Origin of the sequence: Thioclava sp. NG1, from assembly GCF_003122275.1 — a bacterium.
Lineage (GTDB): Bacteria > Pseudomonadota > Alphaproteobacteria > Rhodobacterales > Rhodobacteraceae > Thioclava > Thioclava nitratireducens.
Genome location: NZ_QFBB01000005.1, coordinates 225,324 through 280,515, shown reverse-complemented (window position 1 = coordinate 280,515; position 55,192 = coordinate 225,324). Strand labels below are relative to the sequence as shown.

Here is a 55,192-nt window from a genome sequence, read left to right as displayed (position 1 = left end):
AATCCCGACCCCGAGAAGGTGTCGGCCTATGAATGCGGTTTCAACGCCTTCGACGATGCCCGGATGAAGTTCGACGTTCGTTTCTATCTCGTTTCCATCCTCTTCATCATCTTCGACCTCGAAGTGGCCTTCCTGTTCCCCTGGGCGGTGGCCTTCGGCCAGATTTCCATGGTCGGTTTCTGGTCAATGATGGTCTTCCTCGCGGTTCTCACCGTAGGATTCGCATATGAGTGGAAGAAAGGGGCGCTGGAATGGGCGTGATGACCTCTGCCAATACCGCAGGTGCGGATCGCGAAGTTGCGACGCAGACGCTGAACAAGGAGCTGCAGGACAAAGGCTTCCTGCTGACCTCCACGGAAGACATCATCAACTGGGCGCGCAACGGCTCGCTGCATTGGATGACCTTCGGCCTTGCCTGCTGCGCCGTCGAGATGATGCAGGTCTCGATGCCGCGCTACGACCTCGAGCGGTTCGGCACCGCGCCGCGCGCCTCGCCGCGCCAGTCCGACCTGATGATTGTCGCCGGCACCCTGACCAACAAGATGGCGCCCGCTCTGCGCAAGGTCTACGACCAGATGCCCGAGCCGCGCTACGTGATCTCGATGGGCTCCTGCGCGAATGGCGGTGGGTATTATCACTACAGCTATTCGGTGGTGCGCGGCTGCGATCGCGTCGTGCCGGTCGATATCTACGTTCCGGGCTGCCCGCCCACGGCGGAGGCGCTGCTTTACGGCATCCTTCAGCTGCAACGCAAAATCCGCCGCACCGGCACGCTGGTGCGCTGAGGAGAGCGAGAGATGGACGATACTGCCCTTCGCGAACTGGCCGGCCATATCGAGCTGAAGCGCCCCGATGACGTGGTCTCGACCGAGATCGCCTTCGACGAGCTGACGGTTACGATCACCACCCAGTCGGTTCCCGCCTTCACCGAGTTCCTGCGCGACGATCCGAATTGCCGCTTCACGAACCTCGTGGACATCACGGCTATCGACTGGCCCGAGCGTCCGCAGCGTTTCGATGTCGTCTGGCATTACCTTTCGATGTATCGCAACCAGCGCATCCGTGTGAAAACGGCGATCCGCGAAGAGGACATGGTGCCCTCGATCACCAAGCTGCACCCCTGTGCCGATTGGTTCGAGCGCGAGGTCTTCGACATGTTCGGCATCCTGTTCTCGGGCCACCCGGACCTGCGCCGTCTGCTGACCGATTACGGGTTCCGCGGCCATCCGCTGCGCAAGGATTTCCCGACGACGGGCTATGTCGAAGTTCGTTACGACGAAGTGCTCAAGCGCGTCGTCTATGAGCCGGTGAAACTGACGCAGGAATACCGGCAGTTCGATTTCCTCTCGCCATGGGAAGGGGCCAAATACATCCTTCCCGGTGACGAGAAGGGCGAGGAGGCGAAATGATGGACGGCGATATCCGCAACAATGTCTATGATGACGGCTCGAAGGACACGCTGACCGACGAGCAGCGCATCCGCAACTTCAACATCAACTTCGGTCCCCAACACCCGGCCGCCCACGGTGTGCTGCGCATGGTGCTGGAGCTGGACGGCGAGGTGGTGGAACGCGCCGACCCGCATATCGGCTTGCTGCACCGTGGCACCGAGAAGCTGATGGAAAGCCGCACCTACCTGCAGAACCTGCCTTACTTCAACCGGCTCGACTACGTTGCGCCGATGAACCAAGAACATGCGTGGTGCTTGGCGATCGAGAAGCTGACCGGCGTGGAAGTGCCGCGTCGCGGCTCGCTGATCCGCGTGCTCTATTCCGAAATCGGGCGCATCCTGAACCACCTGCTGAACGTGACGACGCAGGCGATGGATGTCGGCGCGCTGACGCCGCCGCTCTGGGGCTTCGAAGAGCGCGAGAAGCTGATGGTCTTCTACGAGCGGGCATGCGGCGCGCGTCTGCACTCGGCCTATTTCCGGCCCGGCGGCGTGCACCAGGATCTGCCGCCGAAGCTGCTCGACGATATCGAGGAATGGGCGCATCACTTCCCGAAAGTGCTCGACGACATCGAGGGGCTGCTGACCGAGAACCGCATCTTCAAGCAGCGCAACGTCGATATCTGCGTTATCTCCGAGGAAGAAATCCAGCAATGGGGCTATTCCGGCGTGATGGTGCGCGGCTCCGGCCTTGCATGGGATCTGCGTCGTGCGCAGCCCTACGAATGCTATGACGAGTTCGACTTCCAGATTCCGATCGGCAAGAACGGCGACTGCTACGACCGCTACCTCTGCCGGATGGCCGAGATGCGCGAGTCGACCAAGATTGTCCTGCAGGCGATCGAGAAACTGCGGATGCCGGAAAATCAGGGCGACGTGCTTGCTCGCGGCAAGGTGACGCCGCCGAAGCGGTCGGAGATGAAGCGTTCGATGGAAGCGCTGATCCACCACTTCAAGCTTTATACCGAAGGCTTCCACGTCCCCGCGGGCGAGGTTTATGCCGCCGTCGAAGCGCCGAAGGGCGAGTTCGGCGTCTATCTGGTGGCCGACGGCACGAACAAGCCGTATCGCGCGAAGATCCGCGCTCCGGGTTACCTGCACCTGCAATCCATGGATCACGTCGCCAAGGGGCACATGCTCGCCGACGTGTCTGCAATCATCGGCACGATGGATATCGTGTTCGGGGAGGTTGACCGCTAATGCTTCGCCGTCTTTACCCGGAACAACCCGATAGTTTCGAGTTCACGCCCGAGAACCTCGCATGGGCCAAGGCTCAGATGACCAAGTTCCCGGTCGGTCGTCAGGCCTCGGCGATCATCCCGCTGCTGTTCCGCGCGCAGGAACAGGAAGGCTGGCTGAGCCGTCCGGCAATCGAATACGTGGCCGAGATGCTCGACATGCCCTATATGCGGGCGCTCGAGGTCGCGACCTTCTACTTCATGTTCCAGCTGGCCCCGGTCGGCTCGGTCGCACACCTGCAGATTTGCGGCACCACGTCGTGCATGATCTGCGGCGCGGAAGACCTGATGAAGGTCTGCAAGGAGAAGATCGCCCCCGAGCCGTTCCAGCTCTCGGAAGACGGCAAGTTCTCGTGGGAAGAGGTCGAATGCCTCGGCGCCTGCGCGAACGCCCCGATGATGCAGGTCGGCAAGGATTACTACGAAGATCTGACCGAGGAGAGCCTCGCGAAGCTGATCGACGAGATGGGCAACGGCACCGTGCCGAAGCCCGGCTCGCAGACCGGTCGCTTCTCGTCGGAGCCCGCTTCGGGTCTGACCGCGCTCACCGAGACCAAGGGTGACAAGGAAGACTACAACTATTCCGTCGCCCGTGCGCTCGCGATCGGCGACACCATCAAGCGCATCGACGGCACCGAGGTGCCGCTGGAAGCGCCGTGGCAAAGCTCCGGCCAGCGCGGTCCGATCGGCACGATGGGGCAGGAGCGTCCGCGCTCCGCCGCGCAACAGGACGAGGCCCGCAAGGCGGCCAAGAAGACCGAGGCCAAGCCTGCCAAGGGCACGCCCGCGGACAAGACCGGCGTGACCGAGGCCGAGGCGCCCGCCACCTCGAAGTCCGTTCCGCGCTCGAAGCGCGAGCCCGTGGGCACCGAAGCCGATGCGAAGGCCGACACCGCCGTGTCCGAGGGTAAACAACCCAAGCTTCTCGATGCGCCGCGCGACGGCGGGGCAGATGATCTGAAGATGATCAAGGGCGTCGGGCCGAAGCTGGAGACGCTTCTGCATTCGATGGGTATCTATCACTTCGACCAGATCGCGGCCTGGTCCGATGCGGAACTCGCATGGGTCGACGCAAATATCGAAGGGTTCAAGGGTCGCGCGAGCCGCGACGACTGGAAAGGTCAGGCAGAGAAACTGGCCAGCGGGGCAGAGACCGAATTCTCGTCCCGCGCAAAGAAAGATGGCATTTACGAGTAAGCGCAACAGGGTAGAGACCGCCGTTAGGCGGCGTGAATGGAGAGACGGGAATGGGTGATCAGACACAGGGGTGCCGCGGCAAGGCAGGTATCTGGGCAGGCATTACGGGGATCGTGGTCACCGTTTTCCTGATGGTTGTGGCGCATGAGCCCTTCTTCGTGGCGCTCTTCCTTGGCCTGATGACCTTCCTGCTGTTCGGGGCCTTCCTGATCTGGGCGTTCTGCTCCGAGCATGGGGTTCAAGGCGAGGCGGACGGCACCGGGGCCTCGGACGAGGGCTCCGAGATCCCCGAAAGCCCCGTTGAGAGCTTCAACGCGTCGTCTCCCGAAGGCGTTGCCGCACAGGCGCAGGCGGCGGCGGCGTCTCCGACGCCCGTAGCCGAGCGCGAGGTGGAACGCGCCGACGCGGTCGCGCCGAAAGACGAGGCGGCCACGCCCGAGGCCGACAGGCCCGAGCCCGGCCCGACAACCAAGCCCGCGACGGACGAAGCCGAGGCGGAAGAGCCGAAAGCTGAGCCTGCAGCGGAAGAGGCTGCGGCAGAGGCCGAAGCTGAGCCGAAAGCGGACGCGCCGGAGCCCGAGAGCGAGGATGCGACCCCGCTCTCCGCGATGTCGGCGCAGGTCGCGGACACGTCCTCTGCCGGTGCCGGGGGCCAACCCGAGGCCGCCGAAGGCGCCGGCAAGAAGCCGCGCGGGCTCAAGCAGCCGCGCAAGGCTGGGGCCGACGATCTCAAGAAGATCGAAGGCGTCGGGCCGAAGCTTGAAGAGACGCTGAACGGCTGGGGCATTTACCATTTTGACCAAATCGCAAAATGGGGCCCCGAAGAGATTGCCTATGCGGACCAGAACGTGCCGCGTTTCAAGGGCCGCTGCACCCGCGACAAGTGGGTCAGCCAGGCGAAAATCATCGTCGAGGAAGGCATGGATGCGTTCCTCGAACGGGCGAAGACGAACGATTACTGAGCGGGGGTGAATGAGCCAGATCGACGAGCACGACAGGGCGTTGGGGCGTAGGGCCGCCCTTATCATCGCCGTCGCCACGATCCTCTGGCTCCTCCTGCAATGGATCGGAAAACAACAGGGCTGGTCGGCGCAGGTCGCGCTGATCGGCGATCTCGCGGCAATAGCCGCCTATATCTACGCGCTGGCACTCGTCTGGCGCATCTGGCGCCGGAAAGCCGGCAAGTGAGGGAAGCGATATGCTGAAGGATCAAGACCGGATCTTCACCAATCTCTACGGGATGCATGACCGCTCTCTGCAGGGCGCGAAGATGCGCGGGCATTGGGACGGCACTGGCGAGATCCTGTCGAAAGGCAAGGATTGGATCATCGAGCAAGTGAAGGCCTCCGGCCTGCGCGGGCGCGGTGGGGCAGGCTTCCCGACAGGTCTCAAGTGGTCCTTCATGCCGAAGGAAAGCGACGGGCGTCCCGCCTTCCTCGCGATCAATGCCGACGAATCCGAGCCCGCGACCTGCAAGGACCGCGAAATCATGCGCCACGATCCGCATACGCTGGTCGAAGGCGCGCTGATCGCCGGTTTCGCGATGGGCGCCGCGGCGGCGTATATCTACATCCGCGGCGAATATGTCCGCGAGAAAGAGGCGCTGCAGCGCGCGATCGACGAGGCCTATGAAGACGGGCTCATCGGCAAGAACGCCTGCGGCTCCGGCTATGATTACGACGTCTACCTGTCGCACGGCGCGGGCGCTTATATCTGCGGCGAGGAAACGGCGCTGCTGGAGAGCCTCGAAGGCAAGAAGGGTATGCCCCGGATGAAGCCGCCTTTCCCGGCAGGCGCGGGCCTCTACGGTTGCCCGACCACGGTGAACAACGTGGAATCCATCGCCGTTGTCCCGACAATCCTGCGTCGCGGCGCGGAGTGGTATGCCTCCTTCGGTCGTCCGAACAACACCGGCGTGAAGCTGTTTGCGATGTCGGGCCACGTCAACACGCCCTGCGTCATCGAAGAGACCATGTCGATCTCGATGAAGGAACTGATCGAGAAGCATGGCGGCGGCGTCCGTGGCGGCTGGAAGAACCTCAAGGCGGTGATCCCGGGCGGCGCGTCCTGTCCGATCCTGCCCGCCGAGCAATGCGAAGACGCGATTATGGACTATGACGGCATGCGCGAGCTGAAATCCAGCTTCGGCACCGCCTGCATGATCGTCATGGATCAGAACACCGACGTGATCAAAGCGGTCTGGCGCCTGTCCAAGTTCTTCAAGCACGAGAGCTGCGGCCAGTGTACGCCCTGCCGCGAAGGCACCGGCTGGATGATGCGCGTGATGGACCGTCTGGTGCGCGGCGAAGCCGAGATCGAAGAGATCGACATGCTGTTCGATGTGACGAAACAGGTCGAAGGCCACACGATCTGCGCGCTCGGCGACGCGGCCGCCTGGCCGATCCAGGGCCTGATCCGTCACTTCCGCGAAGAGATCGAAGACCGCATCAAGGCCCGCAAGACGGGCCGCATGGGCGCGATGGCTGCGGAGTGAGTATCGTGAAACGCCTGTCCCTTGCCAGTTTGACCCTTCTTTCGCTCGCCGGCGGTGCCGCCGCCGAGCCGGCGAAGCTGACGGTCGATTTCGGGTTCTTCCCGAAGGGGACGGCGTGCCAGGTGTTCAACACCACCGGCAAGGTCTCGCTGCGGACCGGGCGCGAGATCGAATACACGATCAAGGGCGATACCGGAAACGTGGTGTTCCGCTGCGCCCAGCCGGACGGCCGCTCTTTCGAAGTCGCGACCGGGGCGCTGCTTCCGCCGGGTAATCCCTCGCTCGTTGCGATCCAGATCAATCAGGACGATCACGCGCATATCTTGTGGGATCAGGGCGGATTGCGGCGCAGCACCGTCGCGGAGGTGCTCAGATGGAACTGAACCCTACCACGGCACAGGGCGGCATGATGCGGGCTGTGATCATATCGGGCTGCGCGCTGGCGCTTGGCGGCTGCATGGGCACGACGGGCGGCAACGAGGCCTCGAAAGGGCCGCGCCGTCTGGCGGCACTCGAGGGCTACACGGCGGCTTATGACGCGAACGGCGCGCTGGTCGTGATGCGACAGGCCGCGCCCTTTGCGAACTACGAGGGCGCCGAGGCCAAGCGGGCCGCGAACGCCATCTGCGGCGGGGCTGTGGCCTCGTCGATCAATGATACTTACCGGGATGGCGCTTGGGTCTTCCCGATGGGCTGCGGCAACGCGGCGTGAAATAAACCCGCGCGGGGGCAACCTCGCGCCCGAAGAGACGAGACGGATAGCCATGGCTGACCTGAGAAAGATCATCATCGACGGGAACGAGGTCGAGGTCGATCCGAACCTCACGCTGATCCAGGCGTGCGAGCAGGCGGGGATCGAGATCCCGCGGTTCTGCTACCACGAACGTCTGTCCATCGCAGGCAACTGCCGGATGTGTCTGGTGGAAGTCGTGGGCGGCCCGCCGAAGCCCGCCGCCTCCTGCGCGATGCAGGTGCGCGACATGCGCCCGGGGCCGGAAGGGGCGCCGCCGGTGATCAAGACAAATTCGCCGATGGTCAAGAAGGCCCGCGAGGGGGTGATGGAGTTTCTGCTCATCAACCACCCGCTCGACTGCCCGATCTGCGACCAGGGCGGCGAATGCGATTTGCAAGACCAGGCAATGGCTTACGGGGTGGACTTCAGCCGTTACCGTGAGCCCAAGCGCGCCGCGACCGAGCTGAACCTCGGCCCGCTGGTCGAGACGCACATGACGCGCTGCATCTCCTGCACCCGCTGCGTGCGCTTCACCACCGAAGTCGCGGGCATCACCCAGATGGGCCAGACCGGCCGGGGCGAGGACGCGGAGATCGCGAACTACCTGAACATGACGCTCGACTCGAACATGCAGGGCAACATCATCGACCTGTGCCCGGTGGGCGCGCTGGTCTCGAAGCCCTACGCCTTCACCGCGCGTCCGTGGGAACTGACCAAGACCGAGACCGTGGACGTGATGGACGCCGTGGGCTCCAACATCCGCGTCGATACCAAGGGACGCGAAGTGATGCGCATCCTGCCGCGCAACAATGACGACGTGAACGAGGAGTGGATCTCCGACAAGACCCGCTTCGTCTGGGACGGCCTGCGCCGCCAGCGTCTCGACCGGCCTTACGTCCGCGTCGACGGCAAGCTGAAGCCCGCAAGCTGGGGCGAGGCGCTGAGCGCCGCCGCCGAAGCGATGAAGGGCAAGAAAGTCGCTGGTCTCGTCGGCGATCTCGTCTCGACCGAGGCAGCCTTCTCTCTCAAGCAGCTGATCGAAGGTCTGGGCGGCAAAGTCGAATGCCGCACCGATGGCGCGCGCCTGCCGATCGGCAACCGCTACGGCTATGTGGGCAACGCGACAATCGCGGATCTCGACAACGCCGAGATGGTGCAGATCATCGGCGCGAACCCGGCCGTGGAAGCACCCGTTCTGAACGCCCGCATCCGCAAGGCCTGGGCCAAGGGCGCGAACGTCGGTCTCGTCGGTGAAGCCTGCGACCTGACCTATGACTATGAGCATGTCGGCACCGACCGCGCCGCGCTGGCCGAGCTGTCCTCCAAGACGATCTCGGATGAGACGAAGGCCAAGAACACGGTCGTCATCATCGGGCAGGGCGCTCTGAATGAAGCCGATGGCGAGGCGGTTCTGGCCCATGCGATGAAGCTGGCCGAGAATTCCAACGCCAAGTTCATGGTGCTGCATACCGCTGCGGCCCGTGTCGGCGCGATGGATGTGGGCGCAGTGACCGAGGGCGGTCTGCTCGCGGCCATCGACGGCGCAGAAGTCATCTACAACATGGGCGCCGACGAGGTGGAGATCACCCCGCGCGCCGAGGGCGGTCCCTTCGTGATCTATCAGGGCAGCCACGGCGACCGCGGAGCCAACCGCGCCGACGTTATCTTGCCGGGCGCGGCCTACACGGAAGAAAACGGCCTCTTCGTGAACACCGAAGGCCGTCCGCAGCTTGCCTTCCGCGCGGCCTTCCCGCCGGGCGAGGCGAAAGAGAACTGGGCGATCCTGCGCGCGCTTTCGGCTGAGCTGGACGCCAAGCAGCCCTGGGACACGCTTGCAGGTCTGCGCCGCGCAATGGTCGAGGCGGTGCCGCATCTGGCGCAGGTCGATCAGGTCGTGGAGAACGAAGTGCAGGCGATCGAGCCGCGCGACATGGGCAAAGCCACCTTCCGCCTGCCGATCCGCGAATTCTACCTGACCAATCCGATAGCACGGGCCTCCGTGGTGATGGGCGAATGCGCCAGCCTCGCGAAAGCGCGGGCCGAAGCGCCGGTGGCCGCCGAGTGAGATTGAGACGGATGATGCAGACCCTGCCCAATATCGCACCGCTCGCTCCCGGCCTTCTGGCCGGGCTGGCGGCGTGCACGCCGACCGGCGGGGCGCAGGGGGATAGCGCGGTCAAGCCGGTCTATCGGGGCACCGAAACGCGGCTCCTCGACAGCGATCTGGTGGAGATCCGCGCGCGTGTCTCGGGCGAGGGCGCCAGCGAGAAAGCGGCGACCGATTATGCCCAATGCGCAGCTGCGCAATACGCGCTGGTGCGTGGCTATGGATTTGCGCGCCATGTGCGCACGAATGTGACTGAAGAGGGTGGCATCTGGCGGGCAGATGCGGTCTACACCATCTCGCCCGCCTTGCCGCAGGGACTCAAGACGATCGACGCGGAAGTGACCGTCGCCGATTGCAAGGATCGCGGCATTCCGACCGTATGAAGAGAGTGGGACATCATGGCTGAATTCTTCACGACACCTTTCGGGATCTTCCTGCTGATCGTTCTGCAGAGCTTGGCGGTTATCGCCTTCGTGATGCTTTCGATGATCTGGCTGGTCTATGGCGACCGCAAGATCTGGGCTGCCGTGCAGATGCGGCGCGGGCCGAACGTCGTCGGGCCGTGGGGCCTGATGCAGACCTTCGCGGATGCGCTGAAATACGTGGTCAAGGAAATCGTCGTGCCGGCGGGCGCCGACAAGTTCGTCTATTTCCTCGCCCCGATCCTGAGCTTCGTGCTGGCGCTGCTGACCTTCACGGTGATCCCGTTTGCCGACGGTTGGGTGCTCGCCGATATCAACGTCGCACTTCTGTTCGTCTTCGCGGCTTCCTCGCTCGAGGTGTATGGCGTGATCATGGGCGGCTGGGCGTCGAACTCGAAATACCCGTTCCTCGGTTCGCTGCGTTCCGCGGCGCAGATGATCTCCTACGAAGTCTCGATCGGCCTGATCATCATCGGCGTCGTGATCTCGACCGGCTCGCTCAACCTGTCGAACATCGTGCGCGCGCAGGATACCGGCTGGGGCCTGTTGGGCTGGTACTGGCTGCCGCACCTGCCGATGGTGGCGCTGTTCTTCATTTCGGCGCTGGCCGAAACCAATCGCCCGCCCTTCGACCTTCCGGAAGCGGAATCCGAACTCGTCGCGGGCTTCATGGTTGAATACAGCTCGACCCCGTATCTGCTGTTCATGGCCGGCGAATATATCGCGATCTGGCTGATGTGCGCGCTGATGTCGATCCTGTTCTTCGGCGGCTGGCTGTCCCCGATCCCGGGGCTGCCCGACGGGGTGCTGTGGATGTTCGCCAAGATGGTGTTCTTCTTCTTCATGTTCGCGATGGTGAAGGCGATCGTGCCGCGCTACCGCTACGACCAGCTTATGCGGATTGGCTGGAAAGTCTTCCTGCCGCTGTCGCTGGCCTGGGTGGTGATCATCGCCTTCCTCGCGAAATTCGAAATCTTCGGGCACTTCTGGGCCCGCTGGGCGATGGGGAGCTGATAGATGGCTTTCGACTATAACCGCGCTGCCAAGTATTTCCTGCTGGTGGACTTCATCAAAGGCTTCGGTCTGGGGATGCGCTATTTCTTCGCGCCGAAACCCACGCTGAACTACCCCCACGAGAAGGGTCCGCTTTCGCCGCGCTTCCGCGGCGAGCACGCCCTGCGCCGCTACCCCAACGGGGAAGAGCGCTGCATCGCGTGCAAACTGTGCGAGGCGATCTGCCCGGCGCAGGCGATCACGATCGACGCGGAACCCCGCGCCGACGGTTCGCGCCGCACGACGCGCTATGATATCGACATGACGAAATGCATCTATTGCGGCTTCTGTCAGGAAGCCTGCCCGGTCGATGCGATCGTCGAAGGTCCGAATTTCGAATTCTCGACCGAGACCCGCGAGGAGCTGTTCTACGACAAGCAGAAGCTCCTCGAGAACGGGGCCCGTTGGGAAGCCGAGATCGCACGCAACCTCGAACTGGATGCGCCTTACAGATGACCGACGATTTTTCGAAACTCTTCAGCACGATGATGGAGCAGTCGGCCGAGATGGCCCGGCTGTTCAATCCGGCGCTGGAAAGTTTCAACCCGGCTGCGATGGAGAAGCTCTTCCCCACCATGTCCAAGGACATGATGGAGATGTGGTTCGGCAAGACCTTCAACCGTGAAGGGCTCGACAGCCGGACCCGGCTTCTGGTGACGATTGCGGCGCTCACGGTGCTGGGCGCGCAGGCGGACTCGCAGCTGCGCCTGACGATCCGCCACGCGCTCGAGGCCGGGGCCACGCAACGCGAGATCGCCGAGGTGATCTTTCAGATGAGCATGTTCGGCGGGGTGCCCGCCATGACCCGCGCGCTCGAGATCGCGCAATCGGTCTTCGACGAGAATTCGGGAGAGAACGAATGACGGTGTTTGCTTTCGCCTTCTACCTTTTCGCCATTACGGCGTTGGTCGCGGGCTTCATGGTGGTGATTTCCAAGAACCCGGTCCACTCGGTGCTCTGGCTGATCCTGACCTTCCTGTCGGCGGCGGGGCTTTTCGTGCTTCTGGGCTCGGAATTCGTCGCAATGCTGCTGATCATCGTCTATGTCGGCGCGGTCGCGGTGCTCTTCCTCTTCGTGGTGATGATGCTCGACATCGATTTCGCCGCGCTCAAGGGGGAGTTGGCGCGCTACATGCCGCTGGGTCTTCTGATCGCGGTCATCATGCTGGTGCAGCTGGGCATCGCCTTCGGGGCGTGGCAGACCTCCGGCATGGCGGAAAACCTCCGTGCCGATCCGGTGCCCGAGGGCATGACCAACGCGCAGGCGATCGGTCTGCTCGTCTATGACAAATACCTCTACCTCTTCCAAACGGCGGGCCTGATCCTGCTGGTGGCGATGATCGGGGCGATCCTGCTGACGCTGCGCCATCGCACCAACGTCAAGCGCCAGAACGTCATCGCGCAGATGCATCGCGATCCGTCCAAGACGATGGAAATGGTGGACGTCAAACCGGGGCAGGGGCTGTGAGCGAACAAAAGCAAGCGAAAAACGCGAGTTCGGAAACGAGGGTGAACGCATGATCGGATTGGAACATTACCTTGGCGTGGCTGCCGCGCTGTTCGTGATCGGCATTTTCGGGATCTTCGTGAACCGCAAGAACGTGATCGTCATCATGATGTCGATCGAACTCATGCTGTTGGCGGTGAATATCAACCTGGTGGCCTTCGCGGCCTATCTGGATGACCTCGTCGGACAGATCTTCACTCTCTTCGTGCTGACCGTTGCGGCAGCCGAGGCCGCGATCGGCCTTGCGATCCTCGTGGTCTTCTTCCGCAACCGCGGCTCGATCGAGGTCGAAGACGTCAACGTGATGAAGGGATAAGGGACGATGGAAACGATCATTCTCTTTGCGCCGCTGGTCGGTGCGATCCTTGGTGGCTTCGGCTGGCGGGTGATCGGCGAAAAGGGCGCGATGGTCCTGACCACGGGCCTTCTGTTCCTCGCCGCCGCGCTCAGCTGGATCGTCTTTCTCACGCTGGGCGATCAGACGCAGCACATCCATGTCATGAACTGGATCACCTCGGGCGACCTCGACGTCGCATGGGCGATCCGGATGGACCGGCTGACCGCGATCATGCTGATCGTGGTGACGACGGTCTCCTCGCTCGTGCATCTCTACTCGTGGGGCTACATGGCCCATGACGAGAATTTCGACGAAGGGAAGGGCGAGAATTACAAGGCGCGCTTCTTCGCCTACCTGTCCTTCTTCACCTTCACCATGTTGATGCTGGTGACCTCGGACAACCTGCTGCAGATGTTCTTCGGCTGGGAAGGCGTGGGTCTCGCCTCGTATCTGCTGATCGGCTTCTACTACAAGAAGCCTTCGGCCAATGCGGCGGCGATGAAAGCCTTCATCATGAACCGTATCGGCGATTTCGGCTTCCTGCTCGGGCTGTTCGGTCTGTTCTACATGACCGGTTCGCTGAAGATGGACGACGTCTTCTCTGCGGCCCCGGCCTTGTCCGAAACGAGCCTGGACTTCCTCTGGGGGAACTGGAACGCGGTCGAGCTCTGTGCCTTCCTTCTGTTCATCGGTGCGATGGGCAAATCGGCGCAGCTCTTCCTGCACACATGGTTGCCGGACGCGATGGAAGGCCCGACGCCGGTGTCGGCGCTGATCCACGCCGCGACCATGGTGACCGCGGGTGTGTTCCTCGTCTGCCGGATGTCGCCGGTCTACGAATACGCGCCGCATACGCAGACCTTCATCGTCGTCATCGGCGCCTCGACCGCCTTCTTCGCAGCGACCGTGGGTCTGGTGCAGAACGACATCAAGCGCGTTATCGCCTATTCGACCTGTTCGCAGCTGGGCTACATGTTCGCGGCCGCGGGCGTCGGCGTCTATTCGGTGGCGATGTTCCACCTGCTGACCCACGCCTTCTTCAAGGCGCTGCTGTTCCTTTCGGCAGGCTCGGTGATCACCGCGATGCACCACGAGCAGGACATGCGCAACTACGGTGGCCTTCGCAAAAAGGTGCCGCTGACCTTCTGGGCGATGATCTTCGGCACGCTGGCGATCACCGGTGTCGGCGTTCCCTTCACCCATATCGGTTTCGCAGGCTTCCTGTCGAAAGACGCGATCATTGAGAGCGTCTGGGGCGGCTCGGGTGCTGGCTATGCCTTCTGGCTTCTGGTCATCGCGGCGGCCTTCACGTCCTTCTATTCGTGGCGCCTGATCTTCATGACCTTCTTCGGCAAGCCGCGCGGCGATCATCATGCGCATGATCACGCCAAGGAGAGCCCGTGGGTCATGACGGTGCCGCTGGTCGTACTGTCCTTCGGCGCGATCTTCGCCGGCATGATCTGGTACAACGTCTTCTTCGGCGATCACGCGAAGCTGGTGAAGTTCTTCGGGCTTCCCGCGCATGCCGAGCAGACGGCGGATGCCGGGCACGCGACGAGTGGCGAAGCCGCGCAGTCGGGCGAGGCAAGCCATGCCGCAGGGCAGGGTGAAACGCCGCCGGTGCCGGATCCGAACATGTCCGAACAGCAGGCCGAGGCCGAGCTGATGGACGAGGCCAAGACCTCGCCGAGCGTCGGCGCCTCGACCGCGGTCATCGAGTATCCGGGTGTCGCACCTCAGGGCTCCATCTACATGGGGCAGGAGAACGAGGTGATCGACAAGGCGCACCACGCGCCGGCCTGGGTCAAGGTATCGCCCTTCGTGGCGATGCTGGCCGGGCTGCTTGTCGCCTGGATGTTCTACATCAAGGATGTGAGCCTGCCGCGGCGGATGGCTGAAGCCCAACCCGGGCTCTACAGCTTCCTGCTTAACAAGTGGTATTTCGACGAGCTGTACGAGCGTGTCTTCATGCGCCCGGCGCTCTGGTTCGGCTATCAATTCTGGAAGAAAGGGGACGAGGGCTCGATTGACCGGGTCATCGACGGTATGGCCGTTGGCATCGTCCCGACATTCACGAGGTTCCTTAACAGGATGCAATCGGGCTATCTGTTCCACTACGCCTTCGCCATGGTGATCGGGATCGTCGGTCTCATGCTCTGGGTCGTCCTCAACGGGGGGGCGAACTGATGCAACACCTTCTTTCCATCGTCATCTTCACGCCCGCCGTGGCGGCGCTGATCCTCGCGCTGGTTCTGCGTGGCGGCTCGCCCGAGGCGGACCGCAACGCGAAATGGGTGGCGCTGACCGCGACTTCGGTCACTTTCCTGATCTCGCTGTTCCTGCTGGCCGGGTTCGACCCGTCCAACACCGGCTTCCAGTTCATGGAGAAATACTCCTGGATCATGGGCTTCCAGTACCGCGTGGGTGTCGACGGGCTGTCGATCCTCTTCGTGATGCTGACCACGTTCATGATGCCGCTGGTGATCATCGGCAGCTGGAACGTCACCGACCGCGTGAAGGAATATATGATCGCCTTCCTCGTCCTCGAGACGCTGATGGTGGGCACCTTCGTCACGCTCGATCTGGTGCTGTTCTACCTGTTCTTCGAAGCAGGCCTGATCCCGATGTTCCTGATCATCGGCATCTGGGGGGGCAAGCAGCGCGTCTACGCCGCGTTCAAGTTCTTCCTCTATACCTTCTTCGGCTCGGTCTTCATGCTGGTGTCGATCATCTACATCTACTTCCACACCGGAACGACGGACATGCCGGGGCTACTCGTCTACGAGTTCCCATACACACCGGTGGATGTTCTGGGGATATCGATCCCCGGCGGGGTGCAAACGCTGCTGTGGATCGGCTTCTTCATCTCCTTCGCGATCAAGATGCCGCTCTGGCCGGTGCATACCTGGCTTCCCGCAGCGCACGTTCAGGCCCCGACCGCCGGTTCGGTCGTGCTGGCCGCGATCCTGCTGAAACTGGCTGATTACGGCTTCCTGCGCTTCTCGCTGCCGATGTTCCCGGTGGGCAACATCGTGGTGGGCCCCTGGGCGATGTGGCTCGCGGTGATCGCGATCATCTGGACCTCGCTGGTGGCGCTGGTGCAGACCGATATCAAACGCGTCATCGCGTATAGCTCGGTCGCGCACATGGCCTATGTGCTGCTCGGGATCTTCTCGGGGACGCAGCAGGGCATCGAGGGCGGGATCTTCCTCGTCGTCTCGCACGGCTTCGTCTCGGGCGCGCTGTTCCTTCTGGTCGGCGTCATCTACGAACGAATGCACACCCGCGAGATCGACGCCTATGGCGGCCTCGTCAAGCGGATGCCGGCCTATGCGACGATCTTCATGTTCTTCACCATGGCCAATGTGGGGCTGCCGGGTACCGGTAACTTCGTCGGGGAATTCCTGACGCTCGCCGGGACGTTCCAGGTCAACACCTGGGCCGCGATGTTCGCGACCTCCGGCGTGATCCTCTCGGCCGCCTACGCGCTCTGGCTCTATCGCCGGGTCGTCTTCGGCGACCTGATCAAGGAGAGCCTGCGCTCGATCACCGATCTCACCACGCGCGAGAAGTGGATCTTCGCGCCGCTGGTGGCGATGACTCTGATCCTTGGCGTCTACCCCGATCTGGTGACCAACATCATCGGGCCGTCGGTGACGCAACTCGTCCAGAACTATCATGATGCCTTGCCGGACACGTATCTGTCCGACCTGGTCGAACACTGAGGAGCTGAGGGATGACTTCTGCGGATTTCTCGATCGTCCTTCCGGAGTTTTTGCTCGCCGTCTACGCGATGGTGGCCCTGCTCGCGGGTGTGTGGTTCGGCAAGGACAAGCTTGCGCCGACGCTGCTGTGGATCACCTCCGGCGTCATGCTGGTGATCGCGGCCTGGATCGGCCTGGCCGAGGTGGGCTCGCATGAGGCCTTCGGCGGCCTCTTCATCGACGACGCGTTCTCGCGCTTCACCAAGGTGATGATCCTGATCGCGGCCGCGCTGGTGCTCGCGATGGGCACCGATTACATGCAGCGCCGCGGCCTGCTGCGCTTCGAATACCCGATCCTCGCGACGCTGGCCGTCATCGGCATGATGATGATGGTTTCGGCGGGCAACCTCATGTCGCTCTACATGGGGCTCGAGCTGCAATCGCTCGCGCTCTACATCGTGGCCGCGCTGCGCCGCGAGAGCGAGAAGAGCTCGGAAGCGGGTCTGAAGTATTTCGTCCTTGGCGCGCTGTCCTCGGGCATCCTGCTCTACGGCGCTTCGCTGACCTACGGCTTCGCGGGCACCACGCAATTCGCGGGCATCATCGGGGTCGTGCAAGCCGGTCACCTGCCGATCGGCCTACTGTTCGGCATGGTCTTCCTGATCGCCGGTCTCGCCTTCAAGGTCTCGGCAGTGCCGTTCCACATGTGGACGCCCGACGTCTACGAGGGCTCGCCCACGCCGGTCACCGCCTTCTTCGCAACGGCGCCGAAGATCGCCGCGATGGCGCTGATCGCCCGTCTCGTCTTCGACGCCTTCGGCCAGGTGCCGGCGGAGTGGGGCCAGATCCTCGCGCTGCTCGCGGGCCTGTCGATGGTCTGGGGCTCGGTCGCGGCGATCGGTCAGTCGAACATCAAGCGCCTGATGGCCTATTCCTCGATCACCCATATGGGCTACGTGTTGCTGGGCCTCTCGGCGGGCACGGTCGAGGGTGTGCAATCGATGCTGACCTACATGGCGATCTACGTGACGATGAATGTCGGCGTCTTCGCCTTCATGCTTTCGATGGAGCGTGACGGCCAGCCGGTGACCGAACTCAAGGCGCTCAATCAATACGCCCGTCAGGCCCCGGTCAAGGCGTTGGCGATGCTGGTGCTGCTGTTCTCCCTCGCCGGTGTGCCGCCGATGCTGGGCTTTTTCGCCAAGTTTGCGGTGCTCGAAGCGGCGCTGCATGCGGGCTATATCTGGCTCGTGCTGCTGGGCGTGATCGCGTCGGTTGTGGCGGCCTTCTACTACCTGCGGATCGTGTTCTACATGTATTTCGGCAAGGAGACGGATCCGCTCGACAATCGGATGCCCGCGATCCAGTGGGGCCTTCTGGTGGTTTCGGCGCTGGCGATGCTGATCGGCATCTTCAACCTCTTCGGCATCGAGGGCGCGGCCCAGGCTGCGGCGGCGGCTCTTGTCAACTGAGCGCGATGACTGGCCCGAGGGCGTGGCGCGACACGTCCTGCCCTCGGTCGATAGCACCATGGATGAAGCGGCCCGGCTAGCGCCGGGCCTCTCCGGTTCAGCCTGGATCTTCGCGCATGAGCAGACCGCCGCGCGCGGCAGGCGCGGGCGGGCGTGGCGCGCGCCATCCGGCAATTTCTCGGCGACTCTGGTGATGCGGCCCGAAGGCGGGCTGGCTCATGCCGCGCTCTATTCCTTCGTCGCGGCACTCGCGTTGGAGGCCGCGCTCGCGCATGTCGCGGGACCGCATGCGCGGCTGACCATCAAATGGCCCAATGACGTGCTGCTGAACGGCGGCAAAGTCGCGGGCATCCTGCTCGAGAGCCTGCAGGGCGCAGAGACAATCGCGGTTGGCATCGGCGTGAACCTCGCAGTGGCCCCCGAGCGGTCCGAGATCGAGCCCGAGGCGATGGCGCCGGTCAGCCTGCTGGGCGAGACCGGGATGCAGATCGCTCCGGTCGACTTCCTGCCGATGCTGGCGCAGGCCTTCGATCATTATGATCGACAGTTCCGCGATTACGGCTTCGACGCGATCCGCAATGCGTGGCTCGCGCGGGCGGCGCGTCTGGGCGAAGAAATCACCGCACGCGTCGGCGGCGAAACCTATCGCGGCACCTTCGAGACGATTGACCAGACCGGCGCGCTGATCCTGACGACGCCCGAGGGCCGCCGTGCCATCTCGGCGGCGGATATCTTTTTCTGAGCGGAAGGGGGGAGCCATGCTTCTCTGCATCGACTGCGGCAACACCAACACCGTCTTCTCGGTCTGGAACGGGACGGATTTCATCGCCACTTGGCGGATGGAAACCAATCACCAGCGAACTGCGGACGAATATTTCCTCTGGCTGTCGGGCATGATGCGCGTGCAGGAGATCGCAGGCGCGATCACCGAGGTCATCATCTCCTCGACTGTGCCGCGGGTGGTCTTCAACCTGCGGGTTCTGTCTAACCGTTACTTCAACTGCCGCCCGTTGGTCGTCGGCAAGCCCGAATGCCGCCTGCCGGTGGAGCCCCGCGTCGATCCGGGCACGACCGTCGGGCCGGATCGCCTCGTGAACACGGTTGCGGGCTATGACCGGCATGGCGGCGATATCGTCGTCGTCGATTTCGGTACTGCGACCACTTTCGACGTGGTCGCCTCCGACGGGGCCTATATCGGCGGGGTGATCGCACCCGGCGTCAACCTGTCGCTCGAGGCGTTGCACGCCTCCGCGGCCGCCCTACCTCATGTCGATGTGACGATGCCCGAGAAGGCGATCGGCACCAACACCGTCGCCTGTATCCAATCGGGCGTTTTCTGGGGCTATATCGGCCTCGTCGAAGGCGTCGTGCGCCAAATCCGGCTCGAGCGGGACCGACCGATGAAAGTCATCGCGACCGGCGGTCTGGCAGAGCTGTTCAGTCAGGGGTTCGACCTGTTTGACAGTGTGGAATACGACCTTACCATGCACGGCCTTCGCCTCCTCAACGACTATAACAAGGACCTTCCCGCGTGAGTGACAGACTGATCTACCTCCCCCTCGGCGGTGCCGGCGAAATCGGCATGAACGCCTATGTCTACGGCTACGGCCCAGAGGGGAAAGAGCGGCTGATCGTTGTCGATCTGGGCGTGACTTTCCCGGATATGGACGGCACGCCCGGCGTCGACCTGATCTTCGCCGATCTCGAATGGCTGGAAGCGAATGCCGACCGCATCGACGCGATCTTCATCACCCACGCGCATGAGGACCACATCGGCGCGCTGCCGCATGTCTGGAACAAGCTGCGCAAGCCGGTCTACGCGCGCGCTTTCACCGGTCGGATCGGCCAGCTGAAGCTGGAAGAGGCGGGCATCCCGCCCGAGACGATCCAGATCGTCGAGCCGCGCCCGAAGGTGATCGAGGCCGGCCCGTTCAAGGTGCAATTCGTTCCGATCTCGCATTCGATCCCCGAAAGCTCCGGCCTCATCATCGACACACCTGCGGGCCGCGTCGTGCATACGGGCGACTTCAAGCTCGACGGCAACCCGATCGTCGGCGAGCCCTTCGACCCCGAAATGTGGCATGCCATTGCCAAGGAAGGCGAAGGCGTGAAGGTTCTGGTGAGCGATTCCACAAACGTCTTCTCCCCGCTGCCGGGCCGCTCGGAGGCCACTTTGGCCGAGCCGATCTCGGAACTCATCCGCGCGCAGACCGGCATGGTCGTCGCGACCACCTTCGCCTCGAACGTGGCGCGCCTGAAGACGCTTGCCGAAGCGGGCAAAGCCGCGGGTCGGTCAGTCTGCCTGCTGGGGCGTGCGATGAAGCGCATGGTCTCGGTCGCCGAGGAAACCGGCGTGCTGAAAGGCATGCCCGGCACGATCTCGGCGGAAGAGGCGACTGACGTGCCGCGCCAGAACCTGATGCTGATCGTGACCGGCTCCCAGGGCGAACGACGCGCTGCCTCGGCCCAGCTGAGCCGCGGCAAGTACCTGGGGCTCGAGATGAAGGAGGGGGACACGTTCCTGTTCTCCTCGAAGACGATCCCGGGCAACGAGCGCGGCGTGATCCGGATCATGAACGCCTTCTCCGAGATGGGAGTCGACGTGGTAGACGATCACGGCGGGCTCTATCACGTCTCGGGCCACGCCAACCGCCCCGATCTTGAAGCGGTGCACGAACTGATCGCGCCGAAGATGCTGATCCCGATGCATGGCGAGCATCGCCACCTGCGCGAACATGCGAAGCTGGCCGCGGACAAGGGCATCGCGTCGGAAGTCGCGACGAACGGCACGATGATCGACCTGACCGGCGAGGTGCCGAAAGTCGTCGAATATATCGAAGCGGGCCGCACCTATCTCGACGGTTCGGTGCAGATCGGCGCGTTGGACGGCGTGGTGCGCGACCGGATGCGCATGGCGCTGAACGGCTTGTGCCTCGTGACGGTGATCCTCGACGAGCAGGACCAGCCGCTGGGCGAGCCCTGGGTCGAGCTGAACGGCTTGCCGAAACTGGGCCGCTCCGGCGCGCCGCTGGCCGAGACGATCGAGGACGAGATGACCGAATATCTTGAGCGCGCGCCGGTCAAGATCCTGAGCAATGACGACAAGCTGGACGAGGGCCTGCGCCGTATCGCCCGTCAGGTCGCGATGGAAGAGATTGGCAAGAAGCCCGAAGTGATCGTCGTCACGAGCCGTCTGACCGAGTGAGCGCGAGTCCGCGCCGTCAATGGCGCGGACTCGCGAACGGGTAGGGCATCGCTCCATCCTCAGAGACAAAGAAAAACCCCGCCGGAGGACGCCTCCGGCGGGGATACTTTTACCAATACGAAAGCGTCAGCTGTCCGCGCTGTCCTCGGCGGTCTCTTCGATCGCGCCGGGGCGGAAGGAAACGGTGAGGAAGTCCGGGACGTGGTCGCCCATGCCCACCACTTCGTTCTCACGCTCGCGACGGTTGCGGCCCCCGCGGGAGCGGCGTGCGTTGCCTTCGTCATTACCCTGATCGCGGGGCTGCGATTTCGGCGCGCTCGCGGTCTCCTGGGGCTCGCTGCGAGCCTCTTCGGGTTGAGCCTCGGTCTTGGGAACTTCTTTTTGCTCTTGCGGCGCGGCGATCTGCGGTTGCTGCGTCTCTTCGCTGCGCTCGCGTTTCGAGCCACGCCCGCCGCGATCGCGGCTGCGCCCGCCACGCGAACGACCGCCCTTGGAGTCCTCGCGCTTGCGCGCGGGCTGCTTCGCACCTTCGGACAGCTCGAACCCTTCCGGCGGCTCGGCGCGCGGGATTTCCTGCTCGACGAGGCTTTCGATCTGGCCGAGGAATTTCTCGTCCGAGGGGACCGCGATCGAGATCGCCGTGCCCTTGCGGCCCGCGCGACCGGTGCGGCCGATCCGGTGGACATAGTCCTCGGCATGCATCGGCAGGTCGTAGTTGAACACGTGGCTCACCGAAGGCACGTCGAGGCCGCGCGCGGCGACGTCAGAGGCAATCAGCAGCTTCAGCTTGCCATCGCGGAAACTCTCGAGCGTGCGCGTGCGCTGGCTCTGGTCGAGATCGCCATGGATCGGGGCCGCGTCGAAGCCGTATTTCTGCAGGCTTTTCGCAACGATATCCACGTCGACCTTGCGGTTGCAGAAGACGATCGCATTGGTGCAGGCCTCGCCCTCGGCCTCGATCACCGCGCGCAGCAATTCGCGTTTGGCTTTCGCGGTCTGGTCGCGGCGCGCCGGTTCGATCTCGATCAGCTTCTGGGTGATATTCGCGCCCGTCGTCGCCTGACGCGCCACTTCGATGCGCACCGGCGCATGCAGGAAGGTGTTGGTGATCCGCTCGATCTCGGGCGCCATCGTGGCCGAGAAGAACAGAGTTTGGCGCGTGAAGGGCGTCAGCTGGAAGATGCGTTCGATATCGGGGATGAACCCCATGTCGAGCATCCGGTCGGCCTCGTCCACGACCATGACCTTCACGTCGGTCAGGATCAGCTTGCCGCGCTCGAAATGGTCGAGCAGGCGGCCCGGCGTCGCGATCAGCACGTCGACGCCCTTGTCGATCAGCTTGTCCTGCTCTCCGAACGATACGCCGCCGATCAGCAGCGCGCGGGTGAGCTTGGTGTTCTTGGCGTAGAGGTCGAAGTTCTCGGCGACCTGCGCTGCCAATTCGCGCGTCGGGCACAGCACGAGCGAGCGCGGCATCCGGGCGCGGGCGCGGCCCCGACGCAGCAGCGTCAGCATCGGCAGGGTGAAGCTGGCGGTCTTGCCGGTGCCGGTCTGCGCGATGCCGAGCACGTCCTTGCCCTCAAGTGCGGGCGGAATGGCGCCAGCCTGAATGGGCGTCGGCTCTTCGTAGCCAGCGTCGACAACGGCGGAAAGGACCTTCGGGTCCAGCTTCAGATCGGTGAATTTCGTCATGGGTATCCTTGGTTTACCTTTAATCGCGTCCTGTCGCGACCCGCATCGGGCGGGGCCGCTATCGGGCGCTTGAGGAACCGGGCGCCCAGGAAGAGCCCCGCCGGATTACGGAGCTTGGCTGCGGCGTACCGGATTGCGACGCAAAGGTCAATCTTTTCAGGGTAGGGCCACTAACCGGCGGGCGGGACGCTCCTATGGCAAGGGGCTCTTGCAAAGGGGCACGGAACCTGACCTTCTGAACGGGGTTTGATCCCGAAGTGTGACGAGGGACAGATATGGCAGTCGCGGAATCGGCGGGTCTCGGCCCGGTATTGGCCTTTGCGCTGGTAGGTGTTTGCGGTGTCGGCGCGCAATGGCTGGCATGGCGGATGCGCCTTCCGGCCATCGTGATCATGCTGGTCGCAGGGCTTATTGCGGGTCCAGCGACCGGGCTTTTGAACCCGAGCCGCGACTTCGGTGAGCTGCTGAGCCCGTTGATCGCGCTCGCGGTGGCGGTGATCCTGTTCGAGGGCGGGTTCTCGCTGGATTTTCACCGTCTGGGCGACGCGAAAACCGGGGTCAGGCGGCTTGTCTTCATCGGCGCGCCGCTTGGCTGGTTTCTCTCGGCACTCGCGCTCGTCTGGGGCGCGGGGCTGAGTTGGGAAAGCGCGGCGGTCTTCGGCGGCATCATGGTCGTTACCGGCCCGACGGTGATCGCGCCGCTTCTGCGCACGGCGAAACTCGCCCGCCGCCCCGCACGGCTGCTGCAATGGGAAGCCATCGTGAACGACCCGATCGGCGCGCTGGCGGCGGTTCTGGCCTTCGAGGTGGTTTTCACGCTGCGCTCCAACCTGCCGATGGGCGAGGCGGTCTGGCATCTCGCGCTCGGGATCGGCTTTGCCGCGGCGATCGGCGGCGCGGTCGGCTGGGGCATCGCGCGCAGCTTCTCGCGCGGATGGGTGCCGGAATTCATGAAAGTCCCGGTGCTGTTCGCGACCCTTTTGGCGACCTTCGCGGTGACCGATTACGTGCTGCATGAAAGCGGGCTGCTCGCAGTGACGGTGATGGGGCTGGTGATCGGAAATGCCGATTTGCCCTCCTACGAGGAGCTGCGCCGGTTCAAGGAGCATGCGACGGTGCTTCTGGTCTCGGGCGTGTTCATCCTGCTCGCCGCGAATATCGAGATCGACCAGCTGGCCGCCCTCGACTGGCACGCGCTGTTGTTCGTCGTCCTGGTGGTGCTGGTGGCCCGCCCGATGACGGTGCTGATTTCGCTGATAGGGACGGGCCTGCCGCGCAACGAGCGCCTGCTGATCGCCTTCACCGGCCCGCGCGGGGTGGTGCTCGTGGCGGTTGCGGGCCTTTTCGGTCAGCGTCTGGCCGAGATCGGGGTGGCCGACGGGCTGCGCATCGGGCCGCTGGCCTTCGTACTGGTGCTGGTGACTGTGATCGTGCACGGCTTCACCTTGGCGCCGCTGGCGCGGAAGCTGGGACTGGCCAATGCCGACAAGCCGGGGCTGCTGATCGTGGGCGGCTCGCGCTTCACGTCGGCGCTGGCCGAGACGCTGAACAAGGCCGAGGTGCCGGTGCTGATCACCGATCCGAACCATGCGCATCTGATCCGGCCCCGCGCCAATGGGCTCAAGACTTTCTACGGCGACATTCTGGGCGAGGCGGCGGAGGACAAGGTCGAGCTGATGGCTTATTCGACCCTGCTCGCCGCGACCGACAACGACGCCTATAACACGCTTGTCGCGACCGATCTCGCGCCCGAGCTGGGCCGCGACAAGGTCTGGCAGGTGCCGCGCCAGAAGGACGATCGCGAACGCCACGCGCTGCCGACGCAGCTCGGTGGGCGCCGCTTTGGTGAGGGGCGCACGCTCGAGGGGTGGGAGACACTGCTCGCCGAGGGCTGGCGCTTCCGCGTGACCCGGATCACCGAGGAATACACGCTGGCCCGGTGGCGCGAGAAGCGACCCAAGGCGAAGCCCGTGATGGTCGTGGCGAAGAGCGGTGACCTTCGCTTCGTGATCGACCCGGCCGAAATGAAGGTCGAGCCGGGCGGGCGGATCATCTCGCTGCTGCCGCCCGAGGCCTTCGAGGAAGAGACCGCGCAGAAGGCCAAGGCCGGGGAGAAACCCTCGGGCCAGCCGGGCCCCGCCGCGCGGATCCCTTGAGGTTCATTCGATCCGGGCGGTGGCTGATCGACGGGCGATCACCGCGCCGTCGCGGCGCAGCGCGATCTGGCCCGCGTAGGGACCTTTGGGCCAGCCGTAAGGCGGGGTCTTTTTGCCGACATAGCGGAAGAACCGGGCCTTGGGTGCGTCGACCTCGCTGGTCGTACTGATGCTGATCCCATCCGGGCCGGTGATCTCGAAACTGATCGTGTCTCCCGCACGCAGTCCGAAGCCGTAGCCCCAGAAGATGAGGGCGGGTCCGGTTTCGCGGGGCGGCGGCAGGGGGTCGCCGGCGAGGATCGCGTTGAAGCGCGGCGGTGCGGCGGTGAACCCGGTCGCGAGCCAGCCGCTTGGTGTGTAGGGGAAAGGATCGGACCAGAGACTCTGCGATGCGGCAGCCGCGCAGGTGTCCTGCATCTCAGGGTCGAAGGGATCAACGACCGTGCCCTCATGGCGCAGCGACAGATGCAGATGCGGGAATTCCGCCTGACCCGATTGGCCGACGAGGCCGAGCGGGGTGCCCGCCTCGACCCGCGCGCCACGTGCAACGGAAATCGAGCCTTCGCGCAGATGGCAATACTGAGTCTGCCAGCCGCGTCCTAGATCGATGACGATCCCGTTGCCGCATTCCTTGCCCGCGACCGTTCGTCCGCTGACATAAGCCCCGTCGGGCTCTCCGTCGCGGGTGGCGACGACCCGGCCCGGCGCGGCGGCGATCACCTTCACGCCCTCCTGCATCTGCGCTTCGGTCAGGAGCGCGAAATCGGTGCCCTTGTGGCCGTCATAGGTCAGCCCGCCGCAACCCGCATCGCGCGCGCCGGGACCGGGGTCGCGGTCGACGTAATTCTGGATGTAGCAATCCTGGCCAAGGGTGCAGTCGACCGGCATTTGCAGCGTCGGCGCGTCAAATAGAAAAGTCCCGGCCATGCAGGGCATGGCCGGGACGAGAAGGCTTATCACTACCGCGCGGAGCACGGCCTAGATCATTCGGCGGTCAGCAGGCGCGGCTTGGAGCCGGAGATCCGCTTTTTGCCCGGTTCCTCGACCTTGATGACGATCTTGTCGTCCTTGATCGAGACCTTGGCGACACCGCCCTTCGTGAGCTTGCCGAAGAGCAGCTCTTCGGCGAGCGGCTTCTTGATATGCTCCTGAATGACCCGGCCCAGCGGACGCGCGCCCATCTTGTCATCGTAGCCCTTCTCGGCGAGCCAATTAGCGGCGGCCGGGGTGAGCTCGATATGGACGTTGCGGTCGATGAGCTGCGCTTCGAGTTGCAGCACGAACTTGTCGACCACCTGCAAGATCACCTCGCGCGGTAGCGGCGCGAAGCTGACCACCGCGTCCAGACGGTTGCGGAACTCGGGCGTGAAGGTCCGCTCGATCGCGGCCATATCCTCGCCTTCGCGCCGATCGCGCCCAAAGCCGATTGCGGTCTTCGCCTGTTCGGCGGCGCCCGCATTCGAGGTCATGATCAGGATCACGTTGCGGAAGTCGACGGTCCGGCCATTATGGTCGGTGAGCTTCCCGTGATCCATCACCTGCAGCAGGATGTTGTAGACATCCGGGTGGGCCTTTTCGATCTCGTCGAGCAGCAGCACGCAATGCGGGTGCTGGTCGACGCTGTCGGTCAGCATGCCCCCCTGATCGAAGCCGACATAGCCCGGAGGCGCACCGATCAGGCGCGAGACCGCGTGCTTCTCCATGTATTCCGACATGTCGAAGCGCATCAGTTCCACGCCGAGCGTATCGGCGAGCTGCTTGGCGACCTCGGTCTTGCCGACACCGGTCGGACCCGCGAAGAGGTAGTTGCCGATCGGCTTCTCCGGCTCGCGCAGACCCGCACGGGCCAACTTGATCGCGGAGGACAGCGTCTCGATCGCCTTGTCCTGGCCGAACACGACGCGCTTGAGGGACTTCTCGAGATCCTTGAGCACTTCGGCATCGTCTTTCGAGACCGATTTCGGCGGGATCCGCGCGATCTTGGCGACGACCGCCTCGATCTCTTTCGGACCGATGGTCTTGCGCCGCTTGCTTTCGGCCACGAGATGTTGGGCCGCGCCCGCCTCGTCGATCACGTCGATCGCCTTGTCGGGCAGCTTGCGGTCATGGACATAGCGCGCCGACAGTTCCACCGCCGTCTTGATGGCGTCGTTGGTGTAGCGGATGTCGTGGTGCTTCTCGAAATAGGGCTTCAGACCCATCAGGATCTTGATGGAGTCCGGCACCGAGGGCTCGTTCACGTCGATCTTCTGGAACCGGCGGCTCAGCGCGCGGTCCTTTTCGAAGTGCTGGCGGAACTCCTTGTAGGTGGTAGAGCCCATGGTGCGCAGCTTGCCGCCCTGAAGCGCGGGCTTCAGGAGGTTCGAGGCATCCATGGCACCACCCGAGGTCGCGCCCGCACCGATCACGGTGTGGATCTCATCGATGAAGAGGATCGCGTCGGGATGCTCTTCAAGCTCCTTCACCACGGCCTTCAGGCGCTCTTCGAAGTCACCGCGATAGCGGGTGCCGGCGAGCAGTGCGCCCATATCCAGCGAGTAGATCGTCGAATTGGCGAGAATTTCCGGGGTCTCCCCGCGGGTGATCTTCAGCGCGAGGCCTTCCGCGATCGCGGTCTTGCCCACGCCGGGATCGCCCACCAGAAGCGGGTTGTTCTTGCGGCGGCGGCAGAGGACCTGAATGCAGCGCTCGACCTCATGCTCGCGCCCGATCAGCGGGTCGACATCGCCTTTCTCGGACTTCGCATTGAGGTTCACGCAGTATTTCTCGAGCGCGGAATCCTTGGCTTCGGCCTGGGTCGCCCCTTCGGCCTTGGCCTCTTCCTCGGCACCCGACACCGGGCGCGTTTCGCCAAACTCCGGATCCTTCGCCACGCCATGCGCGATGAAGTTCACCGCGTCGTAGCGGGTCATGTCCTGCTCTTGCAGGAAGTAGGCGGCGTTGCTTTCGCGCTCGGCGAAGATCGCGACGAGCACATTCGCCCCGGTCACTTCCGAGCGGCCCGAGCTTTGGACATGGATGGCCGCGCGCTGGATCACGCGCTGGAAGGCGGCGGTCGGCACGGCTTCCGAGCCTTCGATTTCGGTCACGAGGGTGGACAGTTCATCATCGATGAACTCCACCAGGGTCTGGCGCAATTCGTCGGTATCGACGGCGCAGGCCTTCATCACCCGCGCGGCGTCCGGCTCGTCGATCAAGGCGAGGAGCAGGTGTTCTAGCGTCGCGAGTTCATGCTTTCGGGCATTGGCGAGCGCCAGCGCCCCGTGGATTGCCTGTTCGAGCGTATTGGAAAACGACGGCATTATCTGCTCCTTTCCTCGAAGGGCGGCGCGGGAGGATACCCAGCCTAGTGTTGCCCTATAAGATTAAAGTTCGGTGGAATTCGTCGCGCTTCAAGTCTTTTCATGCCCAAAAACCGATCGGACTCCGATTCGTACGGAAAAAACGATCATTTAGCGGGCGCGACGGTGCAGGGATACCGATGAGGCGCGCAATATCTAGGGGAGTTGCGTTTGACCTCTCCCATATGGGGAGGGTTTTCGCGGGTTCAAGCGCCCTGACGGTTACTTGGGCGACTCGGCGCGGCTTTGCGCGGTGTCGTGCTGCGTGTCCTCGTGGACTGGCGGGCGGCGCGCAGCACTTTGGTGCAGTTCCGCCGCCAGTTCGGCGTCTTCGGGGTCGGTTTTGCCCTTGGATGCGGGCGCCTCGCCGGGGCGCTTGGTGGCTCTCGTTCCCGAGGAAGCATCCTCTCTTTTCTTGGGGGCGTCCTCCTCGTCCTCGTCGCCTTCCTCCTCGAGCTCCGCCTCGGAATGGGCGGCTGGCGAATGTTCCAGCAGCAGCGCGATGATGTCGGTCCGGGTCAGGATGCCGACGAGCCGCCCGCTTTCGGTCACGGGCACGACCCGCGCCTCGCGTCGGGCCAGCCGTTCGAGCAATTGGCCCACCGGCGTGTCGCCCTCGACGGTCTCGATATCGGTATGGAAGATCGCGCGCACCTCGGCCTCGGGCGGGGCGGCGCGGAACCGCAGGGGGCGGCGCAGGATGTCGAACTCCTTGAACAGCTCTTCGAGCGCGTCATGCTGATCGACCACGCCCAGATAGTATCCCGAATTGTCGACCACCGGCAGGGTGTGGACGTTGAGCGCGGTCATCTTGCGCACGATCTCGGACAGCGGCGCTTCGGGGCTGACGGTCACCGGGTTCTGCGTCATCAGATCGCGCACATGCGTGTCGGCCAGAAGCGACTCGGCGGCGCGGTGTTCGGCCACCGCCATGAGCCGCGCCAGATCGGCGGGGTCCATGTTGGCCGACTGGTTGAACTCGACCAGCAGGTTCGACAGGTCGCGCTGACTGAGCGAGCGGGCCGGGCCGCGCGCACGTCCGACATGGGCCGGGGAATAGGCGAGAGGGCGCGTCGGGTAGGAAATGCCGAAGAGCCGGTTCCAGACCATTGCGAACCCGATCATCAGCACCGTCATCACCGCGATCGGGAAGATCGCGAAATCGAAGCCGAGACGCCGCCCCGCCTCGTGTTCCAAGATCACGAGCAGCGCGATCCCGGCGGCTGGCGGATGCAGCGCGCGCGCGGCCATCATCGCCGCGATCGACCCGCCCACTGCGAGCCCGTCCGCATAGGGTGGAGGGGTCACCATCAGCACCGCGACCGGCACCACGGCGGAGATCATCATCCCCATCATCGCGGACCACGGCTGCGCCAGCGGCGAGTTCGGCAGAACGAACAGGAGAACCGCCATCGAGGCGAAGCTGGACACGAGATAGATCCCGGCCTGTCGTGAATGGGGCAGGGTGGCCACGATGAAGGTCACGACGAGGATCGCCACTCCAGCGCCCACCGCGCCGCGCAGGATGTCGACCGCGGGCCTACGCCCCATGGAGGGGCCGAAGCGGCGCAGCTGGCGGCGGACATTCTTGGGCAGGCGTGAGATCGGCATCGGTTCGCTGGGTTTGAATTCGCGACAGGTATCGCGCCTGCCACGCGCGGATGCAAGCGCGGGGGCGGCGAGAGGCCGGGCGGCGGGAACGCCATCTCAGGGCTGAACGCTCCCCGAAGCCCGTCTGGCATCTTGCCATCAGGCGCGGCGCGTCTATGGTCGGGCGCGAATTCTCAGGCAGGACGAAAAACGGGGAGAGCGCGATGGCCGGACCGATAGACAAGACGCTGCGCGCGGCGAAGACCCATGCAAAAAGCGGAGCTTTCGCGGAGGCCGAGGCGCTCTATCGCGAGGTTCTCGCGCGATTTCCCGGCAACAAGCGCGCGCAGGCCGGGCTGGCCGAGATCGCGCAATCGCGCGCGAGCCGCCCGGTGAACCCGCCGCGCCCGGTGATCGACCAGCTCTTCGGCTTGAAGAAAGCGGGCCGCGATCGCGAGGCCGCCGAAGCCGCCGCCCGTGTCCTCAAGCAATTCCCGCGCGCCCCTGCCGCGATGGAAGTGCGGGCCGCGGCGCTCTCGACCCTGGGCGATCACGAGGGGGCCGCGGCGCTCTTTCGCGAACTGGTAGGTATGTTTCCCGACGCGCCCGATGCTCACGGCAGCTACGGCAACGAGTTGATGGCGCTGAATCGTGACGACGAAGCCGTGGTCGAATTCGAGCGCGTTCTGGAATTGCGCCCAGGCGACCCGGTTGCGCTCAACAATATCGGTAACGCCAAGCGCCGCGCGGGTGAGCAAAGCGAGGCGCTCGAGATGTATCGCGCCGCCCATGAGGCCGCGCCCGATTTTGTCGAGGCACAGCTGAACCTCGCCAACGTGCTCGTCCTGAGCCATAAAGCGCAAGAGGCCGAGCCTCATCTGTTGGAAGTTCTTGCGAAGTTGCCCGACAATTTCCGCGCCTTGACGACGATGGGCGACGTGCGACGCGATCTCGGCGACAAGCCGGGTGCGATCGACTATTACAAGCGTGCGCTCGCAATCAATCCCGACCATACCGAAGCGCTGGCGTCGCTGATTATGGCGACGCGTATTTCCGAAGGCGATCCTCTCGTCGCACGCCTTGAAGGTCTGCTTGAGGCACCGCATCACACGGAGAGGGAACGGGTCCGATACGAATTCGCCCTGGGCAAAGCCTATGAGGATATCGGCGACATCGACAAATCCTTCGCTTTCTATGCACGCGGCAATGCGCGTCGCAAAGAGCTGCTGGGCTACACGATCGAACAGGACGAGACGCTGTTCGCGCAGATCGAGCAGGCCTTCCCGGCCGTGCCTGCAGCCATTCCCGACGTCGCGCAAGATGGCCCGGACCCGATCTTCATCGTCGGCCTGCCGCGCTCCGGCACGACGCTGAGCGAACAGATCGTGAGCGCCCATCCGATGGTCGCGCCGGGCGGCGAGTTGATCGAACTCGGCAGCCCATTGTCCCAGATCGACTGGTCGAATCCAGAGGACTTCCGCGCGAAGGCCGAGGAGATCCGTGCCGAATATCGCGAGGTTCTGCGCGCGCACGCCAAAGGCGCGCCTTTCGTGACTGACAAGATGCCGCTCAACTTCCGCTGGGTCGGGGCGATCCGGGCGCTGTTCCCCAAAGCAAAGATCATCCATCTTCAGCGCGATCCGCGCGCGGTGATCTGGTCGATCTATCGGTTGAATTTCGGCTCCGATGGCAACGCCTACGCGCATAGCCTCGATGATCTGGTGGCTTATCGGGCGTTGCATCAGGACCTGATGGCGCATTGGAAATCGCTCTTCGCCGAGACGATTTACGACCTGAACTACGAGCGTCTGGTGGAAGATCCGGAGGCCGAAATTCGCGCGCTGCTCGACTATCTCGAATTGCCCTTCGACGAGGCTTGCCTTCGCCCGCAGGACAACAAGCGCATCGCCCGCACCGCATCGCGCGATCAGGTGGTCAAACCGATCTACAAGGGCAGCTCGCAGGCGTGGGAGAAATACGCCCCGTATCTGGAGGCGGCATTCGCGAAGCTCGACTGATGTTCGGTCTTCGGCCTAACTGCGCCCGCTCCTCTGCGGGCGCATTTCGCTGAGCGTTCCGTTCGGACGGTCTTCGTTCCCGTTTGTCGGCGCCCCTCCCGGTGGCGCTGCTGCCGTGCTTGTCATCGCGCGGCGGCTCGCTATGGTCGGGTCGATTTCGCGAAGGAGAGCCGATGGCCGGGTCCGTTGACAAGATGCTGCTCGCCGCACGTGGCCATGCCAAGCGCGGGGAATACCGGCAGGCCGAGGCGCTTTACCGTGACGTGCTCGGCCGTTTTCCGGGCAACAAGCGCGCCAAGGCGGGGCTAGAAGCGCTCGCGCAGGTCAGCAAGGCGATACCGGCCGCGGGGTCGCCGCGCGCGCTGCTGCAGCAGTTGATGGGGTTGATGCAGACGGGGCGCAACCGCGAGCTCGTCCAGCAGACGAAACGGGCGCTGACAGAGTTTCCGGAGGCCATCCTCTTGCTCGAATTAAAAGCTGCGGGGGAGGGGGCCCTGGGCGATCACGACGCTGCAGCCGAGACCTATCGCCACCTGATCTCCCTGCGGCGCGATCACGCCGACACCCACGGCAACCTGGGCAATGAACTGATGGAACTGGGGCGCTTCGAAGACGCGATCGCGTCGTTCGACCGCGTATTGGCGCTGCGCCCGGGTGACCCCGTGGCGCTGAACAATCAGGGCAATGCCTTCCTCGCGCTCGGCCGCGAGATCGAGGCGCGCAAACGGTTCGAGGCGGCGCTGGAGGCCGTAGCGGACGATAAGCTCACTGGCGATGCGATGTCTGGGGCCGCACAAGCGCGGTCGCCCGACCCGCGCCATGTCTTCGCGTTGAACAACCTTGGCAACATTCTACTCGCCGAAGGCGACATCGCCGGGGCACGGACGCGGTTCGAGGCGGCGCTCGCAGCCGATCCGAGCTATGCCGAGGCGTGGTGGAATTTCTCTCGCCTGCATGGCTTCGCGCCGGACGATCCACTGCTTTCGCAACTCGAGGCGCAGGTCGCGGCGGAGGCGCATTCCGAGCATGACCTGATGCTGCTCGAATTCGCGCTCGCCAAGGCGATGCACGACGTGGGCGGGACGGAGCGGGCCTTCGCGCTCTGGCAGTCGGCCAATGCGCGGCGCAAGGCTGAACTGGGCTATGACATCGCGCAGGATCGCAAGCTCTTTGCGCAGCTGCGCGAGCGTTTTGCCGCGCCCCATCCGCCAATCCCTGAGACAGAGACCGACAAGGCCGCACCGGTGCCGATCTTCCTGCTGGGCCTTCCGCGCTCGGGCACGACGCTGGTCGAGCAGATCGTCACCCAGCACAGTCAGGTCGCGCCCGGAGATGAGATCGCCACGCTCGATCGCGAGATGAGTGCGCTCGACTGGAGCGACCCGGAGGCGCTTAGCCGGGAGGCGGGGCGGATACGTTCCGCCTATTACGAGACGCTCACCAGGCTGGCCGGTGGCAAGCCGTTCGTGACCGACAAGATGCCGCTCAATTTCCGCTGGATCGGAGCGATCCGGGCGCTGTTTCCGCGCGCATTAATCGTGCATGTCCATCGCGATCCGCGCGCGACGCTCTGGTCGATCTATCGCAACTTCTTTTCCAGCACGGGCAATGGCTACGCACATGATCTGGACGATCTCGTGGCCTATCACGGGCTCTATCGCGATCTGATGGCGCATTGGGCGGTGCAGCCCGGGGCGGTCGTCGATTGCGACTACGAGGCGCTGACGGAAGCCCCCGAGGCGCGCAGCCGCGCGCTGATCGATGCGCTCGGGCTGCGCTGGGAAGACGCCTGCCTGCGCCCGCAGGACAACGCCCGCACGGTCGCGACGACATCGGACACGCAGGTGCGCAAGCCCATCTACAAGGGCAGTTCGCAGGCATGGGAGAAATATGCGCCCTATCTGGAGGCCGCTTTCGCGAAGCTAGACTAAGCGCGGGCTTGTGGCGTGAGGAAGGCTCGCTAAGCTGACCGCACCCAACGGAAAGTTCCGCCATGCCCGAACTCTCACATATGCTCGCTTTCGGTGCCGTGGCGCTTGCGATGGTGCTGAGCCCCGGTCCGAACATGATCTATCTCGTCTCACGCACGATCTGCCAAGGGCGGCGCGCGGGGCTGATCTCGCTGGGCGGGGTGGCATTGGGCTTCGTCTTTTACATGCTCTGTGCCGCCTTCGGGATCACCGCAGTCGTTCTTGCCGTGCCTTATGCCTTTGACGCGCTGCGGATTGCCGGGGCGCTCTATCTGTTCTGGCTGGCATGGCAGGCCGTGCGACCGGGCGGGCGCTCTGCCTTCGAGACGCGCGAGTTGCTGGTCGACGGGCCGCGCAAGCTGTTCTTGATGGGGTTCGTCACGAACCTGCTCAATCCCAAGATCGCGGTGATGTATCTGTCGCTGCTGCCGCAATTCATCGACCCCGCAGCCGGATCGGTGCTGGCGCAATCTCTGGCGCTTGGCGCGGTGCAGATCGTGATCTCGGTGAGCGTGAATGTCGCCATCGTGATCGGCGCAGGCGCAATGGCCCGGTTCCTCGCGACGCGCCCGCTCTGGATGCGGGTGCAATGCTGGGCGATGGGGACGGTGCTCGCCGCGTTGGCGCTGAGCGTGTTGCGCGATGCGCGGCGGTGAGGTTCAGAACCGGTCCTTGCGGGCGCGGGCTTCGGTGAAAACCTCGACGGGTGACGCGCTCTCGGGCAGGCCGAGCGCGTCGCGCAGTTGCGGATCGGTGCCGCGCAGGAACGGGTTGGTGGTCTTCTCGAGTGCCAGTTCGACCGGAACGGTGGGCCGGGACTGGGCGCGGGTGGCGCGAACATCTTCCATCCGCGCAAGAAGGTTCGGATTCTCCGGCTCGATCGAGAGCGCAAAGCGACCGTTCGCCTCGGTATATTCGTGCCCCGAACAGACCAGTGTATCGTCGGGCAGTTCGCAGAACCGGCTCAGCGTGTCGAACATCTGTTGCGCCGAGCCTTCGAAGAGCCTTCCGCAGCCCCAGCTCATCAGGCTGTCGCCGGAGAACAGCAGGCCGCCTTCGGGGAAGTAATATGCGATATGGCCGACCGTGTGGCCGTCAGCGGCAAGAATTTCGACATGCTCCATCCCGATCGCGAGTTTCTCGCCCGGCGAGACCTCCTGATCGAGCTTGGGCAGGCGATGCGCATCCGCCTTGGCACCGACGATTTTCGCCCCCGTCGCCGCCGACAACGCCTGAACGCCGTCGATGTGATCGGCGTGGTGATGTGTCAGCAGGATGAGATTCGCTTTCCAGCCCCGTTCGTTCAGCGCCTTCAGGATCGGAGGCGCTTCTGGAACGTCGATCACGGTGGTTGTGTCCGTCGCCGCCTCATGCACGACATAGGCATAGTTGTCGGAGAGGCAGGGAATGATGAGAAGCTCAACGGCCATGGTGTTTTCTACCGCTTTGATTATCTTGGAACATAGCTAAGCCGAAGGAAGCGAAAGGCGCAATGCATCTCGACGTACTCGACCTGCGGAATTTCTACTACCGGACGCAGCTAGGCCGCGCGGCGCAGCGGGCAATCCGGGACCGGGTTGTTTCGATGTGGCCCGCGACGGGGCCGCAGATGGCGGGGCTCACGGTGGCGGGCTACGGCTTCGCGGTGCCGCTGCTGCGTCCTTACCTGGAGCCCGCGCGCCGGGTGATCGGCTTGATGCCGGCAGAGCAGGGCGTGATGCCGTGGCCAGCGGGCATGCCCAATGTTTCTGTCCTGTGCGACGAGGCGCGCTGGCCGCTGGAGACGGGCCGGGTGGATCGGCTGATCGTGATGCATGGGCTGGAGACCTCGGACAATTCCGAGGCCCTGATGCAGGAATGCTGGCGGGTGCTGGGCCCGGGGGGCAGGGCGATGTTCATCGTTCCGAACCGGGCCGGGCTCTGGGCGCCGCGCGAAGCCACGCCCTTCGGCTTCGGCAAGCCCTACACTCTGGGGCAGCTCGACCAGCTCGCGCGCCGTTCCGGCTTCGTGCCCGAACGTCATACCGGTGCGCTCTATATCCCGCCGAGCCATCGCCGCTTCTGGCTGCGCTCGGCCGCTATGTGGGAACGCGTGGGCACCAAGGCCGCCGGCGTGCTGGCCGCCGGGGTGGTGATGCTCGAGGTCTCCAAGCAAGTCCATGCGCGCCGCGATTCAGGTCTGGGCGCGCGCGTGCGCAAGCCGCTTTCGATTCTCGAAGGGGCGGTGAAGCCGGCGACGGACCCGGTTTGAGCGAGAGTTAACGCCTCGCGCGCGGCAGAACGTCGCCGCGCAACACTCAGGTTCGAGTACCGCCCCGGGGCGCAACTCTCGGTCCCCCGACGCAGGTGCGGAATAATTATCCGACAACCAACGCGCATTGAGGTGAATCACTTCCGCACAGCGATCCGTGACCGAGCGCTCCAAATTCCTGTTAGCGCCCACAAAATCCTCCTCTTCCTGTCACCTTCCCGCGACGAAGGGCATATTGGGGGGCTTCTGCTCACATTCTCGTGCTCAAGACGGTTGCGAGGGGGGGATTGCTCTGCTAGTGACCTCCCCGATAAGCGGCGCGGAGGGCATGTCTCAAGCGCGCCGGGGGAGCGCCCCAAGGCCTGTTCCGGGTCGGGGCAAAAAAGCATCGGAAGGGTGGACGTGTCCGAACCAGCTTCGATTTCCGCAAGCATCGCCGGCCGCTATGCGCTGGCCATTTTTGAACTCTCGCGCGAAGAAAATGCCCTCGCCGCGCTCGAAGCCGATGTCTCCGCGCTGTCGGAGGCGCTGGCGGGCTCTGCCGAGCTGCGTGAGGTGATCGCATCGCCGGTCTACACGCGCGACCAGCAGGCAGCCGCGATTGGCGCTCTGGCGGGGAAAATGGGTCTGTCGGACCCGATGTCTAATGGCCTGCAGCTGATGGGTGCCAAGCGTCGCCTCTTCGTGCTGCCGCAGCTTCTCAAGGCGCTGTCGGACCTGATCGCGGACGAGAAGGGCGAAGTTACCGCCGATGTCACCTCGGCCAACGAGCTCAGCGCCGCACAGGCCAAGAAGCTCGCCGAAGTGCTGAAGAACCAGACGGGCAAGACCGTCAAGCTGAACACCGCCGTCGATGAAAGCCTCATCGGTGGCATGATCGTAAAGCTGGGCTCGCGCATGGTCGACACGTCGATCCGTTCGAAGCTCGCTTCTCTCAAGAACGCCATGAAAGAGGTCGGATAAATGGGCATCCAAGCAGCTGAGATTTCTGCGATCCTCAAGGAGCAGATCAAGAATTTCGGGCAGGACGCCCAAGTGGCCGAAGTCGGTCGCGTGCTGTCGGTTGGCGACGGTATCGCGCGCGTCTACGGGCTCGACAACGTCCAGGCCGGCGAGATGGTTGAATTCCCCGGTGGTATCCGCGGGATGGCACTGAACCTCGAAACCGACAACGTCGGCGTCGTGATCTTCGGTTCGGACCAGGACATCAAAGAAGGCGACACCGTCAAGCGCACGAACTCCATCGTGGACGTGCCGGTCGGTGAAGCGCTGCTCGGCCGCGTGGTCGACGGTCTCGGCAACGCTCTCGACGGCAAAGGCGCCATCGAAGCGAAAGAGCGTCGCGTCGCCGACGTGAAAGCTCCGGGCATCATCCCGCGTAAATCGGTTCACGAGCCGATGGCGACCGGCCTCAAGTCGGTTGACGCGATGATCCCGATCGGCCGTGGCCAGCGCGAGCTGATCATCGGCGACCGTCAGACCGGCAAGACCGCAATCGCGCTCGACACCATTCTGAACCAGAAGTCGTATAACGACGCCGATCCCAGCAACAAGCTGCACTGCTTCTACGTCGCGATCGGCCAGAAGCGCTCGACCGTGGCGCAGCTGGTGAAGAAGCTCGAAGAGACCGGTGCGATCGAATACACCACCGTGATCGCCGCGACCGCGTCGGACCCCGCGCCGATGCAGTACCTCGCGCCTTACACCGCGACTGCGATGGCGGAATACTTCCGCGACAACGGTATGCACGCGCTGATCATCTATGATGACCTCTCGAAGCAGGCTGTCGCTTATCGTCAGATGTCGCTGCTGCTGCGTCGTCCGCCGGGCCGCGAAGCTTACCCGGGCGACGTGTTCTACCTGCACTCCCGCCTGCTGGAGCGTTCGGCGAAGCTGAACGAAGACTTCGGCGCCGGTTCGCTGACTGCTCTGCCGGTCATCGAAACCCAGGGCGGCGACGTGTCGGCCTTCATCCCGACCAACGTGATCTCGATCACCGACGGTCAGATCTTCCTCGAGACGGAACTGTTCTACCAAGGTATCCGTCCCGCCGTGAACACCGGTCTGTCGGTGTCGCGCGTCGGCTCGTCGGCTCAGACGAACTCGATGAAGACCGTTGCAGGCCCGGTTAAGCTGGAACTCGCACAGTATCGCGAAATGGCGGCCTTCGCTCAGTTCGGCTCGGATCTCGACGCCGCAACCCAGAAGCTGCTGAACCGTGGTGCGCGCCTGACCGAGCTGATGAAGCAGCCGCAGTATTCGCCGCTCACCAACGCGGAAATCGTTGCGGTCATCTTCGCGGGGACCAACGGCTATCTCGATAACATCCCGGTGTCCGAGGTTGGTAAGTTCGAACAGGGTCTGCTGGATTACCTGCGCAACTCGCGCAAGGACATCCTCGACTGGCTGACGAACGAGGATCCGAAGATCAAGGGTGACGCGGCCGACAAGCTGAAAGCCGCTATCGACGAATTCGCCAAGACCTACGCGTGATTGGCCTGAAAGGACAGGGACATGCCCAGCCTTAAGGACCTCAAAAACCGGATCGGAAGCGTCAAGAACACGCGGAAGATCACCAAGGCGATGCAAATGGTCGCCGCCGCGAAACTCCGCCGCGCCCAAGAGGCGGCGGAGGCTGCGCGCCCCTATGCCGAGCGGATGCACTCCGTGATGGCCGGGCTCGCGGCCTCGGTGCAGGGATCGGACAATGCGCCGCGCCTGCTCTCGGGGACCGGTTCGGACCGGGTGCAGCTTCTGGTGGTCATGACCGCCGAACGCGGCCTGTGCGGTGGCTTCAACGCCAATATTGCGAAGCTCGCGCGCCAGACGGCTGACAAGCTGCTGGCCGAGGGCAAAGAGGTGAAGATCATCACCGTCGGCAAGAAAGGCCGCGATGCGCTGCGCCGTGAATACGGTCAGTACTTCATCGGCCATGTCGATCTGAGCGACGTCAAGCGCCTGAGCTATGACGACGCGCAGAAGATCGCCCGCGACCTGATCGGCCGCTTCGACAAGGGCGAGTTCGACGTTGCGACGATCTTCTTCTCGCTCTTCGAGAGCGTGATCGCGCAACGCCCGACCGCGAAGCAGATCATCCCCGCTTCCTACGAACCGGAAGAGGGCGAAGAAACGCCGAGCGTGAATTACGACTACGAACCCAGCGAGACGCAGATCCTCACCGACCTGCTGCCGCGTGGGGTCGCGACGCAGATCTTCACGGCTCTGCTGGAGAACGGTGCCTCGGAACAAGGTGCGCGGATGTCCGCGATGGACGCTGCGACGCGGAATGCGGGCGAAATGATCGACAAGCTGACGATCGAATACAACCGCACGCGCCAGGCCGCGATCACCAAGGAACTCATCGAAATCATTTCGGGCGCCGAGGCGCTCTGACGGAACCGGAGAAAAACAGACATGGCAAGCAATGGTAAAGTGACCCAGGTCATCGGCGCCGTCGTCGACGTGCAGTTCGACGGCGAGCTGCCTGCGATCCTCAACGCGCTGGAAACCGAGAACAACGGCAAGCGCCTCGTTCTCGAAGTGGCTCAGCACCTCGGCGAAAACTCGGTGCGCACCATCGCGATGGACGCGACCGAAGGTCTCGTGCGCGGCGCCGAAGTGAAGAACACCGGCAAGCCGATCTCGGTGCCGGTCGGCAACGCCACGCTCGGCCGCATCCTGAACGTGATCGGTGAGCCCGTGGACGAGAAGGGTCCCGTGGAAGCGGAAGAAACCCGTGCCATCCACCAGCCCGCGCCGAACTTCGAAGCTCAGGCGACGTCCTCGGAAATCCTCGTGACCGGCATCAAGGTCATCGACCTGCTCGCGCCCTACTCCAAGGGCGGGAAGATCGGCCTGTTCGGCGGCGCTGGCGTCGGCAAGACCGTTCTGATCATGGAGCTGATCAACAACATCGCGAAGGTGCACTCGGGTTACTCCGTGTTCGCTGGTGTGGGCGAGCGGACCCGTGAAGGAAACGACCTCTATCACGAGATGATCGAATCCAACGTCATCAAGCCCGACGATCTGTCGAGCTCGCAGGTGGCACTGGTCTACGGCCAGATGAACGAGCCTCCGGGTGCGCGTGCGCGCGTCGCTCTGACCGGTCTGACCCTGGCAGAGCAGTTCCGCGACCAGTCGGGTACCGACGTTCTGTTCTTCGTGGACAACATCTTCCGCTTCACGCAGGCGGGTTCCGAGGTGTCGGCACTTCTGGGCCGCATCCCCTCGGCAGTGGGCTACCAGCCGACGCTGGCCACCGACATGGGCGCGATGCAGGAACGCATCACCTCGACCAAAGCCGGCTCGATCACCTCGATCCAGGCCGTCTACGTTCCGGCTGACGACCTTACCGACCCGGCTCCGGCGACCACCTTCGCCCACCTTGACGCCACGACCGTTCTGTCGCGTGCGATTTCGGAACTCGGCATCTACCCGGCCGTGGACCCGCTGGACTCGTCCTCGCGTATCCTCGATCCGGGCATCGTCGGCGAAGAGCACTACAAGGTTGCCCGTCAGGTGCAGGAGATCCTCCAGCGCTACAAGGCTCTGCAGGACATCATCGCCATCCTCGGCATGGACGAACTGTCCGAAGAGGATAAGCTGACCGTGGCACGTGCCCGTAAGATCCAGCGTTTCCTCTCGCAGCCCTTCGACGTTGCGAAAGTGTTCACCGGTTCGGACGGCGTTCAGGTTCCGCTCGAAGACACCATCGCGTCGTTCAAGGCGGTTGTTGCAGGCGAATACGATCACCTGCCCGAAGCGGCCTTCTACATGGTTGGCGGCATCGAGGACGTGAAAGCGAAAGCCGAGAAACTCGCCGCTGCGGCGTAAGGAGGCATTATGGCCGACACGATGCAATTCGATCTCGTTGCGCCTGAGCGCAAGCTGGCCTCGGAAGAGGCGGCGGTCGAGGTCATGGTGCCCGGCGCGGATGGTGACCTCACGGTCATGCCGGGTCACGCCCCGATGCTGACCACGCTGCGTCCGGGAAAGCTGACCATGGTGACGCGGTCGGCAACCCAGAGCTACGCGGTGACGGGTGGCTTCGCCGAGATCACCCCCGAGGGGATCACGGTTCTGGCCGAACGTTCGCTGCCTGCGGAAGAGTTCACCAAGGAAGTGCACGAGCGCCTCATCGAGGAAGCCCGGCGCGTCCATGACGAGGCGCATCCCTCGGTGGCCGACATGACCGCGAAGCTTCTGGCCGACATGGAGGCCCTCGGCTCGCATATGCTGGGCTGAGAGCTTTCGCGATAAGATTTAGGAAGCCCCGGATTTTCCGGGGCTTTTTATTGCCTGCAGTTCGAGTAAGCTCTGCCTCAGGTTGAAAGGGAAAGGCCCTCTCGCGATGATCACGATCGAAAGCCACCGTCTGGGAATGCAACGCGGCTCGCTCGTGCTGTTCTCCGATTTTCAGGATGGCGGCGCCATGTGGACGGGCGAGGGCCCGCGCGAGTTGCGCAAGAAGGTCGCTTTTCCCCAGCCGTTCCGCGCGACCCCGATGGTGCAGGTCTCCCTGTCGATGTGGGACGTGGACAGCAAGCACAATTCGCGGATGGATATCTCGAGCGACGGCGTCACGCCCGAGGGCTTCGTGATCGTCTTTCGCACCTGGGGGGACAGCCGCGTGGCACGTGTGCGTGCCGACTGGCTGGCCTTGGGCGGGGTCTCGCATGAGGATGATTGGGATATCGACTGAGCCGCGTCGATAAGGCCGATGAAAAACGCCCCGCCGATCGGCGGGGCGTTTTCCTATGTGTGGGGGAGGGCGGTTCGCAAACCGCCCGTCTCAAGATCAGTCGAGCGCTTTGAAGTTGAGCGCTGCGCCTTCGTCCTTGATGCCCGAGAACCAGCGCGCCGTGACGGTCTTGGTCTTGGTGTAGAAGCGGAAGGCGTCCGGGCCGTACTGGTTGAGGTCGCCGAAAGCCGACTTCTTCCAGCCGCCGAAGGTGTAGTAGCTCAGCGGAACCGGGATCGGGAAGTTGATGCCGACCATGCCGACATTGACGTTCGCCGCGAAGTCGCGAGCCACGTCGCCATCGGCGGTGTAGATCGCGGTGCCGTTGCCATAGGGGTTGTCGACCACCAGATCGAGCGCCTCGTCATAGGACTTCGTGCGCACCATCGACAGGACCGGGCCGAAGATTTCCTCTTTGTAAATGTCCATGTCGGGGGTGACGTTGTCGAAGAGCGACGGGCCGACGAAGAAGCCGTCCTCATAACCCTGCAGCGAGAAGTCGCGGCCATCGACCACGAGGTTCGCACCCTGCTCGACACCCGAATTGATGAGCGACTTGATCCGCTCCTGCGCCTGCTTGGTGATGACCGGACCGTAGTCCACGTCGTCGCCGCCGGTATAGGGGCCGACTTTCAGCTTCTCGATTTTCGGCACGAGACGCTCGACCAGCGCATCCGCCGTGCCGTCACCCACCGGAACCGCAACCGAAATCGCCATGCAGCGCTCGCCAGCGGCGCCGTAGCCCGCGCCGATCAGCGCGTCGGCGGCCTTGTCCATGTCCGCATCGGGCATGATGATCATGTGGTTCTTCGCGCCGCCGAAGCACTGCGCGCGCTTGCCGTTGGTGGCGGCGCGACCGTAGATGTATTGCGCGATCGGGGTCGAGCCCACGAAGCCAACGCCCTGGATCGTCTCGTGATCGAGGATCGTGTCCACGGCTTCCTTGTCGCCGTTGACGACCTGCAGCACGCCATCGGGAAGACCGGCTTCCTGCGCCAGTTCGGCGAGCATGATCGCCGTGGTCGGCACGCGCTCGGACGGCTTGAGGATCATCGCGTTACCGGCCGACAGCGCCGGGCCCATCTTCCAGAGCGGGATCATGGCGGGGAAGTTGAACGGCGTGATACCGGCCACGACGCCCAGCGGCTGACGCATCGAGTAGAGGTCGATACCGGGGCCTGCGTCGCCCGTGTATTCGCCCTTGAGCATCGCCGGCGCGCCCATGCAGACCTCGATCACTTCGAGGCCACGCTGCACGTCGCCCTTCGCGTCGGGGATGGTCTTGCCGTGCTCTTTCGACAGAGCCTCGGCGAGCTTGTCCATGTCGCGTTCGATCAGCTGACCGAATTTCATCATCACGCGGGCGCGGCGCTGCGGGTTGACCTTCTGCCACTCCAGCTGCGCTTTCGCGGCGTCCGCGATCGCTGCGTCGAGCTCGGCCGGGGTGGCCAGTGCGACCTTGGCGATCTGCTCGCCGGTAGCGGGGTTGAAGACTTCGCCGAAGCGGCCCGATGTGCCCGCAACGCGCTTGCCGTTGATCCAGTGACCGATTTCTTCCATGAGACGCTCCTCCTACAGATAATCTTGGCTTGAGCGCACTCTAGCCTTGCGAAAATGAGCATAAAAGAGGAAGTAGCTCAAAAGCGTTTTGCGTTTTTGCAAAGAGGGGCGTGGTATGGATTGGGACGATCTGCGGATTTTCCTTGCCGTCGCGCGGGCCGAGAGCCTGTCGGGTGCGGGGCGGCGATTGAAGCTGGACGCGGCCACCGTGGGGCGTCGGATCGCGCGGCTCGAAGAGGGGATGGGCGCGAAGCTTTTCGTGAAGTCGCCGCAGGGCTATGCGCTTTCCGAGTCCGGGGATCGGCTCCTGCCGCATGCCGAAGCGGCGGAGCAGGTCTTTGCGGGCGCGGACGAGGAAATGTCCGGGATCGCGGGCCAGTTGACCGGCCAGCTGAGGATCGGCGCGCCCGATGGCTGCGCGAATTACCTTCTGCCGCAGGTCTGCGCGAAGATCGCCGAAGAAAATCCGGGGCTGGAGATTCAGGTCGTCGCCCTGCCGCGCGTCTTCAACCTCTCGAAGCGTGAGGCGGATATGGCGATCGCGGTGTCGCGCCCGACGGCGGGCCGTCTGACCGTGCAAAAATTGAGCGATTATCATCTCAGCCTCGCCGCCCATCGCGACTATCTCGCGAAAGCGCCGCCAATTACCTGCAAGGAGGATCTCCGTCATCACCGGATGATCGGCTACATCCCCGACATGATCTTCGACAAGGAACTCGACTATTTCGCCGAGACCGAGGCAGAGGTGATGGGGCTCGCCTCGAATTCGGCGGCGGTGCAGACGCGGATGATCGAGGCAGGTGCGGGTGTGGGGATCGTGCATGATTTCGCGCTTCCCTTCGCCCCCGGGGTGCAGCGGGTGCTGGGTGGCGAGATCCGGCTCAACCGCGCCTTTTGGTTGATCCGCCACGCGGACGATCGCCGTTCCGAGCGATTGACGCGCTTCGCGGAGGCGCTGGGACAGGGGCTTCGCGACGAGGTCGCACGGCTCGAACACGCTGCGGTTGAAATATAACTATTGGCCCCGTGAACCGCAAAGCCGTTGACAAATCTATGAAAGCAGTGGGACGCTCGAGTCTACACGACCTTTTCAGGGAGACGTCGATGCAGGTGATGCAGATTCTCAAGAACAAGGGCGAGATGGAAATTTTTACCGTCGCCCCGGACATGAAGCTGAGCGAGGTAATCGCCAAGCTGGCCTCGAAACGCATCGGTGCGGTGATCGTCTCGCAGGATGGCGAAACCGTGGACGGGATCGTCTCTGAGCGCGATGTCGTGCGCGAGATCGCCAAGCGCGGTGCGGAGTGTCTGGTGATGACGGCCGCGGATGTCATGACCCGTGACGTCAAGCACTGCGCCCCGATGGACAGCACCGAAGAGGTGATGAGCCTAATGACCGAGGGCCGTTTCCGCCACATGCCGGTGCGCGAAAATGGCAAGATGGTCGGTGTGATCTCGATCGGCGACGTGGTCAAGGCGCGCCTGAACGAGCTTCACATGGAGAAAGAGTCGCTTCAGGGCATGATCATGGGCAACTGATGCCGCATTGCAGCACCTTCCCGCTTGCATTTGATCGCGCAATATAGTTGCGTGCGCTGAGCTTTTTGGCGGGCGACGAGGGAGGATGCCATGCGGATCGGTCTTTACCCCGGAACTTTCGATCCGGTCACGCTGGGTCACCTCGATATTATCGAGCGCGCGATGGCTCTGGTGGATCGGCTCGTGATCGGGGTCGCGATCAACCGTGACAAGGGGCCGCTTTTCCCGCTCGAGGAACGCGTCGCCATGCTTCAGGAAGAATGCGCCAAGATCACCGACCGCCGCGGCGGCGAGATCGTCGTGCATCCTTTCGAAAACCTGCTGATCGATTGCGCCAAGGATGTCGGTGCGACCGTGATCGTGCGCGGGCTGCGTGCGGTGGCCGATTTCGAATACGAGTTCCAGATGGTCGGAATGAACCGCGCGCTCGATTCCTCGGTCGAGACGGTGTTCCTGATGGCCGATGCGCGGCGGCAGGCGATTGCTTCGAAACTGGTGAAAGAAATTGCGCGGCTCGACGGGGATGTTTCGAAATTCGTCACCCCCGCCGTGCGCGATGCCTTGATCAAGGCTTACGCGAACCGCTGATCAGCCTTTCGAGGCTGACTTGCCGGATTGCTGCGATTTCTGCTGCATCTGGGTGCTGCCGCTCGCATTCGCGGAGGCTTTGGCGGCGTTGCCCGCCTGCTGCGGCAGGTTGTCGAGCCCCCATTGATCGATCACGACGGAATCCTCGACGCCTTTCAGCGCGAGGTTCGCCTCGTAGTAATTGCCCGATTTGATCAGCTTGGACGCATCCTGCAGATGGGTGAGCGAAGACTTCGCGGGCACCAACGCCGCCGAGATCGACACATCGATATCGTTATCCTTCAGCGTCTTGGCCGCCGCCTTCGCATTGCCTTTCGCCATCTGCTGATTGGCCTTGCCAACTGCCTTCTGGTTCTCCGGCGTCACGGTGAAGCTCTCGCCAAGCGCGATGGAGCTGTCGAAGGGCAGGTAGGTCACGCCTTTCGTGCCAGCCTTCGAGGGCACGCCCCATTGGCTCTCGGCTTTCTCGGCGGCCTCCATTTTCGCCGTGGCGTCCTTGGTCATCTTCGTCGCCATGTCGGTATTGCCGTCGAAGATCGCCAGCCGGGCGGCGCGTACTTCGCGCATCGCGGTGTAGGCGTCGTCGACCGTGGTCAGCAACTCCTTGTCGGTAGAACTCGCCGTGGTCTGCGAGACCGCGTCATTGCTTTGGCTCTGGCTGCTCTGGATCGCGCTCCCCCCGGAATTGCTGTTGGAATTCGTCGTGGCCGCGGAGGCCATCTCGAAGCCCGCGGGGCCCGCGATCAGCGCGGAGGAGAGGGCGAGGGCGAGGAATTTCTTGCTGCGTTCCATGGGATATTCCCTTTCGTGATGGGGTTCAGCTAAGGCGGAGCCGCCGGGCGGCGCGCTCCATGACCCTGAAACGTCCCCGATTTCAAAGGGTTCTATCACCACACATCAAGGCTCACGGCGCGCCCGAGAGGGGCCGTGCGCCCTCCGTGAGCCGTGTGTGAGAAGTGAACGCGAAAAGGGCGGCCCAACTTGGACCGCCCTTCGTCATCTTCGCCTTGCCGGGGCAGCGCCCCGATCACGTCAGATCAGCTTGCCCATCGCGACGGCGGTATCCGCCATGCGGTTGGAGAAGCCCCATTCGTTGTCGTACCAGCTCAGGATGCGGACCATGCGGCCCTCCATCACCTTGGTCTGATCCATGTGGAAGATCGACGAATGCGGGTCGTGGTTGAAGTCGCTGGAGACGTTGGGCTTGTCGGTATAGCCGAGGATTCCCTTCAGCGGGCCGTCCGCTGCTGCCTTGATCGCGGCATTGATCTCTTCGACGCTGGTGTCTTTTGCGGCCTCGAAGACCAGATCGACGACCGAGACATTCGGCGTCGGCACGCGGATCGCGACGCCGTCGAGCTTGCCGTTGAGTTCCGGCAGCACGAGGCCCACGGCCTTCGCGGCCCCGGTCGAGGTCGGGATCATCGACAGTGCCGCGGCACGAGCGCGGTAGAGATCCTTGTGCATCGTGTCCAGCGTCGGCTGGTCGCCGGTGTAGCTGTGGATCGTGGTCATGAAGCCCTTCTCGATCCCGATCGCATCGTTCAGAACCTTGGCGACCGGCGAGAGGCAGTTCGTGGTGCAGGACGCGTTCGAGACCACGAGGTCGTCCGCGGTCAGTGCGCCGTCGTTGACACCGAACACGATCGTCTTGTCAGCGCCGCTGGCCGGGGCCGAGACCAGAACCCGCTTCGAGCCGTTCTCGAGGTGGAAGGCTGCCTTTTCGCGCGCGGTGAAGATACCGGTGCATTCCAGCGCGACATCGACATCGCCCCAGGGCAGTTCTTTCGGGTCGCGGATCGCGGTGACCTTGATCTTGCCGCGGCCGGCATCGATCCAGTCTTCGCCGGTCGTGACTTCCTGCGGGAATTTGCCGTGCACGGAGTCGAATTGCAGCAGATGCGCGTTCGTCTCGACCGGGCCGAGATCGTTGATCGCGATCACCTCGATATCGGTGCGACCCGACTCGATGATCCCGCGCAGCACGTTGCGGCCGATGCGACCGAACCCGTTGATGGCAACTTTAACCGTCATATCCGTCTCCTCTGGCTGGCTGCCCGGCAGGGAGTTGCACGGGCAGGTCTTCCGTTAACGCTAACAAGCGCGTTCAGCGCCAAAGGTCAACGGGGTTACACCCTGAAGCTAGCGCCAGAACGCGACATATTGAACGAGATCGACGATTTTTTTCGCCAGAAAGAGCAGGATCCGGCCGTCATCGGCCAATACATCCGCCAGAATGAGAAATATGAGGAGGCCTCCAAGCCAGAGCGCGATCCGATTGGTCATCTATTCCCTTCGCGCGCCCTTGCCCGGCGCGTCAATGCACAAGTCGCCCCATCGCCCCGGCCACATCGGCCATCCGGCAGGAGAACCCCCATTCGTTATCGTACCAGGCAAGGACGCGGACAAGCTTGCCCACGACCTTGGTCTGGTCCGGCGCGAAGATAGAGGAATGCTGGGTGTGGTTGAAGTCGATCGAGACTTTCGGCTCGGGGTCGTAGCCCAGCACCATGCCCATGTAGCCGGCGGCGGCTTCGCGGACGATCTCGTTCACCTCCTCGCGGGTCACGGACTTGCTGGCCTCGAAGGTCAGATCGACTGCGGAAACATTGGGGGTCGGAACGCGCAGCGCGGTGCCGTCGAGTCGGCCCTTCAGCTCGGGCAGCACTTCTCCCAAGGCTTTGGCAGCGCCGGTCGAGGTCGGGATCATCGCCATCGCGGCGGCGCGGGCGCGGTAGAGATCCTTGTGGCGGCGGTCGAGCGTGGGTTGATCGCCGGTATAGGAGTGGATCGTCGTCATCACGCCCGATTCGATGCCGATCGCGTCGTTGAGCACCTTGGCGAGCGGGGCGAGGCAGTTCGTGGTGCACGACCCGTTCGAAACGACGTGATGCGCCTGAGTCAGTTCGCGATGGTTGACGCCGTAGACGACGGTCTTGTCGGCATCGGTCGCGGGCGCGGAGACCAGCACCCGCTTCGCGCCGCGACCCAGGTGGACTGCGGCCTTGTCGCGGGCGTTGAACTTGCCGGTACATTCGAGGACGACATCGACGCCGTCCCAGTCGAGTTCTTCCGGATCATAGGTCGACATCACGTCGATCGGGCCGCGCCCGAGGTCGAGCGTGTTGCCCGCGACTTTCACCTGTCCGCCGAACCGGCCGTGGACGGAGTCGTATTTCAGGAGATGCGCGTTGGTCTCGATCGGGCCGGTGGCGTTGATCTTGACGACCTGCACGTCGTTGCGTGCGGCTTCCGCGATATGCGCGAGCGTGCAGCGCCCGATGCGGCCGAAGCCGTTGATGCCGATGGTGACGGTCATGATGATCTCTCCGAAGCGCGTGATTTCGGCGCTGGATACCATTGCATGCAGAGTGAGAAAAGGTTTTGAAACAGTATGTTAGCGTAAACACGCGGTGTTTGCGATAACATTGCGGGGCAGGGCAGGACTTTGAGGTGAAGAGCTTCGCCAGACGGGACTCTGCGACAGAATCTTTCGTTCAATCCTCATCCTCCGCGACGAGGAATATCTCGCCCGCCGCTTCCATCTCCCGAATGGCGGCGACGACCGCGCTCATCGCCTCTTCGGCGTCTTTCTCCTTCACCTTGCCGAGATTCGCCATTTCGTCGCGCAGCGATTGCGCCATGCGTTGGGACATGTTCGTGAGAATGAACTCTGCCGAGGGTTTAAGCGACCCGGTCGCCCCGGCAAGTGCGACGGTCAGCTGCGCCTGATCGACAACTCGAAGCACTTTCGGGATATCGCGCGCGTCGATGCGGGCGGGGATGTTGGCAAAGGTGAAGATTGCCTTCTTCACCTCGTCGGCGAATGTCTTGTCCTCCTCCTCGAGCCCCTTGAGCACCGCGTCGCGGGTCGCAGATGCGGAGTAATTCAGGATCGCGCCGACCCTTTCCACAGGACCGGAATCGAAGGCTTTCGGTGGGGCGGCATCGAGTTGCGCGGCAAGCGCCTGCCCGATGCGCAGCACCGTTTCCGGCGCGACATTCCCGGTCAGCGAGACGGCATAGGCGATCCGGCGCGCCTTCTCTCCCGGCAGGAGACCAAGCAGCTCCGCCGATTTCGCGACCGAGAGCTTCGACAGCATCACGGCGCCCACCTCGACGCTTTCGCCTTCCAGCACGGGTAGAAGTACCTCTGCCGAGAGGCCCGCGATCCGCTGCCACGGGTCGCCCCGGGAGGAGCCGAGGGCCAGTCGGCGCAGTCGGTTCGAGGCCGAGGGCGAAAGCTGCCCATCGAGCAGCGACAGCGCCCCTTCCAGCCCACCGGGGAAGGCGAGGCCGACCGCCTCCAGTTCTTCGTAGAACTCCTCGACCACGCTGACGACGGTGTCGCGATCGACGAGGCGCAACTGCGCCACGGTCTCGGTCAATTCGGTCTGTTGATCGTCGCTCAACTCCGTAAGCGGAAGTTTCAGCCCTTCGGAGGCGAGCAGCCGCACGATGATCGCAGCTTTCTGGCGCCGCGACAGCGGCCCGGGGCGGGCAGCTTTGTCGCCAGCCGAGTCGGACCCGGGCATATGGCCGAGCGCCATGGGCGCGATCGCATTCACCGCGAGAACCTCCGTGCTGGGCATCGGCCGCGCGGGCGGCCAATGCGATTTCGCGGTCAGCTTTGCACGGAGGACGTTAAGACGGACTTACCGTCTCAGCGGTCAGCTGGATTGCAGGACGCAGGCATTCGCGTCCTTATCCCAGACCTTGCCCTGCGGGCAGGACATGGAGGCCTGATGATCGCCGTAGCATTCGGCGGAAGCCACGAGCGGGGCGAAGATCAGCACGGTGGCTGCAAGGATGGTTCGGATCATCTGCAATCTCCCTTTGCCAGATGCCCTAGGGTAAGCCCGAATCACGCGCGCCGCCTATAGTCTGTCGACATAGGCGGCGCGAAACGGGCTTGGGTCTCGATTATTCGCCGAAAACGCGGGCAAAAATCGTGTCGACATGCTTGGTATGGTAGCCCATGTCGAATTTTTCGTTGATGCCGTCCACGCCGAGCGCGGCCACGACGTCCTTGTCGGCCAGCAGCTGCTCGCGGAAATCGACGCGGTCTTCCCAGACCTTCAGCGCATTGCGCTGCACCATCGCATAGGCGTCTTCGCGCGATACGCCAGCCTGGGTCAGCGCCAGCAGGACGCGCTGGCTCATCACGAGGCCGGGGAACTTGTTCATGTTCTCCAGCATGTTCTCGGGGTAGATAATCATCTTGTCGACGACACCGGCGAGACGGTTCAGCGCGAAGTCCAGCGTCACGGTGGCGTCGGGGGCGATCCCGCGCTCGACCGAGCTGTGCGAGATGTCACGCTCGTGCCAAAGCGCCACGTTCTCCATCGCCGGGATCACGGTCATCCGCACGAGGCGGGCGAGGCCGGTGAGGTTCTCGGTCAGGACCGGGTTCTTCTTGTGCGGCATCGCCGAAGAGCCCTTCTGGCCCATCGAGAAGAATTCCGCGCCTTCGAGCACTTCGGTGCGCTGCATGTGGCGGATTTCGATCGCGACGTTCTCGATCGACGAGGCGATGACGCCCAGCGTCGCGAAGAACATCGCGTGACGGTCGCGCGGGATCACCTGCGTCGAGATCGGCTCGGGGCGCAGACCCAGCATCTTGCAGACATGTTCTTCGACGCGCGGGTCGATATTGGCGAAGGTGCCGACAGCGCCCGAGATCGCGCCGGTGGCGACTTCTTCGCGGGCGGCCGCGAGGCGCGCCTTGTTGCGGTCCATCTCGGCGTAGAAGCGCGCGAAGGTCAGGCCCATCGTGGTGGGCTCTGCATGGATGCCGTGCGAGCGGCCCACGCGCACCGTGTCCTTGTGCTCGTAGGCGCGCTTCTTCAGCGCGGCCAGAACCTTGTCGAGATCGGCCAGCAGGATATCGGCGGCGCGTACCAGTTGCACGTTGAGGCAGGTGTCGAGCACATCCGACGAGGTCATGCCCTGATGGACGAAGCGCGCTTCGTCGCTGCCCACGTGCTCGGCCAGATGGGTGAGGAAAGCGATCACGTCATGCTTGGTGACGGCTTCGATCTCGTCGATGCGGTCGACGTCGAATTCGACATCCTTGGCCTTCCAGACGGCCTCGGCATTCTCTTTCGGGATCACGCCCAGCTCGGCCTGAGCGTCGCAGGCATGCGCCTCGATCTCGTACCAGATCTTGAACTTGGTGGCGGGTTCCCAGATGTCGACCATCTCTTTGCGGGCATAACGCGGGATCATCGGCGGCCTCTTGATTGCGTGTGGTTGCGCGCTTGTTAGACTGCACCTGCCTTTGGGGCAAGGGAGAGCCAATGCCGCAGCTGTCGGATTTCGAGGGGGACTGGGTGCTGATGCGCCGTATTCTGCATGCGGATGGCACCGAGGCCCGGTTCGAGGGCCGCGCCAGTTTCACGCCCGAAGGGGTCGGGCTGCATTATCGCGAGAGCGGCGAGTTGATGATGCCGGGCGGCCAGAGCTTTCATGCCGAGCGCAGCTATTTCTGGCGGCTGGAGGCGGGGCAGATCGCGGTCGCGTTCGAGGATGGGCGGCCTTTCCACAGCTTCGATCCGCTGAAGCCCACCGCAAGCCATTGGTGCGATCCCGATGACTACCGCGTCAGCTACGATTTCGAGGCCTGGCCCGCATGGCGGGCGATCTGGCGGGTGCAGGGGCCGCGCAAGGATTACCAGATGATCTCGGACTATGTGCGCGGCGCCGGGCCGCCCTGACGAGGGCCTCTTGTCGTGGGCCGCGGCGCGCGGCAATCTGCGGGGATGAAAGACCTTGTCGCCACACCGATCCTGCAAAACCGCCTGAGCTTCGCGCCTTGGGCCGATCCGCGCACGCGGCGGCTGCCAGGTGTGATCCCGGTGACATATGAGGACTGGCTGGAGGTCGATGATGCCTATGCCGCCCAGATGGGCCTGCGCGACCGGCTGATCGGGGAGGCGCGCGATCTGGTGCTGGGCCTGTCGGATCACGGGCGGCCTGCGGCGGAAGAGCTCTACGATCTGGTGCTGCCGATGCTTCCGGCGCTGGGGTTTGCCTGCAGTGCGGAGACGGTCACGCGGCCCGATGGGGCGGTGGTTGCGCTCGATCGCACGGACCCGCTGGCCACGCTCGGGCGGCTGCTGCAATGCGATCTGTGCCTGATGGAAGCCGATCCCGACGCGTTCGGCCATACCGAGCATGTGCTGACCGGCGGTGTGCTGTGTTTCCCGTCGGGCTGGACGCTGCGCGAGAAATTCATGCGCCCGATGATGCGCATTCATGAGCCGATCGAGATCTATACCGACGATCTCGGCAAGCGGGTGCAGCGATTGCTGGATGGCGTGCGTGAGGGCAGGGGGCTGATGCGTGGGACTGCCTCGCGCTCGGCGGCACATCTGCATGATCCACGCTCGGAATACGAATTCGCCCACGCGCCCGCCGACGCCCCTTATATTAGGGTGGAGCGGCAATGCCTGTTCCGGCTGCCGCGCACGAATGCCGTGATCTTCTCGATCCACACGCAGGTCGTGCGACCGGAAAGCCTGAGCCCGGATCAGGCGCAGGCGTTGGCCGAACACCCGATCCGGCAGGCGGATTAAGCTTCCTGCATCAGCCGCCAGCGCGTCTCTGCCATATCCTGCGAGACCATGCCGGGGATCAGCAGCGCGTCGATCAGCCACCACAGGCCTGCAAGGCCGAGCGGGATGAAGCCGATCAGGATGGGCGACAGAAGCGTGCCGATCCCGGTCAGCGCCAGCATCACCACGCCGGAGAAGACGCGCCCCATATACATCCGGTGCACGCCAAGCATGGGCAGCATGAACCACAGCACATAGCCTAGCAGGGCCGACTTCTTCTCATTCGCGACGCGCTGCTCGATATAGAGCGCGCGGGCATCGTCTCGGGTCATGTTAATCTCCATAACATCTTCCCAGCCGATATGGGCAGTTGTGCCGCGCGATCAAGAGGGGGGCGGAAATTCCGCCATGGCGGCGGGGCGACGCAGGCGTCCGGTTTTATAAGTCTTTAACCAAAGGTTACCTAAGGGCAGCGTAGCGCTATTCGCCTTATGCGCGAGTGCAGAGAGGCTGCGGATTACCGCAGTTAGGAAGAAATGTAACATATAAAACAACAAGATAAAAAACGGTGATCAACGACTTGTGATTTTTTGTCGAGATCCGTTTATGGGCCGGAGCCGCAACAATTGGCGGCTTTCGTCACAATTATGGACGAATCAAAGGTAAAAACCGGGTTAAAGAAAAGCGGACTCGAAGGTTCGCACTTTGAGGCAGTCAATAGGGAAGAAAATGTCGGATCTCTCGACCAATTTCGAACTGGCAAATGCGACGGGCGCGACCCGGACAGGAGCGCGTATTCTGCGCTACGAAGGCATGGGAAAGCGCCTGTTCGACATTCTCGCCGTGGTCGCGATCCTTCCGGTTCTGCTGCCGCTGATCGCGCTTCTGGCGCTGGCGGTGCGCGCCGATGGCGGTCCCGCCTTCTATTCGCAGATACGCGTCGGGCAGGGCGGCAAGCGGTTCCGATGCTACAAGCTGCGCACCATGCATGTCGATGCCGAGGCGCAGCTCGTGCGTATGTGCAACGAAAACCCGGCGCTCGCGCTGGAATGGTCGGTGAACCAGAAGCTCGACGACGATCCGCGGATCACGCGTATCGGCCGCTTCCTGCGCCGCACCAGCCTCGACGAGCTGCCGCAGTTCTTCAACGTGCTCTTCGGTTCGATGAGCCTCGTGGGGCCGCGCCCCTTCATGCTCGATCAGGAGGCCAGCTACAAAGGCGCCATGGGCCGGGCCTATTACAAGATGCGCCCCGGCATCACCGGGCTATGGCAGGTCGCCGGGCGTTCGACCACCGCCTTCGTGGACCGTGTGCGCTTCGACGAACGCTACTACGCGAAACTGTCGCTGCTGACCGATCTGTGGCTCTGCCTGATGACCGTCGCCGTGGTATTGCGCCAGACGGGCAAATAATTCCGACACCGGTTGCGAGAGAGAGACGGCTTGTAACCTGCCAACGGGCGCTCCCATCGGGGCGCCCGTCTTGGTTCAATTGGCGACTTGCAGGAAGCGCAGCCCGCCCTTGTCGAGCCATGCCGCGCTCAGGAGCCCGGTTTCATAGGCGCCGGTATCGACCGCGATGCGGCCCTGATCGGCCATGGGTTGATCGACGACCCAATGGCCGAATGCGATCCAGACCCCGTCGCGCCGGGTCATCTGTCCGAAACGGGGATGGCCCCAGAGCAGCGCATCGCGGCTTTGGCGTTCCATCGGGTGATAGGGATCGGCCCCGGCATGGGTCGCGGCGAACCGCCCCTCGCGCCACATCGCGGGCCGCGCATCGAGCCAGGCCAGCAGATCGGGCCCCAGCGCACGCGCGAGATCCATCCGCACCGCGTCGAGCACCTCGAGATCGGTCTCGTTGGGATCGGGCGGCGCGATGCCATAGCTTTGCAGCGTCTGCGCCCCACCGACGCGCAGCCAACCGGCCGTGCGTGCGTCGGGCGCGAGCAGGAAATCGAGCATCATCCGCTCGTGATTGCCCATCAGACAGATCATCCGCGAGGGGTTGGCAAGCTGCGCCGCGTGCAGCGTCGCGAGCACCCGCGCCGAATTCGGGCCGCGGTCGATCATGTCGCCGAGCGTGATGATCCGGGCCTTTGCGCCTTCCGGTTCCTGCCCGATCCGCTCGAACATCTTGCCCAAGAGATCGGCGCGGCCGTGAAGGTCCCCGATCACGCAGATCGGCGCCTCCGGACGGGGCAGGCCATTGGGTGCCGAGGAGGGAGCGGTCTCTGGTTTGAGACGGGAGAGTAGAGAGCGCAACATATGG

55 protein-coding genes (1 of these 55 running past the window's edge) are annotated in these 55,192 nt (G+C 63.8%); 40 read left to right on the top strand and 15 right to left on the bottom strand.

What is annotated here, in order from left to right; all coding sequences use genetic code 11:
• The 23 genes in view from DEM26_RS11955 to DEM26_RS11845 are tightly spaced (at most 52 nt apart) and all read left to right on the top strand, a layout consistent with a single transcriptional unit that may run on beyond the window.
• Window positions 1-261: the 3' portion of an NADH-quinone oxidoreductase subunit A gene (locus tag DEM26_RS11955; RefSeq protein ID WP_075774471.1), read on the top strand. It extends 105 nt beyond the left edge of the window; the window shows 261 of its 366 coding nt (coding positions 106-366); its start codon lies beyond the left edge, outside the window; the stop codon is at window positions 259-261.
• Window positions 261-785, top strand: a complete 525-nt coding sequence (locus DEM26_RS11950; protein WP_075774728.1) for a NuoB/complex I 20 kDa subunit family protein — start codon at window positions 261-263, stop codon at window positions 783-785. The genes DEM26_RS11955 and DEM26_RS11950 overlap by 1 nt, the downstream gene beginning before the upstream one ends.
• A gap of 12 nt (window positions 786-797) precedes the next feature.
• Window positions 798-1,409, top strand: a complete 612-nt coding sequence (locus DEM26_RS11945; RefSeq protein WP_075774472.1) for an NADH-quinone oxidoreductase subunit C — start codon at window positions 798-800, stop codon at window positions 1,407-1,409.
• On the top strand, window positions 1,406-2,650 hold the full coding sequence (locus DEM26_RS11940) for an NADH-quinone oxidoreductase subunit D (protein WP_075774473.1): 1,245 nt from the start codon (window positions 1,406-1,408) through the stop codon (window positions 2,648-2,650). The genes DEM26_RS11945 and DEM26_RS11940 overlap by 4 nt, the downstream gene beginning before the upstream one ends.
• Complete coding sequence (locus DEM26_RS11935) at window positions 2,650-3,885, top strand: NADH-quinone oxidoreductase subunit E (RefSeq protein ID WP_109172471.1); 1,236 nt, start codon at window positions 2,650-2,652, stop codon at window positions 3,883-3,885. Before DEM26_RS11940 ends, DEM26_RS11935 begins: the two co-directional genes overlap by 1 nt.
• A gap of 50 nt (window positions 3,886-3,935) precedes the next feature.
• The gene (locus tag DEM26_RS11930; protein ID WP_088718901.1) at window positions 3,936-4,847 is read left to right on the top strand and encodes a hypothetical protein; all 912 of its coding nucleotides are present in this window, start codon (window positions 3,936-3,938) and stop codon (window positions 4,845-4,847) included.
• A gap of 10 nt (window positions 4,848-4,857) precedes the next feature.
• Window positions 4,858-5,073 (top strand): DUF5337 family protein, encoded by a 216-nt coding sequence (locus DEM26_RS11925; RefSeq protein ID WP_075774476.1) that lies wholly within the window; start codon window positions 4,858-4,860, stop codon window positions 5,071-5,073.
• A gap of 10 nt (window positions 5,074-5,083) precedes the next feature.
• Window positions 5,084-6,379 carry an NADH-quinone oxidoreductase subunit NuoF gene (gene nuoF, locus DEM26_RS11920; RefSeq protein WP_075774477.1) on the top strand — a complete coding sequence of 432 codons (1,296 nt, stop codon included), beginning with the start codon at window positions 5,084-5,086 and terminating at the stop codon, window positions 6,377-6,379.
• 5 nt (window positions 6,380-6,384) lie between these two features.
• The gene (locus DEM26_RS11915; RefSeq protein WP_146194459.1) at window positions 6,385-6,762 is read left to right on the top strand and encodes a hypothetical protein; all 378 of its coding nucleotides are present in this window, start codon (window positions 6,385-6,387) and stop codon (window positions 6,760-6,762) included.
• Entirely contained in the window at window positions 6,753-7,091 is a 339-nt protein-coding gene (locus tag DEM26_RS11910; protein ID WP_109172470.1) for a hypothetical protein, read from the top strand. Before DEM26_RS11915 ends, DEM26_RS11910 begins: the two co-directional genes overlap by 10 nt.
• Before the next feature lie 52 nt (window positions 7,092-7,143).
• Complete coding sequence (gene nuoG / locus DEM26_RS11905; RefSeq protein ID WP_109172469.1) at window positions 7,144-9,177, top strand: NADH-quinone oxidoreductase subunit NuoG; 2,034 nt, start codon at window positions 7,144-7,146, stop codon at window positions 9,175-9,177.
• 14 nt (window positions 9,178-9,191) lie between these two features.
• Window positions 9,192-9,602: a hypothetical protein gene (locus DEM26_RS11900; RefSeq protein WP_075774729.1), complete on the top strand. Its 411-nt coding sequence runs from the start codon at window positions 9,192-9,194 to the stop codon at window positions 9,600-9,602.
• A gap of 15 nt (window positions 9,603-9,617) precedes the next feature.
• The gene (gene nuoH / locus DEM26_RS11895) at window positions 9,618-10,655 is read left to right on the top strand and encodes an NADH-quinone oxidoreductase subunit NuoH (RefSeq protein WP_075774481.1); all 1,038 of its coding nucleotides are present in this window, start codon (window positions 9,618-9,620) and stop codon (window positions 10,653-10,655) included.
• A 3-nt stretch (window positions 10,656-10,658) separates the two neighbouring features.
• Window positions 10,659-11,150 (top strand): NADH-quinone oxidoreductase subunit NuoI, encoded by a 492-nt coding sequence (gene nuoI, locus DEM26_RS11890; protein ID WP_075774482.1) that lies wholly within the window; start codon window positions 10,659-10,661, stop codon window positions 11,148-11,150.
• Entirely contained in the window at window positions 11,147-11,557 is a 411-nt protein-coding gene (locus DEM26_RS11885) for a carboxymuconolactone decarboxylase family protein (RefSeq protein ID WP_075774483.1), read from the top strand. The genes nuoI and DEM26_RS11885 overlap by 4 nt, the downstream gene beginning before the upstream one ends.
• Window positions 11,554-12,162 (top strand): NADH-quinone oxidoreductase subunit J, encoded by a 609-nt coding sequence (locus tag DEM26_RS11880; RefSeq protein WP_075774484.1) that lies wholly within the window; start codon window positions 11,554-11,556, stop codon window positions 12,160-12,162. The genes DEM26_RS11885 and DEM26_RS11880 overlap by 4 nt, the downstream gene beginning before the upstream one ends.
• A 49-nt stretch (window positions 12,163-12,211) precedes the next feature.
• Complete coding sequence (gene nuoK / locus DEM26_RS11875) at window positions 12,212-12,517, top strand: NADH-quinone oxidoreductase subunit NuoK (RefSeq protein ID WP_075774485.1); 306 nt, start codon at window positions 12,212-12,214, stop codon at window positions 12,515-12,517.
• Between the two features lie 6 nt (window positions 12,518-12,523).
• A complete protein-coding gene (nuoL, locus tag DEM26_RS11870; RefSeq protein WP_075774486.1) occupies window positions 12,524-14,725 on the top strand; it encodes an NADH-quinone oxidoreductase subunit L in 2,202 nt (733 codons plus the stop codon).
• The gene (locus DEM26_RS11865) at window positions 14,725-16,263 is read left to right on the top strand and encodes an NADH-quinone oxidoreductase subunit M (protein WP_075774487.1); all 1,539 of its coding nucleotides are present in this window, start codon (window positions 14,725-14,727) and stop codon (window positions 16,261-16,263) included. The genes nuoL and DEM26_RS11865 overlap by 1 nt, the downstream gene beginning before the upstream one ends.
• 11 nt (window positions 16,264-16,274) lie before the next feature.
• Window positions 16,275-17,714, top strand: coding sequence for an NADH-quinone oxidoreductase subunit NuoN (gene nuoN / locus DEM26_RS11860; RefSeq protein WP_075774488.1), 1,440 nt, complete (start codon window positions 16,275-16,277; stop codon window positions 17,712-17,714).
• Window positions 17,704-18,456 (top strand): biotin--[acetyl-CoA-carboxylase] ligase, encoded by a 753-nt coding sequence (locus tag DEM26_RS11855; protein WP_255415027.1) that lies wholly within the window; start codon window positions 17,704-17,706, stop codon window positions 18,454-18,456. The genes nuoN and DEM26_RS11855 overlap by 11 nt, the downstream gene beginning before the upstream one ends.
• 16 nt (window positions 18,457-18,472) lie before the next feature.
• Window positions 18,473-19,249 carry a type III pantothenate kinase gene (locus DEM26_RS11850; RefSeq protein ID WP_075774490.1) on the top strand — a complete coding sequence of 259 codons (777 nt, stop codon included), beginning with the start codon at window positions 18,473-18,475 and terminating at the stop codon, window positions 19,247-19,249.
• 47 nt (window positions 19,250-19,296) lie between these two features.
• Window positions 19,297-20,919, top strand: coding sequence for a ribonuclease J (locus tag DEM26_RS11845; protein ID WP_109172467.1), 1,623 nt, complete (start codon window positions 19,297-19,299; stop codon window positions 20,917-20,919).
• Between the two features lie 126 nt (window positions 20,920-21,045).
• Here the strand turns inward: DEM26_RS11845 and DEM26_RS11840 are convergent, their stop codons facing one another.
• Complete coding sequence (locus tag DEM26_RS11840) at window positions 21,046-22,611, bottom strand: DEAD/DEAH box helicase (protein ID WP_109172466.1); 1,566 nt, start codon at window positions 22,609-22,611, stop codon at window positions 21,046-21,048.
• A gap of 275 nt (window positions 22,612-22,886) precedes the next feature.
• On the opposite strand from DEM26_RS11840, the gene DEM26_RS11835 reads away from it, so the two are divergent.
• On the top strand, window positions 22,887-24,767 hold the full coding sequence (locus DEM26_RS11835) for a cation:proton antiporter (RefSeq protein WP_109172465.1): 1,881 nt from the start codon (window positions 22,887-22,889) through the stop codon (window positions 24,765-24,767).
• A gap of 3 nt (window positions 24,768-24,770) precedes the next feature.
• Here DEM26_RS11835 and DEM26_RS11830 read toward each other — a convergent pair whose 3' ends face one another.
• From DEM26_RS11830 to DEM26_RS11820, 3 genes are all read right to left on the bottom strand, one after another.
• A complete protein-coding gene (locus tag DEM26_RS11830; RefSeq protein ID WP_233243086.1) occupies window positions 24,771-25,694 on the bottom strand; it encodes a M23 family metallopeptidase in 924 nt (307 codons plus the stop codon).
• Window positions 25,695-25,750: 56 nt separating this feature from the next.
• Window positions 25,751-28,069 carry an ATP-dependent Clp protease ATP-binding subunit ClpA gene (gene clpA, locus DEM26_RS11825; RefSeq protein WP_088718894.1) on the bottom strand — a complete coding sequence of 773 codons (2,319 nt, stop codon included), beginning with the start codon at window positions 28,067-28,069 and terminating at the stop codon, window positions 25,751-25,753.
• A gap of 261 nt (window positions 28,070-28,330) precedes the next feature.
• Window positions 28,331-29,719, bottom strand: a complete 1,389-nt coding sequence (locus tag DEM26_RS11820) for an HPP family protein (RefSeq protein ID WP_109172463.1) — start codon at window positions 29,717-29,719, stop codon at window positions 28,331-28,333.
• A gap of 203 nt (window positions 29,720-29,922) precedes the next feature.
• Between DEM26_RS11820 and DEM26_RS11815 the strand changes: the two genes are divergently transcribed.
• The 3 genes from DEM26_RS11815 to DEM26_RS11805 all read left to right on the top strand — a co-directional run bounded on the left by DEM26_RS11815 (window position 29,923) and on the right by DEM26_RS11805 (window position 34,342).
• A complete protein-coding gene (locus DEM26_RS11815; RefSeq protein WP_158275118.1) occupies window positions 29,923-31,716 on the top strand; it encodes a sulfotransferase in 1,794 nt (597 codons plus the stop codon).
• 173 nt (window positions 31,717-31,889) lie between these two features.
• The gene (locus DEM26_RS11810) at window positions 31,890-33,647 is read left to right on the top strand and encodes a tetratricopeptide repeat-containing sulfotransferase family protein (protein ID WP_109172461.1); all 1,758 of its coding nucleotides are present in this window, start codon (window positions 31,890-31,892) and stop codon (window positions 33,645-33,647) included.
• A gap of 62 nt (window positions 33,648-33,709) precedes the next feature.
• Window positions 33,710-34,342, top strand: a complete 633-nt coding sequence (locus tag DEM26_RS11805; RefSeq protein ID WP_109172460.1) for a LysE family translocator — start codon at window positions 33,710-33,712, stop codon at window positions 34,340-34,342.
• Between the two features lie 3 nt (window positions 34,343-34,345).
• Here the strand turns inward: DEM26_RS11805 and gloB are convergent, their stop codons facing one another.
• Complete coding sequence (gene gloB / locus DEM26_RS11800; RefSeq protein WP_075774500.1) at window positions 34,346-35,116, bottom strand: hydroxyacylglutathione hydrolase; 771 nt, start codon at window positions 35,114-35,116, stop codon at window positions 34,346-34,348.
• Between the two features lie 62 nt (window positions 35,117-35,178).
• Here gloB and DEM26_RS11795 point away from each other — a divergent pair, with 62 nt between their 5' ends.
• From DEM26_RS11795 to DEM26_RS11765, 7 genes are all read left to right on the top strand, one after another.
• The gene (locus DEM26_RS11795) at window positions 35,179-35,937 is read left to right on the top strand and encodes a class I SAM-dependent methyltransferase (protein ID WP_075774501.1); all 759 of its coding nucleotides are present in this window, start codon (window positions 35,179-35,181) and stop codon (window positions 35,935-35,937) included.
• A 402-nt stretch (window positions 35,938-36,339) separates the two neighbouring features.
• On the top strand, window positions 36,340-36,900 hold the full coding sequence (locus DEM26_RS11790; protein ID WP_075774730.1) for a F0F1 ATP synthase subunit delta: 561 nt from the start codon (window positions 36,340-36,342) through the stop codon (window positions 36,898-36,900).
• Window positions 36,901-38,430, top strand: a complete 1,530-nt coding sequence (gene atpA / locus DEM26_RS11785; RefSeq protein WP_075774502.1) for a F0F1 ATP synthase subunit alpha — start codon at window positions 36,901-36,903, stop codon at window positions 38,428-38,430.
• Window positions 38,431-38,451: 21 nt separating this feature from the next.
• Window positions 38,452-39,330, top strand: a complete 879-nt coding sequence (locus DEM26_RS11780) for a F0F1 ATP synthase subunit gamma (protein ID WP_075774503.1) — start codon at window positions 38,452-38,454, stop codon at window positions 39,328-39,330.
• 21 nt (window positions 39,331-39,351) lie between these two features.
• On the top strand, window positions 39,352-40,770 hold the full coding sequence (atpD, locus tag DEM26_RS11775) for a F0F1 ATP synthase subunit beta (protein ID WP_075774504.1): 1,419 nt from the start codon (window positions 39,352-39,354) through the stop codon (window positions 40,768-40,770).
• A gap of 9 nt (window positions 40,771-40,779) precedes the next feature.
• Window positions 40,780-41,181 (top strand): F0F1 ATP synthase subunit epsilon, encoded by a 402-nt coding sequence (locus tag DEM26_RS11770; RefSeq protein WP_088718889.1) that lies wholly within the window; start codon window positions 40,780-40,782, stop codon window positions 41,179-41,181.
• A 106-nt stretch (window positions 41,182-41,287) separates the two neighbouring features.
• Window positions 41,288-41,638, top strand: coding sequence for an H-type lectin domain-containing protein (locus tag DEM26_RS11765; RefSeq protein ID WP_088718888.1), 351 nt, complete (start codon window positions 41,288-41,290; stop codon window positions 41,636-41,638).
• A gap of 96 nt (window positions 41,639-41,734) precedes the next feature.
• On the opposite strand, the gene DEM26_RS11760 is transcribed toward DEM26_RS11765, so the two are convergent.
• Window positions 41,735-43,237, bottom strand: a complete 1,503-nt coding sequence (locus tag DEM26_RS11760; RefSeq protein ID WP_075774507.1) for a CoA-acylating methylmalonate-semialdehyde dehydrogenase — start codon at window positions 43,235-43,237, stop codon at window positions 41,735-41,737.
• Window positions 43,238-43,352: 115 nt separating this feature from the next.
• Between DEM26_RS11760 and DEM26_RS11755 the strand changes: the two genes are divergently transcribed.
• The 3 genes from DEM26_RS11755 to coaD all read left to right on the top strand — a co-directional run bounded on the left by DEM26_RS11755 (window position 43,353) and on the right by coaD (window position 45,364).
• Entirely contained in the window at window positions 43,353-44,252 is a 900-nt protein-coding gene (locus DEM26_RS11755) for a LysR family transcriptional regulator (RefSeq protein ID WP_075774508.1), read from the top strand.
• An 89-nt stretch (window positions 44,253-44,341) separates the two neighbouring features.
• Window positions 44,342-44,776, top strand: coding sequence for a CBS domain-containing protein (locus DEM26_RS11750; RefSeq protein WP_075774509.1), 435 nt, complete (start codon window positions 44,342-44,344; stop codon window positions 44,774-44,776).
• Between the two features lie 90 nt (window positions 44,777-44,866).
• Complete coding sequence (coaD, locus tag DEM26_RS11745; protein WP_088721770.1) at window positions 44,867-45,364, top strand: pantetheine-phosphate adenylyltransferase; 498 nt, start codon at window positions 44,867-44,869, stop codon at window positions 45,362-45,364.
• Here the strand turns inward: coaD and DEM26_RS11740 are convergent, their stop codons facing one another.
• From DEM26_RS11740 to purB, 7 genes are all read right to left on the bottom strand, one after another.
• Complete coding sequence (locus DEM26_RS11740; RefSeq protein WP_109172459.1) at window positions 45,365-46,156, bottom strand: YfdX family protein; 792 nt, start codon at window positions 46,154-46,156, stop codon at window positions 45,365-45,367. It lies immediately after the preceding gene.
• Between the two features lie 240 nt (window positions 46,157-46,396).
• Complete coding sequence (gap, locus tag DEM26_RS11735) at window positions 46,397-47,398, bottom strand: type I glyceraldehyde-3-phosphate dehydrogenase (protein WP_088726803.1); 1,002 nt, start codon at window positions 47,396-47,398, stop codon at window positions 46,397-46,399.
• 108 nt (window positions 47,399-47,506) lie between these two features.
• Window positions 47,507-47,650, bottom strand: coding sequence for a hypothetical protein (locus DEM26_RS20575; protein WP_088718884.1), 144 nt, complete (start codon window positions 47,648-47,650; stop codon window positions 47,507-47,509).
• 31 nt (window positions 47,651-47,681) lie between these two features.
• Window positions 47,682-48,683 carry a type I glyceraldehyde-3-phosphate dehydrogenase gene (gene gap / locus DEM26_RS11730; protein ID WP_109172518.1) on the bottom strand — a complete coding sequence of 334 codons (1,002 nt, stop codon included), beginning with the start codon at window positions 48,681-48,683 and terminating at the stop codon, window positions 47,682-47,684.
• A gap of 178 nt (window positions 48,684-48,861) precedes the next feature.
• A complete protein-coding gene (locus DEM26_RS11725) occupies window positions 48,862-49,899 on the bottom strand; it encodes a flagellar motor switch protein FliG (RefSeq protein WP_233243092.1) in 1,038 nt (345 codons plus the stop codon).
• Window positions 49,900-50,034: 135 nt separating this feature from the next.
• On the bottom strand, window positions 50,035-50,187 hold the full coding sequence (locus tag DEM26_RS20390) for a hypothetical protein (protein ID WP_157771572.1): 153 nt from the start codon (window positions 50,185-50,187) through the stop codon (window positions 50,035-50,037).
• A gap of 100 nt (window positions 50,188-50,287) precedes the next feature.
• Entirely contained in the window at window positions 50,288-51,592 is a 1,305-nt protein-coding gene (purB, locus tag DEM26_RS11720; RefSeq protein WP_075774513.1) for an adenylosuccinate lyase, read from the bottom strand.
• Between the two features lie 71 nt (window positions 51,593-51,663).
• Between purB and DEM26_RS11715 the strand changes: the two genes are divergently transcribed.
• Together DEM26_RS11715 and DEM26_RS11710 are read left to right on the top strand one after the other, a co-directional pair.
• Window positions 51,664-52,080: a DUF6314 family protein gene (locus DEM26_RS11715; RefSeq protein ID WP_075774514.1), complete on the top strand. Its 417-nt coding sequence runs from the start codon at window positions 51,664-51,666 to the stop codon at window positions 52,078-52,080.
• A 45-nt stretch (window positions 52,081-52,125) separates the two neighbouring features.
• Window positions 52,126-52,941, top strand: coding sequence for a heme-dependent oxidative N-demethylase family protein (locus tag DEM26_RS11710; protein ID WP_109172458.1), 816 nt, complete (start codon window positions 52,126-52,128; stop codon window positions 52,939-52,941).
• Here the strand turns inward: DEM26_RS11710 and DEM26_RS11705 are convergent.
• A complete protein-coding gene (locus tag DEM26_RS11705) occupies window positions 52,938-53,252 on the bottom strand; it encodes a TM2 domain-containing protein (protein ID WP_075774515.1) in 315 nt (104 codons plus the stop codon). The two genes, DEM26_RS11710 and DEM26_RS11705, sit on opposite strands and share 4 nt — an antisense overlap.
• Window positions 53,253-53,649: 397 nt before the next feature.
• Between DEM26_RS11705 and DEM26_RS11700 the strand changes: the two genes are divergently transcribed.
• Window positions 53,650-54,333, top strand: a complete 684-nt coding sequence (locus DEM26_RS11700) for a sugar transferase (RefSeq protein ID WP_077701185.1) — start codon at window positions 53,650-53,652, stop codon at window positions 54,331-54,333.
• Between the two features lie 75 nt (window positions 54,334-54,408).
• Here DEM26_RS11700 and DEM26_RS11695 read toward each other — a convergent pair whose 3' ends face one another.
• Window positions 54,409-55,098 (bottom strand): metallophosphoesterase, encoded by a 690-nt coding sequence (locus DEM26_RS11695; RefSeq protein ID WP_233243085.1) that lies wholly within the window; start codon window positions 55,096-55,098, stop codon window positions 54,409-54,411.
• Window positions 55,099-55,192: the final 94 nt, after the last annotated feature.

What these genes read in the sequence shown, in the direction of transcription:
- DEM26_RS11780 (WP_075774503.1), top strand. Translation starts at nt 38,452, where the DNA reads ATGCCCAGCCTTAAGGACCTCAAAAACCGGATCGGAAGCGTCAAGAAC.
- DEM26_RS11885 (WP_075774483.1), top strand. Translation starts at nt 11,147, where the DNA reads ATGACCGACGATTTTTCGAAACTCTTCAGCACGATGATGGAGCAGTCG.
- DEM26_RS11750 (WP_075774509.1), top strand. Translation starts at nt 44,342, where the DNA reads ATGCAGGTGATGCAGATTCTCAAGAACAAGGGCGAGATGGAAATTTTT.
- nuoG (WP_109172469.1), top strand. Translation starts at nt 7,144, where the DNA reads ATGGCTGACCTGAGAAAGATCATCATCGACGGGAACGAGGTCGAGGTC.
- DEM26_RS11760 (WP_075774507.1), bottom strand. Translation starts at nt 43,237, where the DNA reads ATGGAAGAAATCGGTCACTGGATCAACGGCAAGCGCGTTGCGGGCACA.
- gap (WP_109172518.1), bottom strand. Translation starts at nt 48,683, where the DNA reads ATGACCGTCACCATCGGCATCAACGGCTTCGGCCGCATCGGGCGCTGC.
- DEM26_RS11865 (WP_075774487.1), top strand. Translation starts at nt 14,725, where the DNA reads ATGCAACACCTTCTTTCCATCGTCATCTTCACGCCCGCCGTGGCGGCG.
- DEM26_RS11710 (WP_109172458.1), top strand. Translation starts at nt 52,126, where the DNA reads ATGAAAGACCTTGTCGCCACACCGATCCTGCAAAACCGCCTGAGCTTC.
- DEM26_RS11770 (WP_088718889.1), top strand. Translation starts at nt 40,780, where the DNA reads ATGGCCGACACGATGCAATTCGATCTCGTTGCGCCTGAGCGCAAGCTG.
- purB (WP_075774513.1), bottom strand. Translation starts at nt 51,592, where the DNA reads ATGATCCCGCGTTATGCCCGCAAAGAGATGGTCGACATCTGGGAACCC.
- DEM26_RS11705 (WP_075774515.1), bottom strand. Translation starts at nt 53,252, where the DNA reads ATGACCCGAGACGATGCCCGCGCGCTCTATATCGAGCAGCGCGTCGCG.
- DEM26_RS11940 (WP_075774473.1), top strand. Translation starts at nt 1,406, where the DNA reads ATGATGGACGGCGATATCCGCAACAATGTCTATGATGACGGCTCGAAG.
- DEM26_RS11765 (WP_088718888.1), top strand. Translation starts at nt 41,288, where the DNA reads ATGATCACGATCGAAAGCCACCGTCTGGGAATGCAACGCGGCTCGCTC.
- DEM26_RS11910 (WP_109172470.1), top strand. Translation starts at nt 6,753, where the DNA reads ATGGAACTGAACCCTACCACGGCACAGGGCGGCATGATGCGGGCTGTG.
- DEM26_RS20575 (WP_088718884.1), bottom strand. Translation starts at nt 47,650, where the DNA reads ATGACCAATCGGATCGCGCTCTGGCTTGGAGGCCTCCTCATATTTCTC.
- DEM26_RS11850 (WP_075774490.1), top strand. Translation starts at nt 18,473, where the DNA reads ATGCTTCTCTGCATCGACTGCGGCAACACCAACACCGTCTTCTCGGTC.
- nuoH (WP_075774481.1), top strand. Translation starts at nt 9,618, where the DNA reads ATGGCTGAATTCTTCACGACACCTTTCGGGATCTTCCTGCTGATCGTT.
- DEM26_RS11950 (WP_075774728.1), top strand. Translation starts at nt 261, where the DNA reads ATGACCTCTGCCAATACCGCAGGTGCGGATCGCGAAGTTGCGACGCAG.
- nuoN (WP_075774488.1), top strand. Translation starts at nt 16,275, where the DNA reads ATGACTTCTGCGGATTTCTCGATCGTCCTTCCGGAGTTTTTGCTCGCC.
- nuoK (WP_075774485.1), top strand. Translation starts at nt 12,212, where the DNA reads ATGATCGGATTGGAACATTACCTTGGCGTGGCTGCCGCGCTGTTCGTG.
- DEM26_RS11715 (WP_075774514.1), top strand. Translation starts at nt 51,664, where the DNA reads ATGCCGCAGCTGTCGGATTTCGAGGGGGACTGGGTGCTGATGCGCCGT.
- DEM26_RS11945 (WP_075774472.1), top strand. Translation starts at nt 798, where the DNA reads ATGGACGATACTGCCCTTCGCGAACTGGCCGGCCATATCGAGCTGAAG.
- atpA (WP_075774502.1), top strand. Translation starts at nt 36,901, where the DNA reads ATGGGCATCCAAGCAGCTGAGATTTCTGCGATCCTCAAGGAGCAGATC.
- DEM26_RS11815 (WP_158275118.1), top strand. Translation starts at nt 29,923, where the DNA reads ATGGCCGGACCGATAGACAAGACGCTGCGCGCGGCGAAGACCCATGCA.
- clpA (WP_088718894.1), bottom strand. Translation starts at nt 28,069, where the DNA reads ATGCCGTCGTTTTCCAATACGCTCGAACAGGCAATCCACGGGGCGCTG.
- DEM26_RS11930 (WP_088718901.1), top strand. Translation starts at nt 3,936, where the DNA reads ATGGGTGATCAGACACAGGGGTGCCGCGGCAAGGCAGGTATCTGGGCA.
- DEM26_RS11835 (WP_109172465.1), top strand. Translation starts at nt 22,887, where the DNA reads ATGGCAGTCGCGGAATCGGCGGGTCTCGGCCCGGTATTGGCCTTTGCG.
- nuoF (WP_075774477.1), top strand. Translation starts at nt 5,084, where the DNA reads ATGCTGAAGGATCAAGACCGGATCTTCACCAATCTCTACGGGATGCAT.
- gap (WP_088726803.1), bottom strand. Translation starts at nt 47,398, where the DNA reads ATGACGGTTAAAGTTGCCATCAACGGGTTCGGTCGCATCGGCCGCAAC.
- DEM26_RS11725 (WP_233243092.1), bottom strand. Translation starts at nt 49,899, where the DNA reads ATGCCCGGGTCCGACTCGGCTGGCGACAAAGCTGCCCGCCCCGGGCCG.
- DEM26_RS11830 (WP_233243086.1), bottom strand. Translation starts at nt 25,694, where the DNA reads ATGGCCGGGACTTTTCTATTTGACGCGCCGACGCTGCAAATGCCGGTC.
- DEM26_RS11805 (WP_109172460.1), top strand. Translation starts at nt 33,710, where the DNA reads ATGCCCGAACTCTCACATATGCTCGCTTTCGGTGCCGTGGCGCTTGCG.
- nuoI (WP_075774482.1), top strand. Translation starts at nt 10,659, where the DNA reads ATGGCTTTCGACTATAACCGCGCTGCCAAGTATTTCCTGCTGGTGGAC.
- DEM26_RS11740 (WP_109172459.1), bottom strand. Translation starts at nt 46,156, where the DNA reads ATGGAACGCAGCAAGAAATTCCTCGCCCTCGCCCTCTCCTCCGCGCTG.
- DEM26_RS11810 (WP_109172461.1), top strand. Translation starts at nt 31,890, where the DNA reads ATGGCCGGGTCCGTTGACAAGATGCTGCTCGCCGCACGTGGCCATGCC.
- coaD (WP_088721770.1), top strand. Translation starts at nt 44,867, where the DNA reads ATGCGGATCGGTCTTTACCCCGGAACTTTCGATCCGGTCACGCTGGGT.
- DEM26_RS11700 (WP_077701185.1), top strand. Translation starts at nt 53,650, where the DNA reads ATGTCGGATCTCTCGACCAATTTCGAACTGGCAAATGCGACGGGCGCG.
- gloB (WP_075774500.1), bottom strand. Translation starts at nt 35,116, where the DNA reads ATGGCCGTTGAGCTTCTCATCATTCCCTGCCTCTCCGACAACTATGCC.
- DEM26_RS11845 (WP_109172467.1), top strand. Translation starts at nt 19,297, where the DNA reads ATGAACGCCTATGTCTACGGCTACGGCCCAGAGGGGAAAGAGCGGCTG.
- DEM26_RS11935 (WP_109172471.1), top strand. Translation starts at nt 2,650, where the DNA reads ATGCTTCGCCGTCTTTACCCGGAACAACCCGATAGTTTCGAGTTCACG.
- DEM26_RS11900 (WP_075774729.1), top strand. Translation starts at nt 9,192, where the DNA reads ATGCAGACCCTGCCCAATATCGCACCGCTCGCTCCCGGCCTTCTGGCC.
- DEM26_RS11840 (WP_109172466.1), bottom strand. Translation starts at nt 22,611, where the DNA reads ATGACGAAATTCACCGATCTGAAGCTGGACCCGAAGGTCCTTTCCGCC.
- DEM26_RS11795 (WP_075774501.1), top strand. Translation starts at nt 35,179, where the DNA reads ATGCATCTCGACGTACTCGACCTGCGGAATTTCTACTACCGGACGCAG.
- atpD (WP_075774504.1), top strand. Translation starts at nt 39,352, where the DNA reads ATGGCAAGCAATGGTAAAGTGACCCAGGTCATCGGCGCCGTCGTCGAC.
- DEM26_RS11925 (WP_075774476.1), top strand. Translation starts at nt 4,858, where the DNA reads ATGAGCCAGATCGACGAGCACGACAGGGCGTTGGGGCGTAGGGCCGCC.
- DEM26_RS11755 (WP_075774508.1), top strand. Translation starts at nt 43,353, where the DNA reads ATGGATTGGGACGATCTGCGGATTTTCCTTGCCGTCGCGCGGGCCGAG.
- DEM26_RS11880 (WP_075774484.1), top strand. Translation starts at nt 11,554, where the DNA reads ATGACGGTGTTTGCTTTCGCCTTCTACCTTTTCGCCATTACGGCGTTG.
- DEM26_RS20390 (WP_157771572.1), bottom strand. Translation starts at nt 50,187, where the DNA reads ATGATCCGAACCATCCTTGCAGCCACCGTGCTGATCTTCGCCCCGCTC.
- nuoL (WP_075774486.1), top strand. Translation starts at nt 12,524, where the DNA reads ATGGAAACGATCATTCTCTTTGCGCCGCTGGTCGGTGCGATCCTTGGT.
- DEM26_RS11820 (WP_109172463.1), bottom strand. Translation starts at nt 29,719, where the DNA reads ATGCCGATCTCACGCCTGCCCAAGAATGTCCGCCGCCAGCTGCGCCGC.